Below are 56,899 nucleotides of genomic sequence, written 5' to 3'. Positions count from 1 at the left end.
CAAGAACGCCTTCATCGAGAAGATCGCCAATCCGGATGCGCAGCCCCGTTTCGACGACTGGAAGGTGATCAATGCGCAGGCGCTGGTCACCGGCAGCGTGAGCAAGGAGGCGGACGGCCGAATCCGCGCCCAGTACCGACTATGGGATATTTTTGGCAACCAGCAGATAGCCGGGGAGCAGTTTTTCGCCAACGACGCAAATCAACGCCGTGTCGCCCACATCATCGCCGATGCGATCTATGAGAAGCTCACCGGCGAGAAGGGCTATTTCGACACACGCGTCGTCTTCATCGACGAATCCGGCGCCAAGAATGCGCGTAAGAAGCGGCTCGCCATCATGGACCAGGACGGCGCCAATGTGCGCTATCTCTCCGATGGCCGCTCGATCGTGCTGACGCCGCGTTTCTCGCCGAATCGGCAGGAAATCACTTACATGTCGTATGAAAGCGGCCAGCCGCGGGTCTATCTGCTGCAGATCGAGACCGGACAGCGCGAACTGGTCGGCAACTTTCCCGGCATGACCTTTGCGCCGCGCTTCTCGCCCGACGGCCAGAAGGTGATCATGAGCCTGCTGCGCGATGACGGCAATTCCAACATCTTCGCCATGGACCTGCGAAGCCGCTCGACCACCCGGCTGACCAACTCGACCGCCATCGACACCTCGCCCTCTTATTCGCCCGACGGCAGCAAGGTGGTATTCACTTCCGATCGTGGCGGCCGTGCGCAGATTTATGTGATGGGCGCCGACGGCTCGGGCCAGACCCGCATTTCGTTCGGCGACGGCGTCTATTCGACGCCGGTGTGGTCGCCGCGCGGCGACCTCGTCGCCTTCACCAAGCAGACCGGCGGCGAATTCCAGATCGGCGTCATGAAGACCGACGGTTCGGGCGAGCGCATCCTCTCCTCGGGCTTCCAGCAGGAGGGACCGACCTGGGCGCCCAACGGCCGCGTGCTGATGTTCTTCCGCGACTCCGCCGGCGGCCCAAAACTGGTTTCCGTCGATCTCACCGGCCGCAACGAACAGTCGATCCCGACCGCGAATTTCGCGTCGGATCCCGCCTGGTCGCCGCTGCTGGAGTAGTTTCGGCCGAATTGCCACACCTGCTAAAAAGGGGCCCGTTTGGCCCCTTTTCCATTCATTAGTCGCGTTTCGGCCGCATTTCCGCCTAGGGTCCGCGCCAACTGTGACCGTGGATTTGAAGGTCGTGGACGGACGATCGAAACCAAACATTAACCGTATTTCTTGAATGCCGGTTAACCCAAACGTGGTTACTGGGTGATCAACGAAATCACTCGAAATACGATCACTCGAATACGAAGGAGAGGCGGCATGGGCCGTATCGCAGCACTTACCAGAAACCCGGCGATGATCGCCCTGATCGCGATGCTCGCCATCACCGGTTGCGCCTCGAAGAAAACCCCGAACAACGCTGCCGATCTCGGTCTCAATGGCGCGGGTGCGGCAACGCCGGGCTCGGCGCAGGACTTCACCGTCAACATTGGCGACCGCATCTTCTTCGACACGGATTCGACCGCGATCCGCGCCGATGCGCAGACGACGCTGTCGCGCCAGGCGCAGTGGCTCAACCAATACAAGCAGTACGCCATCGTCGTCGAAGGCCATGCTGACGAACGCGGCACACGTGAATACAATCTGGCTCTCGGCGCCCGCCGCGCCGCCGCCACTCGCGACTTCCTGGTCGCCAGGGGCGTCTCGGCGAGCCGATTGAAGACGATTTCCTACGGCAAGGAACGTCCGGTCGCGGTCTGCGACGACATCTCCTGCTGGTCGCAGAATCGCCGCGCCGTCACCACGCTCTCCGGCGCCGGCTCCTGATGAGTAAGACGGCGGCCTTAGTCGCATAATTGCAACACCTCCATGCGAAAGGCGGCCTTGTGGCCGCCTTTTTTAGTTTCGGCCCCGGAAACAAACCCGGAAACAAAATTTGGCCGAAGTCTCGCCTCCTGCTAAGAGCCGAGGGCGTCGTGCCGGTCCCACTGTGATCGGAAGGCGCGAACAGGCTCACGATATTCACGGCGAGAGGCACATGCATTTCAGATCGGTCTTGAGCGGCACGCTTGCGCTGCTGCTCGTATCAGGCTTCGCGGCTTCCGCGAGCGGCACCGGACAACCCGCGGATAGCGGCTTTTCCTTCCATCTGCCGACGCTCGGCATTTTCGGCAAGAAGGAGAAGCCGGAGCAGCAACAGATCGCGCAGCAGCAGGACGGCACCGCCGCCGCGGGGCTGGAAGATCAGCTCCGGCAGATGAACGGCAAGCTCGAGGAACTCAACTTCCAGATCCTGCAGATGCAGGAGCAGATGCGCAAGCAGCAGGAAGACAACGAGTTCCGCTTCCAGCAGTTGGAAGGCGGCTCCAGCGGGCAGCCGCCGGCCCAGAAGAAATCGGAGGCCGCGCCGCAGGACGGTGGCGCGGGCACCGGCGTCGCCGAGGCCCCGGCAGACCAGGCGCCGGCCGATGCCGGCGCGCAGTCGGATGGCGGCCAGAGCGTCGGCGAGGTCATCGTCGAATCGCAGACCGGCGATCCCGGCAAGGTGATCAACGGCACGCCGCCCAAGACCTTCGGCACCATCACCGTCGACAAGAACGGCAATGTAATCGACGCCGGCGGCAACACGCAGGCAGCGGCGCTGGCGGAAGGTGCGGCTCCCGCCGCCGAGGCGCCGGCTGCCGGGGCTAAGACCGGCAAGTCGGACGGCACGGTGGTGGCGGCGCTGCCTGCCACCAACAACCCGGAAGAGATCTACCGCAACTCCTACCAGTTCATCCTGTCGGGCGACTACAGCACCGCCGAGCAGGGTTTTCGCGACCACATCGCCCGCTTCCCGAAGGACGCCAAGGCGGCGGACGCGCATTACTGGCTTGGCGAATCGCTGCTTGGCCAGCAGAAGTATCATGACGCTGCCGAGGTTTTCCTCTCCGCCAGCAAGGACTATCCGAAGGCCAAGAAGGCGCCTGACATGCTCCTGAAGCTTGGCGTGTCGCTGGTCGGCCTCAAGCAGAAGGATGTCGCCTGCGCCACCTTCGGCGAGATTGGCAAGCGCTATCCCGATATTTCGGCCGCGCTCAAGGAACGCGTCAAGCAGGAGAGGGCGCTGGCGGCGTGCTAGTCTTTGCCGTGTTGTCCCAGAACCGGGACCACTTTTGCGCGACATGCACTGATGCTCGATACCGAGCCTGACCTTTCGAATTTTTCGCAGATCGACTTTACCAACGGCGCGCTTGCGGCCGTGTCCGGCGGCAGCGACTCGACCGCCCTCCTTCTTCTCCTCAAGGCTCACCTCGACCGCAGCGCCCCGACCGCCCTGCTGCTGGCGGTGACGATCGACCACGGCCTGCGTCCGGAAGCAGCAGTCGAAGCGCGCAGCGTGGCAAAGCTTTGTGCCGAGCGCGGCATCGCGCACCGGACGCTCAACTGGTCCGGCGCCAAGCCGTCGGCCGGCCTGCCCGCGGCGGCGCGCGAGGCGCGCTACCGGTTGCTGGCCGAGGCAGCGCAGGCGCAAGGCATTGGTGTGATCGTGACCGGCCACACCGCCGACGACCAGGCCGAGACCGTCCTGATGCGAGCCGCGCGGAATGATGGGCGAGATCTCGGTGAAACGGCAGGCCGAGGTCTCGCCGGCATGGCGCCGGCCACCCTCTATGACTGGCGGATCTGGATCGCGCGGCCGCTGCTCGGCGTACGGCGCGCGGCGTTGCGCGCCTTCCTGCAGCGCGAACATGTCGGCTGGGCGGAGGATCCGACCAACATCGACACGAACTTCGAACGCCCGCGCATCCGGGCCGTGCTCGGCGAAGACCGGAGCGGGCAGCGTTTTGCCGAAGCGATCGGCCTTGCCAGGCGGGCCGCCGGCCAGCGCGAACAACTCGGCCGCCGTGCCGCCGCCCTGATCGGTGAATTTGCCAGCCGGCCGGCGAGGGGTCTCATCCGTCTCGATCCCGGTCTTGCCGAAGCTGACGACACGCGAGCCGCGGTCTATGCGCTGCGTGTCCTGCTGGCGGCGACGGGCGGCACCGCCTTGTTGCCGGACCAGGCGCGCGGCGAAGCGCTGTTCGAGCAAATGCGGGCCGGTCGGCTTTGCGCCACATTGTCGCGGGCGGTCGTCGATATCAGGCGAAACGGCATCTTCCTGCGCCGTGAATCGCGCGACCTGCCGCGTTCCGCGCCGATAGCTGGCACTCTGCTTTGGGACGGTCGCCGGCGGATCACGCCAGACATCGAAGCCGGGGCGATCACATTGGGCGACAGTTCGGGTGCATGGTTGATCGCGCCGCTTGGCGCTGCTGCCGCCGCCAAAACGCCGATTGCCGGGGATGGCGCGCCGCCAAGCCTTGTGCGCGCCGCCCTGGCTGCGGAACCGGCGCTATGGCGCGGCGGCGAATGCCTTGGTTTTGCAGGGGATGTAGCGGCGGCGGCGGCAATCGCCGTCAGTCCCGCCGTTGCGCCCTTTGCCCGTTTTCTGCCGTGCTTCGATCTGGTGTTGGCGCAGGCCGTGGCCGAGTTGATCGGCGCACCGCCTGTCTCGGCTTGCCCTTTGGCCGCCACAGTGCCGGTTGATCATGGCGCGAAAGCTTAACCCAGACGTGCTGTTATGCTTGGCAAGGGGGGGCGCTCTCCCTATGTTAGGCGCAAGTTTCCTCTCATGACGCGTGTCCCAGCGGGCACCAACGGGACAATTGATGAATCCGAATTATCGCAATCTCGCGCTCTGGGCGATCATAGCGGTCCTGCTCATTGCTCTCTTCAATCTGTTCCAGACGCCGCAGACTCGCGGGGCCTCGACCGACGTTCCCTATTCGCAGTTCCTGCAAGAGGTCGCGGCCGGCCGGGTCAAGACGGTGGTCATCGCCGGCGCCCGCATCACGGGCACCTACGCCGACAACGCCAATGGCTTCCAGACCTATTCGCCTGGCGATCCGCAGCTGGTCTCGCGGCTGCAGGACAAGAACGTCACCATCAATGCGCGGCCTGAGTCGGACGGTTCCAACTCGCTGTTCAGCTATCTGATCTCCTACCTGCCGATGATCCTGATCCTTGGCGTGTGGATATTCTTCATGCGCCAGATGCAGTCCGGCTCCGGCCGCGCCATGGGTTTCGGCAAGTCGAAGGCCAAGCTTCTCACTGAGGCGCATGGCCGCGTCACCTTCCAGGATGTCGCCGGCGTCGACGAGGCCAAGGAAGATCTGGAAGAGATCGTCGAGTTCCTGCGCGATCCGCAGAAGTTCCAGCGCCTCGGCGGCAAGATCCCGCGCGGCGTGCTTCTGGTCGGACCTCCCGGCACCGGCAAGACGCTGCTCGCCCGCTCCGTCGCCGGCGAGGCCAATGTGCCGTTCTTTACCATTTCGGGTTCCGACTTCGTCGAGATGTTCGTCGGCGTCGGCGCAAGCCGTGTCCGCGACATGTTCGACCAGGCCAAGAAGAATGCTCCCTGCATCATCTTCATCGACGAAATCGACGCTGTCGGCCGCCATCGCGGCGCCGGCCTCGGCGGTGGCAATGATGAGCGCGAACAGACGCTGAACCAGCTGCTGGTCGAGATGGACGGCTTCGAGTCCAACGAGAGCATCATCCTGATCGCCGCCACCAACCGGCCCGACGTGCTCGACCCGGCGCTGCTGCGTCCGGGCCGTTTCGACCGCCAGGTGGTGGTGCCGAACCCCGACATCGTCGGCCGCGAGAAGATCCTCAAGGTGCATGTGCGCAACGTGCCGCTGGCGCCGAATGTCGACCTCAAGGTGATCGCACGCGGCACGCCGGGCTTCTCGGGCGCCGACCTGATGAACCTGGTCAATGAATCCGCTCTGATGGCGGCGCGCCGCAACAAGCGACTTGTCACCATGGCCGAGTTCGAGGACGCCAAGGACAAGATCATGATGGGCGCCGAGCGCCGCTCGTCGGCCATGACCCAGGCCGAAAAGGAACTCACGGCCTATCACGAGGCCGGCCACGCCATCCTGGCGCTCAACGTGCCGTCGGCCGATCCGCTGCACAAGGCGACCATCATCCCGCGCGGTCGCGCGCTCGGCATGGTCATGCAGCTGCCGGAAGGCGATCGCTATTCGATGAGCTACAAATACATGATCTCGCGGCTTGCCATCATGATGGGCGGCCGCGTCGCAGAGGAGTTCAAGTTCGGCAAGGAGAACATCACCTCCGGCGCCTCTTCGGACATCGAGCAGGCGACAAAGCTGGCGCGCGCCATGGTCACGCGCTGGGGCTTCTCCGACAAGCTCGGCCATGTCGCCTATGGCGACAACCAGGAAGAGGTTTTCCTCGGCCATTCGGTGGCGCGCACGCAGAACGTCTCGGAAGAGACCGCGCAGATCATCGACGCCGAAGTGCGCCGGCTGATCGACGAGGCCTATGTCACGGCCAAGTCCATTCTGACCAAGAAGAAGAAGGAATGGATCGCTCTGGCGCAGGGCCTGCTCGAATACGAGACGCTTTCGGGCGAAGAGATCAAGCAGCTGATCGCCGGGCAGAAGCCCGCGCGAGATTTGGGGGATGACACCCCCACAAGCCGCGGCTCGGCTGTGCCGAAGTCCGGCCGCCGCAAGAAGGGTCCCGAGCCCGAAGGCGGCATGGAGCCTCAGCCGTCGAGCTGAGCTGACATCACTTGATGCAAGAAAACGCCGCGGCTCAATCCGCGGCGTTTTGCTATTCAGGGTCTCTCAAATAGCATGCGGGACGGATGCATTTGCTTTGCCGGGGCGCACACCGTCAGTCCGGCCAGCATGTTGCTTGCCCCATCTGGCCAGCGGGATCAGGGCATTGTCCAGCTCGATGCCGAATTCGGTAATCGAGTATTCGACCCTCGGCGGCACCTCGGGAAAGATTTCGCGATGGACGATGCCGTCGGCCTCCATTTCGCGCAGCTGTTGGATCAGCATCTTTTCGCTGATGTCAGGCACCAGCCGCTTCAGCTCACCGAATCGTGCCGGCGCCTTGTGAATCTGCCAGAGCAGTAGCGCCTTCCATTTGCCGCTGATGACCTCCAGCGCCGGCCCCAATCCGCAACTATCTGGCTGTTTCTTTCCCATGTTTCATCCAATTCTGAGCAATCGGTGGGTAGCTTACATTTTTGTCGGTACTTGAGAAAAACCAAGCCGGTCCATAGCTTCAAACCAGCTCGCCGGCATCGGCGAACACCACAACATCATATCGGTACCTCGCTTCGACCTGCAAAGGCCGTCGGCGGCCGGATTTTGTCAAAAAGGGATGGATCATGACACGATACGCAAACAAGAAGGCCGTTGTCATCGGCGGGACGCACGGCATGGGGCTCGCCGTTGCCGAAGCCCTGATCGAAAGCGGCGCCGAGGTCCTGGTCACCGGCCGCGACCAGCGCAACATCGAGGCCGCGCGAGTCAAGCTGTTTTCGCGAGCTCATGTCGTGCGGTCCGATATCTCAGACATGGCCGATATCGTCACGCTCGGTGCCGAAGTGGGGCAGAAGCTTGGCCAGATCGACTTCCTTCACGTCAATGCCGGGGTGGCCAATCTCGAACCCGTCGAGCGGGTCACCGAGGACAGTTACGATCGCACCTTCGACATCAACACCAAAGGCGCTTTCTTCACCGCGCAGCGCCTGCTGCCCCTCATCAGGGATGGTGGCGCCATAGTCTTCACCTCGTCGATCGCCGACGAATCCGGCACTGGCGGCATGAGCGTCTATTCCGGATCGAAGGCGGCACTGCGCGCCTTCGCCAAGGTCCTGGCCGCCGAGCTTCTGCCGCGCCGGATCCGCGTGAATGTGGTCAGCCCTGGTTTCATCGATACGCCGACGATGGGTGTGGCCGACGCGTCGGCCGAGGAGCGGGCCGCCTTCATGGCGATCGGCGACGCGGTCACGCCGATGAGGCGCCACGGCACGATGGAGGAGGTGGCGCGCGCAGTGCTGTTCCTGGCGTTCGACGCGACCTTCACCACGGGCGCGCGGCTGACCGTGGACGGTGGCCTTGGCCAGGACCTGAGCCCGACACCGGCGTAACCGCGCAACCAAACCAAGGAGAAGCAGAATGAGCGACATAACAGTAATCGGTCTCGGCGCCATGGGCACTGCGCTTGCCGAAGCCTTTCTGAACCAGGGACATGCGGTAACGGTGTGGAACCGTTCTCCGGCAAAGGCTGAGGCTTTGGCAGCCAAGGGCGCCATTGTGGCCAAGAGTGTCGAGGAAGCCGTCAGATCGAGTCCACTGATCGTGGCGTGCCTGCTTGTCTATGACACCGTTCGTGAGGTGCTCGGCCCAAGCCGAGACGCGCTGTCGGGCCGCACATTGGTCAATCTCACCAACGGCACGCCCGAGCAGGCGTGGGCGATATCGGCCTGGGCGGTGAGCCAGGGCGCCAGCTACATCGACGGCGGCATCATGGCGGTGCCGCCGATGATCGGCGGGCCGCACGCCTTGATTCTCTACAGCGGTTCGCGCCAGGCGTTCGATGCCTGTTCGGGGCAGCTCGGAGCGCTCGGCACCAGCAAATTCCTCGGTGAGGATGCTTGCCTCGCGCCGCTCTATGATATCTCGCTTCTGAGCGGCATGTACGGCATGTTCGCGGGCGTTCTGCAGGCGTTGGCATTGACGGGCGCAGCAGGGATCCCGGCCGGCGAGTTCATGCCGCTGCTGGCCTCCTGGCTTCAGTCGATGCAAGGCCTGCTGCCGAAGTGGGCGGAACAGATCGACAGTGGCGATCACACCAGCAATGTCGTTTCCAACCTGGGCATGCAGGCTGATGCCTACGTCAATCTCATCGATGCCAGCAGGTCGGCTGATGTCAGCACCGAACTCGTCTTGCCGATGCAAAGCCTGATGAAGCGCGGGGTGGCTGCCGGCCAGGCCAATGCCGATCTTACAAGCCTGGTCGCACTGCTCCAGCTCTCGAAACAAGGCGCTTGACGGGGCAAGACCCAAGAGAAGGCCCGCCAACCTTGCGGTTGGGGGCCTTCGATCTTCAAACGCTGCTGGTCGATCAGCTCTTCAGCTTGGCGTTGCAGAGGCTGTAATAGCCGCCGCCCTTCTGGATCCAGCGAAGGCCGTTCAACGTACCCGCGTCCTTGTTGCCGTGGTAGCCCTGCAGGCAGGTCTTCATACGCGCCTTCGAGGGCTTCTCGGTCTTGAATTCGGCGGCTAGGGTGGTCGGGAATGTCACGCCCGTCGGCGCTACAGCGGGGGCGACCGCCGCGCTGGTTTCCTTCTGCGACTGCGGCTCGGTTTTGACCGCATCCGCATTGGCACTCTCCGCAGCTGACGTCGCGCATTTCTCGGTGCGGAAAGCGGTCCAATCCATGCCGTTCAGAGTGCCGCCTTCCTTGGCTGTGCGATAGGCCTCGCCGCATTCCTTCATCGTCAGTGCGCTTGCAGGGGCGACGCTCCAAGCAATCCATGCCGTCACAGCCAATGCCGCCAATTTCAATCTGGACATAAGACCCTCCTGGTGTACAAAAGTTCGATGTCCTTTTGTATACCATTTGTTCTCCGTATGTTCAACTGGAATCTTTGCGAACCACCGATATGTCTGGGGTGGGCAGTGTGGGCGAATAGATGATGCCGACAGCTTCCGCGATATGTAAACGCGATCAACGCCGGGTGTGTTCGAGCGCAATAAAAAGGCCCGCGCATGCTGCGATGCGCGGGCCTTTGTCTGGAGAATATGGCTACGCGATCAGCTCTTCAGCTTGGCATTGCAGAGGCTGTAGAAGCCGCCGCCCTTCTGGATCCAGCGCAGGCCATTGAGCGTGTTGGCGTCCTTGTTGGCATAATACACCTCGAGGCAGGTATGCATGCGGCCCTTGGCCGGCGTCTCGCTGGCGTATTTCTTTGAGATCGCGGCCGGGAACTTGACACCTTTGGGAGCGCTGACCGAGGGCTTCTCGGGCTCGCTGGTATAGGTCGCCTCGCTCGGAGCCGGCACGGTGTCGTCGTCATCTGCGCCTGCGCCGCATTCGGCCTTGCGGAAGTCGTTCCACTTCTTGCCGCCCAGCGTGTTGGCAGACTTGGCAGCCTGGTACTTGGCGCTGCAATCGGCCATGCTCAGGCCCTTGCCGCTGCTGTCGGCAGCTGCCTTGGTGGTTGCCTTGGCGGGTGCTGCCGCGGCCGAGGCCCCGGCGGCGCATTCGGCCTTGCGGAAGTCGTTCCACTTCACGCCGTTCAGCGTGCCGGCGGCCTTTGCCGCCTGGTATTTGGTGCTGCATTCCTTGGCCGTCAGGCCCTTGGCGCCATCGTCGGTTGTGGCTGCGGCCTTGGTCGTGGCTTTGGCCGGTTCTGCCGCGGCGGATGCGCCGGCGGCGCATTCGGTCTTGCGGAAGTCGTTCCACTTTGCGCCATTGAGCGTACCGGCGGCCTTGGCAGCCTGGTACTTAGCGCTGCATTCCTTGGCCGTCAGACCCTTGGCGCCGTTATCAGCAGCGGCGGCCTTGGTCGTGTCCGTCTTGGCCGCAGCGGCCTTCTTGGCCGCCGGCTTTGCGGTCTCGGTGGTGGCCGCCGCGTCGGTGCCGCACTCGGCCTTCCGATACTGATTCCAGGTCTGCCCGTTCAGCGTGCCGGCGTCCTTGGCGGCATTATACTTGGTACTACACTGGGCCATGGTCAGCGCGCTGGCGGGCGCCGCCATGAACCAGGTTGCGACGGCAAGACCCGTCAAAGTTGCAAGTCGGTGGATGAGCATGGCGTTCTCCCGTTGCTGCGCCCATAGGTTGTACCTGTGTCAATCAATAGCTCTCAACGCTAGGCTGCGCCAGATGCTAAACGGCGTTCTCCCGATAAGGTGATGACCCTTGCGATCTGCCCCTCCAACAGTCCGGCTTACCGGCCCAATCTGCGCAGTGTGGCCCAGTGTGAATGTTATATTGCGGCAACACCGTGTCATGATACGCTGCCAACGCTCCGAACAGCCTGCTACAATGATTTTCTAAGAATTGGTAATATACAATCACACAATGTGATAGTCGGGCTCGGACCAATTGTGGCATTACGAGCCGGCTGAAAACCGACGGGGATTCTGGCAAGCATGGCAGGACGTTATTTTGGCACCGACGGCATTCGCGGGCGCGCCAACAAGTTTCCGATGACGGCTGAGATCGCGATGCGGGTCGGCATGGCCGCCGGCCTCTCGTTCCAGCGCGGCAGCCATCGCCACCGCGTCGTGCTCGGCAAGGATACCAGGCTGTCCGGCTACATGATCGAAAACGCCATGGTGTCCGGCCTGTGCGCGGCCGGCATGGATGTGTTCCTGCTCGGCCCGATCCCGACACCGGCGGTCGCCATGCTGGTACGCTCGCTGCGTGCCGATATCGGCGTCATGATCTCGGCCTCGCACAATCCCTATTACGACAACGGCATCAAGCTGTTCGGTCCCGACGGGTACAAGCTCTCCGACGAGATCGAGGAGCGCATCGAGAGCATGCTCGACAAGGATATCGAACTGGCGCTCGCCGATTCCGACGGACTTGGCCGCGCCAAGCGCGTCGACGGCGTGCATGACCGCTACATCGAATTCGCCAAGCGCACGCTGCCGCGCTCAATGTCGCTGTCGGGTCTCAGGATCGTCGTCGATTGCGCCAACGGCGCGGCCTACAAGGTGGCGCCAGCAGCACTTTGGGAACTGGGCGCCGAGGTCATTGCCATCAATGTCGATCCGAACGGTTTTAACATCAACAAGGAATGCGGCTCGACCCATCCGGCCGGCCTGCAGAAGAAGGTGCATGAAGTGCGCGCCGATATCGGCATCGCACTCGACGGCGATGCCGACCGTGTCGTCATCGTCGACGAGAACGGCACCATCGTCGACGGTGACCAGATCATGGCGCTGATCGCCGAGTCCTGGCACCAGAGCGGGCGACTGGCCGGCGGCGGCGTCGTCTCGACGGTGATGTCCAATCTCGGCCTCGAACGCTTCCTTGGCGACATGAAGCTGCAGCTGCATCGCACCAAGGTCGGCGACCGCTATGTCGTGGAACATATGCGCGCGCACGGGTTGAATGTCGGCGGCGAGCAGTCGGGCCACATTGTGCTGTCCGATTTCTCGACCACTGGCGACGGGCTGGTCTCGGCTCTGCAGGTGCTGGCCTGCATCAAGCGGCAGAACCGGCCGGTCAGCGAATTGTCGAAGAAATTCGAGCCGGTGCCGCAGCTGTTGAAGAATGTCCGCATCGCCGGCGGCAAGCCGCTTGAGGAAGCCACGGTCAAGGCGGTGATCGAAGACGCGCGCAACCGTCTCGGCAAGGCCGGCCGCCTGGTCATACGGCCCTCCGGCACCGAGCCGCTGATCCGCGTCATGGCCGAGGGCGACGACCCACAGCTGGTCGAGGCCGTGGTCAACGACATCGTCGACATTATTTCGGAAACGCGTAGCGCCGCCTGATTGCGCTGCGTCCAACGGCAGGGGCGAACTGCCGGCTCAAGACTTCAAGCCCGCCTGCAGGCGGGCTTTTTGTTTCGGCCAGGGTTGGTCCCAGCGTTATGCCGGCGGAGACAGTTTGCTAAAATGTCGAGAATTCGTGGTTAATCGACAGGGTTAAACGCCTTTTAACTTTTCCAATTCATTATCCACAACTGAGGTCAATCACATTCGGGCAAGTTGGACTTTCCCGACGGTTCTCAGGGGTGACAAACATGTTCAATACAGCAAAAAAGGCCCTCCTTGCCGCGCTGTTCGCAGGTGTGGCCGGGCCAGTATTCGCCGCCGATCTGGCGGAGCCGCCGGTGGTCGAAGAGGCGCCGGCGCCGATCGCCTACGAGCAGCCGGCCGATTTCGGCGGCTGGTACATCCGCGGCGACATCGACTATCATAAATCGGATTTGCGCGGCATCGACTATATCACCTACGGGCCGCCTCCCGGCAGCAATGTTTTCGATTCCGGCGAGCTTAAGGGCGGCTTCTCACTCGGCGCCGGCATTGGCTACAAGATCAACGATCATTTCCGTACCGACCTGACAGCCGACTATTGGTTCGCTTCGGACTTCAACGGATCAACCAACGATGGCGTTACGACATCGGTCGAAGTGTCGAAAATGAGCGCATTGCTGCTCTTGGCCAACGCCTATTACGATATCGGTACCTGGCACGGCATCACGCCTTATGTTGGCGCTGGCATCGGCGGCGCGCACGTCAAATGGGATACCGTCCACGACCCGAACACAACCGAGACCAACCCCGGGTCGAAGAATTGGCGCTTTGCCTACGCGCTCATGGCCGGCGCGTCCTATTGCCTTACCGACAGGGTGATCCTGGATGCCGGCTATCGCTACTCTCACATTGAGGGGGGCCGCATGTTCGACTTCGACGTGAGCAGTTCCGGGCCCGGCTTCGACCATGGCATCAACACACATGAGGTACGAGGCGGTCTGCGCTATCAGTTCGGCGGCAATAATGGTTGCACATCGCCGGAGCCCTACGTTCCAGAGCCGGAGCCGATCTACACCAAGTAGTCGCTTCGAAATCCAGGAATTCGCGAACCGCCCGGTCTTGCCGGGCGGTTTTCGTTTGCCGATGTTTGCGCGTTTTCAACCGGCCGCGTGTGCCGAAGAAACCCAATCGAAATCAATTCGGTACGCCGCGTTATCCTTAACCCTGACTTAACCACTATGGTTAACAATGCTTGGTGAAACGGCGCTTGCGATCAAAATGACGGGCGCCAATTTCAGGAGCCGGGGACCCATGAATTTCAAATCGCTGACAGCGCCGGCGCTCGCCGCACTCGTCCTTGTGCCGCTGACGCCGGCGCAGGCCGCGGACTACGATCCGCCGATCTATGTCGATCAGGCGCCGGACTATCAACCGGTCGAGGTCGGCTCGGGCTGGTATCTGCGCGGCGACGTCTCTTATCTGGCGCAGAAGAGCTACGAGGATCAGGATTTCACCTTCGCCCCCGCGAGCTTCAGCGAGAAGCAGGATCCGGCCTTTGCCAGCATCGGCTTCGGCTACCACTTCAACGACTATCTGCGCGGCGACGTCAATCTTGGCTATCTGCCCGGCAACAAGATCGGCGTCGGCTTTGACGATTCGGCGACGCCGCCGCCGGGTGGTGCGACCATCGCGTCGGCATCGCTGCAAAATTATTCCCTGTCGGGCATGGTCAATGGCTATGTCGATCTCGGCACTTATGTCGGGATCACGCCCTACCTCGGCGCCGGCATTGGGCTGGTCCGGAGCAAATACAAGCTGTCGGCGAGTTACTTCACCGACAATGTCGACCCTACGGATGATTTCGTCCGGAACGACAACAAGACCCAGTATTCCCTCGCCTACACGCTGGATGCGGGCCTGGCCTATCAGGTGACCAAGAATGTTTCTGTAGATCTCGGCTACCAGTACTTCTCCGCGCCGGATGCCGAATATGTCACGGCCGAGAGCCTGACCTCCTATCCGATCCGCAAGGGCATCAGCAATCATCAGGTCAAGCTCGGCCTGCGCTACGACCTCTGGTAGGAAGCTTGCTGTTCGGAAGCCCAACGGCGGATCTCTTCGATCCGCTGTTTGCGTTTTAGCCCACGACATGCTGATCCCGTATCGCCGGTATCCCGCCAGCGACAAAAACTTTCCTCTTGACGCCTGAGGGCTGAACGCATATCGCCGTCCGTGGGCCACCCCTCCCCAACGAGGGGCCACTATCTGGAAGGATAGACCACGATGACGACGCATACGAAGCCCGGACTCCGTCCGGCAAACCCCAATTTCTCCTCAGGTCCCTGCGCAAAACGCCCCGGCTGGTCGGTCGAGGCACTGAAGAATGCTGCGCTCGGCCGTTCCCACCGCGCCAAGATCGGCAAGACCAAGCTCGAACAGGCGATCGAGCTGACGCGCGAGATTCTCCAGGTTCCGGCCGATTACCGCATCGGCATCGTGCCGGCGTCGGACACGGGTGCTGTCGAGATGGCGCTGTGGTCGCTGCTCGGTGAACGCGGTGTCGACATGGTGGCATGGGAAAGCTTTGGCTCCGGCTGGGTCACCGACGTGGTCAAGCAGCTGAAGCTAGTCGATATCAGAAAGATCGAGACAGGCTATGGCGAGCTGCCGGATCTCACCAAGATCGATTTCGACCGCGATGCGGTCTTCACCTGGAACGGCACGACCTCAGGCGTGCGCGTACCGAATGGCGATTTCATTCCAGCCGACCGCAAAGGCCTGACCATCTGCGACGCGACCTCGGCCGCATTCGCGCAGAGGCTCGATTTCCAGAAGCTCGATGTCGTCACTTTCTCCTGGCAGAAAGTGCTGGGCGGCGAGGGCGCACACGGCATGCTGATCCTGTCGCCGCGCGCCGTCGAGCGACTGGAAACCTACAAGCCGGCGTGGCCGCTGCCGAAAATCTTCCGCCTGACCTCGGGCGGCAAGCTGATCGAAGGCGTCTTCAAGGGCGAGACCATCAACACGCCGTCGATGCTGTGCGTCGAGGACTATCTCGATGCACTTCATTGGGCGAAGTCGATCGGCGGTCTCGATGCCTTGATTGCCAGAGCCGATGCCAATGCCGCCGTGCTCGATGGCTTTGTCGACAAATCGTCCTGGCTAGGCCATCTCGCGGTCGATGCGGCGACACGGTCCAACACGTCCGTATGTCTGTCCTTCACCGACGCCGATGTCGCGGCGCTCGACGCCGACGGGCAGGCGGCTTTCGCCAAGGCGATCGTCTCTGTGCTCGACAAGGAAGGCGTCGCGTACGACATCGGCTCCTATCGTGACGCACCTTCCGGTCTGCGCATCTGGTGCGGCGCCACCGTCGAGACCTCCGATCTCGAAGCGCTGCTGCCTTGGCTCGACTGGGCCTTCGCCACGCAGAAGGCTTCGCTGAAGGCCGCAGCCTGAGATTTCGTGGTGGCCTGCGGGCCGCCCTTTCCCGACAATCCAATTCAAGGAGGCCGCCATGGCGCCCCGCGTTCTCGTCTCTGACAAACTCTCCACCACCGCCGTCCAGATATTCAAGGACCGCGGCATCGAGGTCGACTATTTGCCCGATCTCGGCAAGGACAAGGAAAAGCTGCTTGAAGTCATCGACCAGTATGATGGTCTTGCCATCCGCTCGGCGACCAAGGTCACGGAAAAACTGATCAACGCCGCGACAAGACTCAAGGTCGTCGGCCGCGCCGGCATCGGTGTCGACAATGTCGACATCCCCGCGGCGAGCCGCAAGGGCATCATCGTGATGAACACGCCTTTCGGCAATTCGATCACCACAGCCGAACATGCGGTGGCGATGATCTTTGCACTCGCACGGCAGATCCCGGAGGCCAATGCCTCGACCCATGCCGGCAAATGGGAAAAGAACCGCTTCATGGGCGTCGAGATCACCGGCAAGACGCTGGGTGTCATCGGCTGCGGCAATATCGGCTCGATCGTCGCCACGCGCGGGGTCGGCCTGAAAATGCATGTCGTTGCCTTCGACCCGTTCCTGTCGGACAAGCGCGCCGAGGAACTCGGCGTCGACAAGGTCGAGCTGGACGAGCTTTTCGCCCGCGCCGATTTCATCACGCTGCACACGCCGCTGACCGACAAGACGCGCAACATCATCGACGCGGCGGCGATCGCCAAGATGAAGAACGGCGTGCGCATCATCAATTGCGCGCGTGGCGGGCTCATCGTCGAGGCCGACCTGGTCGCGGCGCTGAAGAGCGGCAAGGTGGCGGGCGCCGGCGTCGATGTGTTCGAGGTCGAACCGGCGGAAAACAATGCGCTGTTCGGCATGGAGAATGTGGTGGCAACGCCGCATCTCGGCGCCTCGACAGCGGAAGCGCAGGAAAACGTTGCGCTGCAAGTAGCCGAGCAGATGGCCGACTATCTGATCAAGGGTGCGGTTTCGAATGCCATCAACATGCCCTCGATCACGGCCGAGGAAGCACCGCGGCTGAAGCCGTTCGTCAAGCTCGCCGAAGTGCTCGGCGCCTTTGTCGGCCAGGTCACCGAGGACCCGATCAACGAGGTCGAGATCCTGTTCGATGGCTCGACCGCGACGATGAACACGCGTGCCCTGATCAGTGCCGCGCTTGCCGGACTGATCCGGCCGCAGGTCGCCGACGTCAATATGGTGTCGGCGCCGATCATGGTGAAGGAGCGCGGCATCATCGTCGCCGAGGTCAAGCGCGACAAGTCGGGCGTGTTCGACGGCTACATCAAGCTGACGGTGAAGACCGAGCACATGACGCGCTCGATTGCCGGCACCTGCTTCTCCGACGGCAAGCCGCGCTTCATCCAGATCAAGGGCATCAATCTCGACGCCGAGGTCGGCCAGCACATGCTCTACACAACCAATGCCGATGCGCCCGGCATTATCGGCCTGCTCGGCACGGTGTGCGGCGAGAATGGCGTCAACATCGCGAACTTCCAGCTCGGCCGTAACCGGCCGGGCGGCGACGCGATTGCGCTGCTCTATCTCGACGCGCCGTTCCCGGAAAAAGTGCTGGAACAGGTAAAGGCGCACAAGTCGATAGACTCGGCCAAGCGGCTGCAGTTCGACGTCAACGCGATGTAGTTGACGGCGTGGCGGATGCGGCGGTCCTCCCCCATCATTGGGGCGGCCGCCGCACAGGCCGGTTCAGGTCAATTCGTCTGAGCCGTCGGAGACGCCCACGCGATGCCGATAGACCAATTCCCAGCCCTTCCAGCCTGTAAACAGCAGGACCAGAACCACGATCAGCGACAAGATAAAGCCGGTCGGGATCACGGCCGCCGCTCCAGCGACATAACGCGAGTACCAGTTATAAAGCTCGATCAGCACGACGAGAACGTTGCCGCCGGCATGGAGCCATGCCGTCGTGAGATTGCGGATCCGAACATCGCCGAGAACATCCGTCAGGCCGGTAAGAGCGGCCAAGGCGCCCATGATCAGGCCGGCGCCGAGAAGCCAAAGCGATCCGGTGACCCACCCTGGATCGGCTGTTTGCCAGAAAATCAGATCGCAAACGAAGGTGCCGACAAAGAAGGCGATCGGAAACGGAATCAGCATTGGATGAATGGGGTGACCGGCAATGCTTGCCGTGCTGCGAGGGTTGTGGCTCATCTTGTTGCCTCCCTCCCCAGCAAACTCCGCCAGAGGTAAAATGTTCCAGGTCGGCGCGCGGCAGCAGTTATCCCGACGGCGGCGCAGCGCGGCAGCGGCCAAATGTTATCCGCAGCGGTTCGGTGCCGACATCTTGCGCCCGCTGTATTCGGCGAGCGAAATGCCGCCCAGCACCAGGACGAGCGCCAGCGCCTGGTAGAGCTGGAATGTCTCGCCGACGATCAGCACTGACAGCAACGTGCCGAAGATCGGCACCAGATTGATGAACAGCCCGGCACGGTTGGCGCCGATCAGTTCGTTGCCCCTGATGTAAGTGATCTGCGAAATGACCGAAGCGCCGATCGCGGTATAGACGATGACCACCCAGCCGCTGATATCGGGGACGATAACCTTGCCGGCGGCGACCTCCCACAGGAAGAACGGCAGCGAGGTGATGAGGGCAGCGATCGCCAGGGACAACATCAGGCTCTGCCAGCGCATCACCGGCTTCAGCCGCAGCCCGACCGAATAACCGCTGTAGAGGACGACCGCGACCAGCATGATGGCGTCGCCGAAATTGAGTTCCAATGTGAGCAGCCGGCGCGGATCGCCGTGGCAGGCAGTCAAGATGACACCGAAGATGGTCAGCACCACGCCCGCAATCTGCGCCCAGCTCACGCGCAGGCGGAAGAAGAAGAAATTGGCAATGATGATCAAGACCGGCATCGCCGCCTGTTCGATCGAGACATTGATCGCCGTCGTGTAGTTGAGCGCGGTGTAGAAAATGGTGTTGAATAGAGTGAAGCCGCTGGCGCCAAGTGCAGCCAGGACGAACCAGTGTTTGCGCACCACCGGCCAGTCCTCCCTGATCGTGCGCCAGCCGATCGGCAGCAGGATCGCGACGGCCAGCACCCAGCGCAGGAAGACCAGCGTCATCGGCGAGACGTGACCGACCGCCAGCTTGCCGGCGACGGAATTGCCGCCCCACAGCAAGGTGGTCAGCAGCAGGAACAGGTAGGCGCGTCGATGCATGCGGGATTCCGGCCGCCTGGGAAGTTGTGTTTGCCGGCCTATTGCCCCCGCCGACGCAAGTAAATGATGTCAAAGCCGAAAATTGTTGTGCCTCAGGGCATTTTCGACGGCAAAGAAAGGTCGCGCTTGCGAGGTCTTGACGCTATAGAGGCCTGTCGTTTCGAACCATATCCAGGCCGCCAGGGCGGCATCTCAAGGGAAAAGAAACATGGCCAATGTGGTGGTCGTCGGCTCGCAATGGGGCGACGAAGGCAAGGGCAAGATCGTCGACTGGTTGTCGGAGCGCGCCGACGTGGTCGTGCGCTTCCAGGGCGGCCACAATGCCGGCCATACGCTGGTCGTCGACGGCAAGGTCTACAAACTGTCGCTGCTGCCGTCGGGCGTGGTGCGGCAAGGCAAGCTGTCGATCATCGGCAATGGCGTCGTCTTCGACCCGCACGCCTTCGTCGCGGAAGTGGCAAAACTCAAGGCGCAAGGCGTCGAGGTCACGCCGGACCGCCTGAAAATAGCCGAAAACACGGCGCTTATCCTGTCGCTGCACCGGGAGCTGGACGGATTCCGCGAGGACGCCGCCTCCAATTCCGGGACGAAAATTGGCACGACGCGTCGTGGCATCGGCCCAGCCTATGAAGACAAGGTGGGCCGGCGCGCGGTTCGGGTGATGGATCTGGCGGATTTGGAAACGCTGCCTCTCAAGGTCGACAGGCTGCTGACGCATCACAATGCGCTGCGTCGCGGGCTTGGCCATGGCGAAGTCACGCATGAGGCGATCATGACCGAGCTGACCTCGGTCGCCGATGAGATCCTGCCCTATATGGACCGCGTCTGGAAAATCCTCGACGACAAGCGCCGCGCCGGCGAACGCATCCTGTTCGAGGGCGCGCAAGGCACGCTGCTCGACATCGACCACGGCACCTATCCGTTCGTCACCTCGTCCAACACCGTTGCCGGCCAGGCAGCCGCCGGCTCGGGGGTTGGCCCCGGCGCCATCGGCTATGTCCTGGGCATCACCAAGGCCTATACGACGCGTGTCGGCGAAGGCCCGTTCCCGACCGAGCAGAAGAACGAGATCGGCGAATTTCTCGGTACGCGTGGCCACGAATTCGGCGTCGTCACCGGGCGCAAACGCCGTTGCGGCTGGTTCGACGCCGTGCTGGTGCGCCAGGCCGTCGCCGTCAACGGTATCAAGGGCATCGCCCTGACCAAGCTCGACGTGCTCGACGGGCTGGATGAGATCAAGGTTTGCACCGGCTACCGTCTCGACGGCGAAACGATCGACTATCTGCCGGCCAGCCAGGGCGCGCAGGCGCGTGTCGAGCCGGTCTACGAGACGCTCGAAGGCTGGAAAGGCACCACCGCCGGCGCGCGCAGCTGGAACGACCTTCCGGCGCAGGCCGTTAAATACGTCCGTTACATCGAGGAGCTGATCGGCGCACCCGTCGCGCTCCTTTCCACCAGCCCGGAACGGGACGACACGATACTTGTGACCGATCCGTTTCAAGACTAGTTTTCTGAAGCCTTTCCGGGCATCGCGGCCGATTTGCGGGGGCCGGCGCGGAAACAAATACAGGTCGACTGAAGCATGGCAGATTTCGTTGCTATTCTGAAAAAGGCGCTCGACAAGCACGGCGACGAAACGCCCGAAAAGCGTACGCGGATCTATGAAAGCGTTCGTACCATGCTGGCGAAGAAGCTTGCGGAGTATTCGCCGCCGCTGGCCACGGAAGCCATAAGCACGCAGAAGCGATCCCTGGAAGATGCCATCTCGAGCGTCGAGCGCGACTATGCCAGGGCGGTGCCGGCATCCGATCCGCTGGCGGAGCTGGAGCACATCTTCTCCTCCATCGACCGCAACAAGAACCAGTCCAGTCATGTAAAGCCTTCCGCCACGCCTGCGCCGGCCTGGCAGCCGGCGAAACCGGTGCAGCCGGCGCCGACCGCCAGGACAGAGCCGAGCTGGCAGAGGCCCGCGCCGACACCGCCGTCGCCTGCGGCGCGTGCAGAAACCATCGACAAGCAAGCCGTGGAGCTGGACGCCGACGACGACAGCGCCGATGTGTTCGCCAATGACGAGCAGCCGGTCGCGGACACGTTCCAGCGCCTGCGCCCAGCCGAGCGCAGGCGCAGCTATGGCGGGTTGATCGCGGCTGTCGTCGCGCTTCTAGTGGTCGCCGGCGGCGGCTATGGCATCTGGCTGAACAAGGATGCCTTTGGCTCGATGCTGGGCCTCGGCGGCGACACCAAGACGGTCTCGACCGAACCGCTGGTAAAGCCGGCGCCGGCCAAGCCCGCGGCCGATGCACCGGCACCGGCCGCTGCCGGCGAGGGAACGAAGTTCACCCAGCGCCTGTCGCCCGAAGGCGGTGAAACCGACCCCGGTCCCGCGGCCGGTCAAAGCGGCATCGGCGAGGGCGAGTCCGTCGCCGCGCTGACCACACCGCCCCCCCCGGCTCCAGCGCCACCTGCGGCTCCAGCGCCTGCGACCCCGCCGGCCGGCGACGCCGCAGCCACGGGCGCGCCCGCCACGCCGGCGCCCGACGCTTCCGCCACGCCACCGGCAACGCCGCCCGCCGATGGCGTCGCACCGCCGGCCAATGGGGCAGCACCGGCTGATGCCGCCGCCACGCCGCCCGCTGCGCCGGCGGCCGCCGCTCCCGCGCCGACCGTTGCGGTCGGCCAGAAGGCGATCTTCTACGAGGAACGCACCTCGACCGCGCAAGGTTCGGCCGAACCCGGCAGCATCGTCTGGTCGCTGGTGCAGGAATCGCCCGGCGGCGACCTGCCGCCCGAGCCGGCGATCCGCGCCGAGGCGACCATTCCCGGCAAGGACATCCAGCTGCGCATGACCATCCGGCGCAATACCGACCAGACGCTGCCGGCCAGCCACATCATCGAGATGATCTTCCTAACGCCCGAGGGCTTTGACGGCGGTGGCGTCGACAACATCCTGCGCGTCGCCATGAAGAGTTCGGAACAGGATGCCGGCAGCCCGCTGATCGGGATTCCGGCCAAGATTGCCGACGGCTTCTTCCTGGTGGCGCTCAACGACACCAAGGCCGACGAGGACGCCAATATGACCTTGCTTCGAGGCCAGGACTGGATCGACGTGCCGGTGGTCTACAAGACCGGACGCCGGGCGCTGCTGACCATGGAAAAGGGCATTCCGGGCGAGAAGGTGTTCGACGAGGCGCTGAAGGCCTGGCAGGCCAAGACGGCAGGTTGACGGGCGGCAGTAGCGGCTGCCTTCGCTCAGAAGCCCTGGAACAGCATGTCGAGCGCGGCGACGATGTCGTCGTGATGTCTAGAAAGGTTTCCCTCTGGCATCCGCAATTCGGACGCGCTGAAGGCCGACACAAACTGTGTGACCATCACAAGATCTTTGCCGTTTATAGCGAAGGTCGGGTTCAGGCGGCGGCCAGGAAGCGGGGCAATCTCCGGCGGCATCAAAGGAACGACCACCCTCGTGCTCAGCCCTTCAAGCATATCTGACTGCACGTCGAGAAGATAACCGTCGCTCTCGGTACTCCGATAGAAATCGTAACGCGCCATCAGAACGGCCGGTGTTTAGCCAATGGCAGTCCGTTCTTTCGGACATATTCGTTGGAGCTTTCGATGGCTTCCCAGTTTTCTTCTTGCCATCGACGCGTTTTCTCCGCCGCAATCGCTTTCGCGATCCCTGCTTCGGCAGCGCGGGAGATGTTGATGCCCAACGCTTTGGCGTCCTTGATCAACTGAGAGTCAATGGACGTGTTGACAGAGGTCCGCTGAGTTTTTGGCGTCGATTGAAGCACGGAGATGCCTCCTTTCATGCGCACAATATACGCGCATAAAAGACCGCAGGCAATGCTACCCCTCCATCTCCTCACGCAGCATTTCCAGTTCCAGCCACTCTTCCTCGAGTGCGGCCAGCGTGGCGCGTTCCTTGTCGAGGGCGGCGATGGTCTTTTGGAACGAGGCCGGGTCGCGCTCGTAATAGGCGGGATCGGCGATGTTGTTTTCCAAACGCGAGATCGAGGCCATTACCGCCTCGATCTTCTTGGGCAGCGATTCCAGGGCGAATTTCTGCTTGAACGACAGTTTCTTCGACGGCCCTTTTGGCGCTGCCGGCTCGCTCTTGCCCGGCGCCGGCGCATCGCTGGCTTCGGCCTTGGCGCGCGCCTTGCGGTCGTCGAGCCGGGTGCCGCCGCGCTGCGCCAGCATGTCGGAATAGCCACCGGCATATTCGATCCAGCGGCCGCCTCCGTCCGGGGCGATGATGCTGGTGACGGTGCGGTCGAGGAAGTCGCGGTCGTGGCTGACCAGGATGACCGTGCCGGCAAAGCCGGCGACAAGTTCCTGCAACAGTTCCAGCGTCTCCATGTCGAGATCGTTGGTCGGCTCGTCGAGCACCAGAAGGTTGGCCGGCCGCGCCAGAACACGCGCCAGGAGCAGCCGCGCCCGTTCGCCGCCGGACAGCTCGCGCACCGGGGTGCGCGCCTGTTCCGGCTTGAACAGGAAATCCTTCATGTAGGACACGACATGGCGCTGCTCGCCATTGATGACGAGGTTTTCGCCGCGCCCGTCCGTGAGATACTGCGCCAGGGTCTCGGCCGGATCGACCGCCTCGCGCTTCTGGTCGAGCGTGGCGATTTCCAGATTGGTGCCGAGCCGCACCGAGCCGGCATCGGGCTTCATCTCGCCGGTGAGCATCTTCAACAGCGTCGTCTTGCCGGCGCCGTTCGGCCCGACAAGGCCGACGCGATCGCCGCGCTGGATGCGGGTCGAGAAGCCCTTGACCACGGTCAGGTCGCCAAAACTCTTCTCGATGTTCTTGGCCTCGATCACCAGCTTGCCGGATTCGGCGGCGTCGCTGGCCACCATGGTCGCCGAGCCCTCGGCGCCGCGATGGCCGCGAAAACGCTGGCGCATGGTCTGCAGTTCGCCCAGGCGGCGCATGTTGCGTTTGCGGCGAGCCGTCACGCCATAGCGCAGCCAATGCTCCTCGCGCACGATCTGGCGGCCGAGCTTGTGCTGTTCGCGCTCTTCCTCTTCCAGCACAAGGTCGCGCCATTCCTCGAAATGGCCAAAGCCCTTGTCGAGGCGGCGGGTCTGGCCACGGTCGACCCAGACAGTGGCGCGCGAGACGCGTTCGAGGAAGCGACGGTCGTGCGAGATGACGATCAGCGCCGAAGACGTCCGGACAAGCTCTTCTTCCAGCCATTCGATGACCGACAAATCGAGATGGTTCGTCGGCTCATCAAGCAGCAGAATATCGGGTTCGGGCGCCATGACGCGGGCAAGTGCTGCGCGGCGCGCCTCGCCGCCGGAGAGATCGTTGGGGTTCTCCGTGCCGGCGAGGCCGAGATGCTCCATCAGATATGTGGCGCGGTAGGGATCGTCGGCAGGCCCAAGCCCGGCCTCGACATAGGCGCGCACATTGGCAAAGCCGTCCATGTCGGGCATTTGCGGGAGATAGCGCACCGTTGCCGAAGGCTGGCGGAAGACCTCGCCGTCTTGCGGCTCGATCAGACCAGCAGCAATCTTCAGGAGCGTCGACTTGCCGGAGCCGTTGCGGCCGACGAGCGCGATCTTGTCACCGGCGGACGCCGTCAGTTCGGCGCCATCGAGCAGCGGCGTGCCGCCAAAGGTCAGTCTTATGCCGTCGAGGTTGAGAAGGGGCGGGGCCATGTCAGCTTTCAGGCAAGGGGTAGGGGTGGGCGAGCAGCAGCGCGCGGCCATGGCCGAGCGCGATTTCGAGGCCGCCCCCGGTCGTGTTGGACTTGACCTCGTTCGAGATGGTCAGCGACGAGCCGAACACGACCTCGACATGGTCGAGCGGCCACATCGCGCCGGACACGGTGAGGCCCGAAAGATCGGAAAAGCCGAGCACCGAAAACAGCGTTCCGTCGGCATAGTCGAAGCCGGCCTTGCCAGGCAGCAGAGGGGCGCCTTCCTGCGCTCCGCTGGTCAACAGCAATTTTGTGCCGGCCTCGGCCAGCCGCAGGCTGAGCGCCAGATGGAGGAAGGCGTGGTCGGCGCGCTTGCCGCCGAAAGCGCCGGCCAGCACCAGGCTGGTGGCGCCGCGTTCCAATGCCGCCGCGATCGCCAGTTCGCCATCGGTCTTGTCCTTTTCGGGAGGAAACACCTCCCGCGGCACGGCGGCGAGATCGGCAGGCAGGTCCGCCGGCACGGAATCGAAATCGCCGACCCACAGCTCCGGCATCACGCCGAGCAGGCGGGCATGATCGATGCCGGCGTCGGCGGCGATGACGCGCGTGCCCGCGACCTGGCGGTCGAGCCGCGGCGTGCGGACGAGATCGCCGCCAAGCAGGATGGTGAATGTGCTCATATCCGCTGGCCCTTACCAGCCCCGCCGACGAAACGGAAGGCCGAGCGGCACCGTCACTCTTTGTTGGAGCATGATCTTTTTCCGGAAACGGATTCCACTTTCCGGGATCACGCTCGGGCAAACTTCCACTTGCGTGGCACCTTGGCCGGGCCTATGTGTCGAAACGCTCTAACGGGGTGCCGGACGCGATCTTCGCGGACCGGCTGAGAGGCAGTCTCGCCAACCCGCTGAACCTGATCCGGTTTGTACCGGCGGAGGGATTAGACGCTTCGGACAGCCCGACGCCTCAATTCCTTTCAACACGAATGAAGGAGGCGCCGATGCGCATTTTTTTGTCCCGTCTTGTCCCAGCGCTTGGGCTTGCTGTTTCGCTACTGGCAAGCCCTGCGTGCGCGCAGGAAAAACTCACGATCTATACCTATGAGAGTTTCACTGCCGACTGGGGTCCAGGCCCCCAGGTGAAGAAGGAATTCGAGGCCGAGTGTGGCTGCAGCGTCGACTTCGTCTCGGTGGCCGACGGCGTCGCGCTGCTCAATCGCGTCAAGCTCGAAGGTGCGTCGACCAAAGCCGATATCGTGCTTGGCCTCGACACCAACCTCACCGCGGAAGCCAAGGCTTCCGGCCTGTTTGTCCCACATGGCGCGGTGGCTGAAAACAACGTGCCGGGCGGCTGGAGCGACGACACTTTCGTGCCCTACGATTATGGCTATTTCGCCGTCGTCTACGACACCGAGAAGCTGAAGAACCCACCGAAGAGCCTGAAGGAATTGGTCGAGGGCGATGCCGCCGACAAGATCGTCATCCAGGATCCGAGGACGTCGACGCCGGGCCTTGGCCTGCTGCTGTGGGTTAAGTCGGTCTATGGCGACAAGGCGCCGGAAGCCTGGGCGAAACTCAAGGGCAAAGTGCTGACGGTGACGCCGGGCTGGAGCGAGGCCTACGGCCTGTTCACCAAGGGCGAGGCGCCGATGGTGCTTTCCTATACGACGTCGCCGGCCTACCACATGGTGGCGGAGAACACCGGGCGCTACCAGGCGGCCTCGTTCGAGGAAGGCGAGTATCTGCAGATCGAGGTCGCCGGCATCACCACCACGGGCGCGAAGAATCCGCTGGCGGCGAAGTTCCTGGCCTTCATGACCGGGCCGAAATTCCAGGATGTCATTCCGGAGACCAACTGGATGTTCCCGGCCGGGAAAACCGACAAGCCGCTCAATCCGGCTTTTGATAGGCTGGTCAAGCCGGCGAAGACCTTGCTGTTCAGCCCGGAAGAGGTCGCGGCAAATCGCAAGGCCTGGGTGGATGAATGGCTGGCGGTGATGAGCAAGTAGATTTGGCTGTATAGTCAAAAGATGAGTGCTCTACGGCGCCCCCCTCTGTCCTGCCGGACATCTCCCCCACGAGGGGGGAGATTGGCCTTTACGTTGACTTTCGCCAATCTCCGAAGCTGCAGGAATGAGCGGAGCGCTAAAACCGCCAATCTCCCCCCTCGTGGGGGAGATGTCCGGCAGGACAGAGGGGGGCGCGAAGGAACGCGACGCCCGGTAAAGAGTGCAACGCTCTGACCCCCGCATCACGGCCGGCATTGTCGCGCTTGCGGCAATCGCGCTGCTGATCGGTGGCGCCTTCGCCGGCCTTATCCGCGAAGGCGCGCACGACCTTTCCGGCGCCGCGTCCGCCTTTGACCTCTATCTCCTGCGCGTTGTCCGCTTCACGCTCTGGCAGGCTGCGCTCTCGACTCTGCTTTCCGCCGTACCGGCGCTCTTCGTCGCCCGGGCGCTGTCGCGGCATCCGCGCTTCTTCGGACGCGGCTTCATCCTGCAGCTGTTCACTGTGCCCCTTGCCTTGCCGGCAATTGTCGGAGCGCTGGGAATACTGGCGCTCTATGGCCGCGCCGGTTATTTCGCCGCGATCGGTGGCCAGAGCTGGCCCGACATCTATGGGCTGTCGGGCATCCTCGTCGCCCACGTCTTCTTCAACCTGCCGCTGGCCACCCGGCTGTTCCTCGAAGCGCTGGGAACGGTGCCGGCCGATCAATGGCGGCTGGCGAGCCAGCTCGGCATGGGGGCGAGGCCAGCCTTCCGGCTGATCGAGTGGCCGGTGCTGCGCGCCGCGCTGCCGGGCGTCGCCGGGCTTGTCTTCATGCTTTGCATCACCTCCTTCACCATCGTCCTGATCCTCGGCGGCGGGCCGGCGGCGACGACGCTGGAAGTCGCCATCTATCAGGCGCTGCGTTTCGACTTCGATCCGGCGCGAGCGGTGACGCTGACGGTGCTACAGATCGCGCTGACTTTCGCCGTCATGCTGGCGCTGACGCGGCTCGGCGCCAATGTGACCGGCGACGCCAATTTGCCTGTCGCGCCGCGCCGCTATCACTTGGCCGGCAAAGCAGAAACAGCGTTCAACGCCGTCCTGATCGTGCTCGCCTTGCTGTTCGTCGCCGGACCGATGGCGGCCACCGTTGCCTCCGGCCTCGGCGCCGATCTCGGCCGGCTGGCGGGCGAGAGTGCCGTGCGTCAGGCGACGCTGACCAGCGCCGGTCTCGCCTTCTCGGCGGCGCTACTTTCGGTGGCGCTGGCACTGTCGCTGATCATGGCGCGGCGGGCACTGTCGCTGCGCCGCCGGTCCAGTGCCCGTTCATTGCTCGAACATGCCACCGACACCGGCGCCGGCTTCGTCCTCGTCGTGCCGCCCATCGTCATCGGCGCCGGCTGGTTTCTCCTGCTGCGCACGGTCAGCGATGTCTTTGCCATCGCGCCGGTCATGGTCGTCACCGTCAATGCGGTGATGGCGATGCCCTTTGCCATCCGCGCGATGCGCCCGGCCTATGATGCGGCGAGCGAGCGCCATGAAAAGCTGTGCGCGCAGCTCGGCATTGCGGGCTGGAACCGGCTGCTTCTGGTCGACTGGCCATCGCTCCGGCGGCCGCTGGCCACCGGCTTTGCCTTCGCCATGGCACTGTCGCTCGGCGATCTCGGCGTCATCGCGCTGTTCGGCAGCGATTCGGTGCAGACCTTGCCCTATCTCCTGCTGGCGCGCATGGGCAGCTATCGCACGGCCGATGCTGCCGGGCTGGCTTTGCTGCTCGGGGCGGTCTGCCTTGCATTGGTGGTCGCGGCAGACTGGCTGGGACGGGGAGAGAGATCGTGACGTCCGCTGTGGAGAAAGGCACGACTGTCCGGCTGGACAAGGTCTCGTTCAGCTATGGCGAAACGTCATTCCTGTTCGATGTCGAATTCCATACATCTAAGATCACCGCCATCATGGGGGCAAGTGGTTCGGGCAAATCGACCTTGCTCAATCTGGTGGCTGGTTTCGAGACGCCGGAGTCCGGTCGTGTGCTGATCGGCGGCGCCGATGTCGGCGCCGAGCCGCCTTCGGCGCGGCCGGTGTCGATGGTATTCCAGGAAAACAATCTGTTTGCTCATCTCTCGGTGGAGAAGAATGTCGGGCTCGGCCGCTCGCCATCGCTCAACCTGACCGACGCCGATCGCGCCGCAATCGCCGAGGCGCTTGACCGCGTCGGCCTGGCCGGCAAGGAGATGCGCCTGCCGCGCGAACTCTCCGGCGGCGAAAGGCAGCGCGTAGCGCTCGCCCGCGTTCTGGTGCGCGACCGGCCAGTGCTGCTGCTCGACGAGCCGTTCGCTTCGCTCGGGCCAGCACTGCGCGACGACATGCTCGACCTGGTGGCCGGCGTTCATGCCGAGCGGGCGATGACGGTGCTGTTCGTCACGCATCAGCCGGAAGACGCTCGCCGTATCGGCGAGCAGATGGTTTTTCTGGACAATGGCAGGGTTGCCGCGACGGGACCTGCCGCCGATTTTTTCGACGGCACTGGCCCTGAAGCGTTTCGGCGCTATATCGGCGCAAGTTCGGGCGGATCACGCGATATTGCCCGGAAGCGGACATAATTTACGACCAAACCGGCTACAGGTGATGTGGCGCTTGCTTGCCATGGTCCAGCTGATGTGGCTAGGTCCGCTTAGTACTGGTCCGGCACGAGCCGTGATTTGCCCCCTACAGCGCCGCATCCGGCCGGATGCGTAAACGCTGTAGGTTTTTTGATGTGTGCAGGATTGCCAACGAAAACCGATTTTTCGCTGGCGCGGACCCCGGTCCAAATCATGCGCCGAGAGCTGAAGGAACGCCGTGCTGCCGACCGGCACTGACACTTTGAAACGCAGACCGCTGGTGCGCTTCCTCGCGCTGGCCGGCCTTGCCGTGGCGCTGGCCAGCTGCCAGATGTTCACGCCTCCCGAAGTGCAGGAATCCGGCTTCCAGCCTTCCGACAAGCCGATCACGGTCGACAATGTCGCCGCCAACAGCAAGCTTGCCGAACTGGCGAAGGCACAGCATCCGCGCATCCTTGCCACCTATGGCGGCGAATATTCCGATCCCAAGCTCGAGCGCATGGTGGCCAAGGTTGTCGGCAGCCTGACCGTGGTGTCGGCCAATCCGACCCAGACCTATCGCATCACCATCCTCAATTCGCCAAACGTCAACGCTTTCGCGCTGCCGGGCGGCTATCTCTACGTCACCCGCGGCCTGCTGGCGCTGGCCAATGATTCGGCCGAACTCGCCGCCGTCATCGCGCATGAGATGGGCCACGTCACCGCCAATCACGGTCTGCAGCGACAGCAGCTCGAGGCCGAGGAAGGCCTGGCGACCAAGGTGGTCTCCGATGTGCTGGGCGACAGCCCGACCGCCAAGCAGGCATTGATCCGCGGCAAGCTGAGGCTGGCGCAGTTCTCGCGCAACCAGGAGCTGGAGGCAGACGCGATCGGCATCAAATCGATCGGCGAGGCGGGTTACGATCCCTATGCCGCCGGGCGTTTCCTGCAGTCGATGTCGGCCTATACCGATTTCCGCTCGATCAGCGGCGCCACCGACGCCAGCCTCGACTTCCTGGCTACGCACCCCAACACGCCGCAGCGAATTGATCTGGCGCAGCGCCACGCCCGCCAGTTCGGCGCGCCGGGCATCGGCACGCGCGACCGCGATTCCTTCCTGGCCGGGATAGACGGCCTGCTCTATGGCGACACGCCGGAAGAGGGCTATGTGCGCGGCCAGACCTTCCTGCATCCGGGCCTCGGCGTTTCGTTCACGGTGCCCGACGGCTTCATCATCGACAATTCGGCGGCGGCGGTGACGGCGACCGGTCCCGGCGACATGGCGATCCGCTTCGACGGTGTGTCGATCGACAAGGATCGTGCGCTGACCGACTACATCAGAAGCGGCTGGGTGGCCGGTCTCGACGAGACCAGTGTGCGCCAGGAGACGATCGACGGCAACGAGGCGGCGACAGCGCACGCCGGCGCCGATGGCTGGCAGTTCGACATTGCGGTGATCCGCGCCGGCGGCCAAGTCTACCGGCTTTTGACAGCGGCCCCCTCGGCCAGCACGACACTCGATCCGGTGGCACGCTCGGTCAGCGGTTCGTTCCGCGTGCTCAGCCCCGCCGAGAAAGCGGCACTGAAGCCGCTGCATATCCGCGTCGTCACGGTACAGGCCGGGCAGACGATGGGCACACTTTCGGCGCAGATGGTCGGCGTCGACCGCAAGCTCGATCTGTTCCGCGTGCTCAACGCGATGTCGCCGGGCGCCTCGGTTTCGGCCGGCGACAAGGTCAAGATCGTCACGGACAGATAGCGCCGGTCTTCGTCAGAAACCCCAGCCTTCGTAGTGCTTTTTTCTGAGATAACTTTTCTGAGATAACTCGGGGCGGTACCCCTGTTCCTGGCAATCTCACGCTGCCATGAATTCGGGGTTCTGCTTGACCAGCGCGAGCTTGAGCTTTTCCATGGCGCGGGCCTCGATCTGGCGGACACGCTCCTTGGAAATGCCGAGCGTCTCGCCGAGCGCCTCAAGCGTCGCACCTTCGTCGGTCAGCCGACGCTCCTCGATGATCCTGAGTTCGCGGGCATTGAGCGCGCGGAGCGCCGTCTTCAGCCACATCAGGCGCCGTTCGACGTCGATGGTGTCGCCGGCGACCTCGTCAGGCAATGGATCGTCCGAAATCAGGAAGTCCATCCGCTCGGTGGTACCGGCCTCATCGGCGAGGGGTGCGTTGAGCGAAGAGTCAGGTGCTGAAAGCCTGGAATCCATCTTCTCGACATCGGCCTCGGAGACGCCGAGGGCTACCGAGACTTCGCGGTAGAGCGTGGCGTTAGAGATCGGCTCGGCGCCGTTGGCAAGACGGGCGCGCAGGCGCCGCAGGTTGAAGAACAGCGCCTTTTGCGCCGAAGAGGTGCCGCCGCGAACGATCGACCAGTTGCGCAGGATGTAGTCCTGCATCGAAGCGCGGATCCACCATGTCGCATAGGTCGAGAAGCGCACCTCGCGCTCCGGCTCGAAACGCGCGGCTGCTTCCAGCAGCCCGACATGGCCCTCCTGGACCAGATCGCCGAGCGGCAGGCCGTAATGTCGGAATTTCGAAGCCATGGAGATGACCAGCCGCATATGGGCGACGGTAATCTGATGCAGCGCCTGCTGATCCTGGTCTTCCTTCCAGCGCAAGGCGAGAACATGTTCCTCATCGCGCTCGAGGTAAGGGGCTTTCATTGCCGTGCGGACCATGGTCCGTCCTGCCGTGTCTTCGATCATGCCGCGCTCCTGCTCCCGGACATTTTCGGACGGCCTGGCGGCCGTTATCTCTGTTTGACGCAATTCCGAGGGAAACCGCTTTCCCACTTTCCTGGAATTGCTTCGGGCCTAGCGCAGCCAAGGGTTCTTGAAATGGAAACGCGGCGCCCTACAACAAGCCATGAACGTGCCACACCGGGGATTGGTTCCGCCGCCGATGGCGGTTGTTTTGTGCGGTCCGACAGGGCGCATCGACACCGCAGATCGGGACTATTGGCACCGATCCGAGCTGCTTTGAGAATCTGATTTCTGGATCGTCGTTTTTTTGAAATCTGGTTCCTTATTTTGCTGCGCTGTATCTGTCAGTTTCCGGCTCTCACAAGCGCCGGACACCGGCCAAGGACGGGATCACACAGAAATGAAATGGCTCAAGTCGCTCATCGTCGCCGGAACGCTTCAGGTTCTGGCTGTTACATCAGGCCATGCCGGCGCCAATCTTGACCAGATCAAGCAGGCCGGCACCCTCAAAGTCGGCACCGAAGGCACCTATGCGCCCTTCACCTATCATGATGCTTCCGGCGCGCTGGTCGGCTTCGACGTCGAGATCGCCAAGGCGATCGGCGACAAGCTCGGCGTCAAGGTCGAGTTCCTCGAAGGCAAATGGGACGGGCTGATCGCCGGCCTCGACGCCAACCGCTACGACGCCGTGATCAACGAGGTCGGCATCACCGACGCGCGCAAGGCCAAGTACGATTTCTCCGATCCTTACATCGCCTCCAAGGCCGTGCTGATCGTGCGCGGCGACAACACCGACATCAAGACCTTCGCCGACCTCAAGGGCAAGAAGTCGGCACAGTCGTTGACATCGAATTTCGGCAAGCTCGCCGAGACCAACGGCGCCGAACTCGTCGGCACCGACGGCTTCGACCAGTCGATCCAACTGCTGCTCACCGGCCGCGCCGACGCCACCATCAATGACAGCCTGTCTTTCCTCGACTTCAAGAAGCACAAGCCGGACGCCAATGTGAAGATCGCCGCGCAGGAAGAGAACGCCGACTATTCCGGCGTCATCGTGCGCAAGGGTGATCCGGAGCTGGTCGCGGCGATCAACAAGGCGCTGGCCGACATCAAGGCCGACGGCACCTACAAGAAGATCGCCGACACTTATTTCGGCCAGGATGTCTCGCAGTAAAGACCATCTCCCGGCGGTTTGCCGGCAATGACAAATAGCGGCGGGCCGTCTTTGACGGCTCGCCGTTTTTCGCATGATATGAGAAGCACACAATCGCACTGCCGTCACCGCGGCGGTCTGTGAAGGAGGAGCCGTTCGTGCCGCACTGGCTACACCTGATGCTGGACTCGTTGCCGACACTGCTGTGGGCGGCGTTGATCTTCACCGTACCGCTGACATTGCTGTCGTTCGCACTCGGCCTGTTCGTCGGCCTCGTTGTCGCCCTGGTGCGGCTGTTCGGTCCCAAGCCTCTGGTTGCCGTGGTCCGCTTCTATGTCTGGATCTTTCGCGGCACGCCGCTTCTGGTGCAGCTGTTCCTGATCTTTTACGGCCTGCCTTCGGTCGGCATATTGCTGGACGCTTTTCCGGCGGCGCTGATTGGCTTCACCCTCAACATAGGCGCCTACAGTTCGGAAATTATCCGCGCCGTGATCGGCTCGGTGCCGAAGGGCCAGTGGGAGGCGGCCTATTCGATCGGCATGACCTGGAGCCAGGCGATGCGGCGTACCATCCTGCCGCAAGCCGGCCGCGTCGCCGTGCCGCCGCTGTCCAACACCTTCATCTCGCTGGTCAAGGATACCTCGCTGGCCGCCGCCATCACTGTGCCGGAGATGTTCCAGGCGGCGCAGCGCATCGTCGCCACCACCTATGAGCCGCTGATCCTCTATGTCGAGGCGGCGATCCTTTATCTGGCGATGAGCTCGGTGCTTTCGGCCTTGCAGACGCGGCTGGAGGAGCGGCTCAACCGTTATGGCGGCTTCCTGGAGGCGCGCTCATGATCGGCCTCACCGACATCGAAAAGCGCTTCGGCGACAATCTGGTGCTGAAGGGCGTGACGGTCACCATTGCCGAAGGCAGCGTCACCGCGCTTGTCGGCCCCTCCGGCGGCGGCAAGAGCACACTGCTGCGCTGCATCAACCTGTTGGAGATCCCGACCTCGGGCATGGTGCGCATCGGCGACGAGACGCTGGAATTCCGTCCCGGCATCAAGATCCCCAGCCGCGACATCCAGCGCCTGCGGCTGCAGACCGGCATGGTGTTCCAGAATTTCCAGCTGTTCCCGCATCGCACCGCGATCGAGAACGTCATGGAAGGCCTGGTGACGGTGCTGAAATGGCCGACGGCAAAGGCGCGCGAGCGGGCATTGGCGCTGCTCGAGAAGGTCGGCATGGCGCACAAGGCGGACGATTGGCCGGCAACGCTGTCGGGCGGCCAGCAGCAGCGTGTGGCCATCGCCCGCGCCCTGGCGCCGTCGCCGAAAGTGCTGCTTTGCGACGAGCCGACCTCGGCGCTCGATCCGGAACTGGCGCAGGAAGTGGTCGACGTGCTGGGAAAGCTCGCCAGCGAAGGCACGACCATGGTGATGGCCACGCACGACCTTCGTCTTGCCTCCAAGATTGCGCAGGAGGTGGTGTTCCTCGACGCCGGCGTCATCGTCGAGAAGGGGCCGTCCGCCGTGGTGTTCTCCAACCCGGAGCGTGAACGGACGAAGCGTTTTATTGCGACGCTGAAGCAGGAGGCGGAGAAGGAAGCCGGCGGCTGAGCCTTCTACGTTCCCCTTGTGAAGAGGTCGAACGGAAGGTCCGGGTGCGGTCTGGTGTCGTCCCCATCCTCGCTGCTTCGCAGCCACCTGCCTGGGCGAGCCACGGGTCTCGCCCGTCCTTGGAACCCCACAAGGGGGTAAAAACAAAAACCCGGCACAAGGCCGGGTTTTTCATGATTTCGACGGTGAAAGCGATCAGGCAGCTTCTTCCTGCTCGGCTTCCTCATTGTCGGCCTTGGCGCCTCGCTTCGGGCCCTTGTTGAGGTTGACCTCGATCAGGCGCACGGCTTCGGTTTCCGACATGCGGTTGACTGCCGCGATCTCGCGCGCCATGCGGTCGAGTGCCGCCTCATAGAGCTGACGCTCGGAATAGGACTGTTCCGGCTGGTTGTCGGCACGGTAGAGGTCGCGCACGACTTCCGAGATCGAGATCAGGTCGCCCGAATTGATCTTGGCATCATATTCCTGCGCACGGCGAGACCACATGGTGCGCTTGACGCGGGCGCGGCCCTGGACGACCTTCAGCGCGCGCTCGACATAATCCTCTTCCGACAGCTTGCGCATGCCGATGGAGGTCGCCTTGGCGACCGGAACCTTCAGGCGCATCTTGTCCTTCTGGAAGTCGATGACGAACAGTTCCAGCTTGTGGCCCGCAACTTCCTGCTCGTCGATCGAGACGATCTGGCCGACGCCGTGTGCCGGATAGACAATGTACTCGCCGGTCTTGAAACCGTGGCGTGCCGAGGTGGACTTCTTCTGCGGGGTGATCGTTGCCATTACGCCCTGAACTCCTTGTTGTGGCACCGGCGGCCTGCCGGTCCGAACGCATGCGACCGGGGACACCGATCGTTAGCCGCACAACAGATGAACCCATCGGAAAAAGCCGGGACCGGCAAACCGCATACATAGCGACTGCCTGGCCCAGATCGCTCTGGTCCGATTGGGGATTTCACCTTTCAGTGATTTGGGGCGCTTGCGCCATAAATCGACGTTGTGTCACCGGCATGTTTCAACTGGTGTAGCACAAAAAGTCGGAAGAATCAAGGTTTTGCTGCAAACGCGAAGGTCGAGCGCCATCGCCGCCTGTCAAGGCAGTTAATGTATGATGCGCGTTACGCAGCGTTATGACGATCCAATAGGCCGCACTTTTTTGCTTTGCGCATCACCCTTTCCGAAATCGATTCCGATTCCAGCGTCATGTGCTCAGTCGCCTTCGCCGGGCTCGGCGGAGAAATATTTCTCGAACTTGCCGGCCTCGCCGTCGAAGCTCTTGGCATCTGCCGGAGGCTCCTTCTTGGCGGTGATGTTGGGCCATTTCTCGGCGTATTCGGTGTTGACCTGCAGCCATTTGTCGAGGCCCGGCTCGGTGTCGGGCTTGATTGCATCGGCCGGGCATTCCGGTTCGCAGACGCCGCAGTCGATGCACTCGTCGGGATGTATGACAAGCATGTTCTCGCCCTCGTAGAAGCAGTCGACCGGACAGACCTCGATGCAGTCCATGTACTTGCATTTGATGCAGTTGTCGGTCACGACATAGGTCATTGGTCGGCTCCGGGACGTCCCGTTCTTGCTAGAGCGACGTGCGTCCACTTGGACGCATAAAGTACGCTCTGACACTTTGAATCTGCGCATCGTGCCTTCCGAAAAATCGATTTCCGATTTTCGGGCCGATGCGGCGGCTTTTTTGGTGAGGTAACGCCTTTGCCTGCCGCTTGCAAGGGCAGCCATTGCAGGCGGGGCCCGCGTGTCCGGAATGAAATTCCAGACCGCCGGCATGGCGCAGCCGGCCAAGGCTTCAGTCTTCGCCGAACAGCCGGTCGGTTTGCCTGCGCTCTTTCTTGGTCGGCCGGCCGCTGCCGGCGTCGCGCAGCGCCGGAATGGCATCGGCAACAGCCTCGCCTTTTGGGGCCGGCGGCGGGGACATGTCCTCGTAGAGCGTGCGCGCTTCCTCGGCCGGACCGCGCCGCACGCCGGTGCCAAGCACCTTCCAAACGAAGATGCGGCGCTCGTGCGTAATGGTCAAAACGTCGCCAGGCTTGACCAGATCGGAGGCCTGCGCTGCTTTGTCGCTATTAATGCGGACGCGTCCGGCGACAACCAGCTTGGCCGCCAGCGAGCGCGATTTTATCGCGCGCGAAAAGAACAGCCACTTGTCGATGCGCTGACGACCTTCAGCAACCATCGCAGCGAGTTATTTCTTGTTGGAGCATGATCTTGTCCGAAAACCGGTTCCACTTTTCGGGATCATGCTCAGAGCTTACTTCTTCAGCTGGTCGCGCAAGGCGGCGAGCTTGGCGAAGGGCGAGTCCGGATCGAAGCGCGCCGGGCGTTCCTCGCGTGGCTTGGCCTGGAAAGCCGGCTTGGCGCCTTGCGGTCCGCCTTTGCCTTCCGGCCTGCCGCCTTTCCAGTCAGGCCGGCCCTCGCGCGGACGCTCGCCTTGCGGCTTGCCGTCGCGGCGCTGTTCGTCCTCGGCCTGCGGCTTGGGCTTGAACTTCGAACGGTCGAAGCGTGGCTTGGCGGCACCGTCGCGCTGGTCGCGCCGGCCTTGGTAGGCCGGCCGCTCGCCCGTTGCGGGCTGTCCGCCGGCAGCGTCGGCCGGCGCATCGGCGCGGGCAGCCTGGCCGTTACGCGGGCGATTGTCTCTGCGGTTGTCTTGCCGATGGCGCGGGCGCTGCTCGAAACGGCCCTGCCGCCACAACAAGATTGGCTTTGGGGCTTCGGCCTCGGGGACAGGCTCAGCGCTTCCACCCTCCCCCTCGTGGGGAGGGTCGGCGCGCAGCGCCGGGGTGGGGGCAGCGTCGGCGTCTGCGGTTGCACTTGCATCGTTTGCACTATCTGCTTCGTCAGCGCTGTCACCCGCGTCGCTTTGCGCCGCGACCTCCGCCATCGAGGGGGAGGTAAGGGCGTCGGCGCTTTCGGGAGCGGTGTCGTCAGCTTCCGCAACAGCCAGAGCTTCTTCCGCGAATTCTGCGCGAGCTTCGACTTGCTCGTCCGCGACGGGCTCTGCCGTTGCTTCCGCGATGGCTGGAGCTTCGGCGGTGGCTTCAACGGCCGCAGTTGGCTCCGAACCCTCGGGAGGTGCGCCCGGCTGAGCGTCCGCAGCAACAGCCTCCGCTGCGGCTTCGGCGACGGGCTGCTCAGCCGCAGGCTCAGCGGCGGCAACCGCATCCGGCTCCGATCCAACGGCCGGCGCTTCAGCGACGGCTTCACTTGCAGCGGCTTCCGCCGCCTTGGCCTGTTCAGCTTTTGCAGCCGCGTCCGCAGCCAGCTTGGCGGCAGCCGCTTCCCGCGCCGCGTTGTCCTGTGCTTCCAGCCGCGCCTTGACCTCTGCCGGCAGCTTCGGCTCGGCGCGATAGCCGAGACCTTTCAGGATCTCTTCCATGTCGTCGGCGGTGGCGCCGAGGATCGACATCATCGGCGGCGTCACCATGAAGGACTGGCCGTCATAGGCGCCGTCCGGGCGCTGTCCCAGACCGGGCTTCCAGTTGGTCGCAGGCCGGATCAGGTCGGCCAGCCGTTCCAGAATGTCGATGCGCACGGCGCGGCGGCCGAGATTGCGGTAGCCGGCAAGCTTGTAGAAGCTCTTGTCGAAAGCAGGATCGATGACCACCGAGGTGCGGCCGGAAGCCAGTGCGTGCACCACGTCGCCAAAGCCCGGCTTGTCCTTGCCGTCGTTCTTCAGCGCCCACAACAGCGTAATCAGTCCGGCGGGCGCCGGCTTGATCAGCGCCGGCACGAAGACGTGGTAGGCGCCGAAGCGCACACCGAGCCGGCGCAAGGCGGCGCGACCCTCCTGGTCGAGCGACTTCATTTCCTCGGCGATGTCGCGGCGGTTGATGAGGCCGAAATGCTCGACGAGCTGGAAGGCGATGCCACGGCCGATGCCGGCGATCTGCTCGGCATTCTTCAAGTCGACCAGCGGCTTCAGCAGCGACTCGATCTGGAAATTGACGAAACGCTCGGCGCGCGCGGCGACCTTGTCTCGGGCGGGGCCGGTCAACTGCTCGTCGGCCAAAAGCACCAGGCGCGGCTTCAGCGCGTCCTCGCCGGCAACCAGCGTGCCGATCGGCGCGCCGATCCAGCGCAGCGTGCCGTCGGAGCCGAGCGCAAGGTCGCCATTGGCGCAGGCGCCGAAGCGTTCGGCACGCGCCTCGAACTCGGCGGCCAGCGCTTTTTGCGCTGCCGTACGCACGGCCTTGGCGTCTTCGCCGCCGGCGCTCTGGTCGGCGGTGAAGCGGAACCCTTGCAACTCGCCGACATGATGGCCTTCGACAAGGACGGTTCCGGTAGGACTGATTTCGGCTTCAGGCATTGTATTTTCTCTAAGGCGCCGCATGAGGACGGAAGTCCTGCGGTCTACAAACCGTTTCGTCAACCGCTCATGCAGCGCATCCGACAATCTGTCTTCGATTTCGCGCGTCTTTTCCCGCCAGTGTGCCTGATCGGCCAGCCAGCCCGGCCGGTTGGACACGAATGTCCAGGTGCGGATCTGCGCAATGCGGTGCGACAGCGTGTCGATGTCCCCCTCGGTCGTATCGGCGCGGCGCACCTGCTCGGCCATGTAGTTCTCGTCGACATGGCCGTGTTTGGCGAGGTCGGTGTAGATAGAAGCGATCAGGTCGGAGTGCTGGGCCGGCGCGATCTTGCGGTAGTCCGGCAACGCGCAGGCTTCCCACAGCAGCGCCACGCGCTTGGCATTGGTAGCCAGCGCGCGGATGTCCTCGTCGCGGGAGAGATGTTCGAGCGCCTGCGCATCGACCGCCGGCAGCGCCCGCGTCAGGCCTTCGACCGGCGCGTTGGTTTCGATCGAGCGCTTCAGCGCGTCGAGGCTGGCGAAGTCGAAATGCGCGGTGCGCCATTGCAGCACCTTCACCGGATCGAACTCGTGCCCCTCGATGCGCTTGACCAGTTCCTCGTCCAGCGGATCGACCTGGCCGGTGACGCCGAAGGTGCCGTCGCGCAGATGCCGGCCGGCGCGGCCGGCGATCTGGCCGAGCTCGGCCGCCGTCAGGTTGCGGTACTGGTAGCCGTCGAATTTGCGGTTCTGGGCGAAGGCGACATGATCGAGATCAAGGTTGAGGCCCATGCCGATGGCGTCGGTGGCGACGAGATAGTCGACGTCGCCTGCCTGGAACATTGCCACCTGGGCGTTGCGGGTGCGGGGCGACAGCGCGCCGAGCACGACCGCCGCTCCTCCTTGCTGGCGGCGGATCAGCTCAGCGATGGCATAGACCTCGTCGGCGGAGAAGGCGACGATGGCCGTACGCCGCGGCAGGCGGGTCAATTTCTTCGAACCGGCATAGGCCAGGTGCGACAGGCGAGGGCGCGTCACCACCGAGACGCCTCTCAGCAGCTTTTGCAGGATGCCATGCATGGTGGCCGCGCCGAGCAGCAGCGTTTCCTGGCGGCCGCGTAGGTGCAGGATACGGTCGGTGAAGATGTGGCCGCGCTCGAGGTCGCCGGCGAGCTGCACCTCGTCGATGGCGACGAAGGCAACGTCGGTCTCGCGCGGCATGGCTTCGACGGTGCAGACCGAATATTTCGCGCCGGGCGGCTGGATTTTTTCCTCGCCGGTGATGAGCGCCACCTTGTGGGCGCCGACCTTTTCGCAGACGCGGGCATAGACCTCGCGCGCCAGAAGGCGGAGCGGCAGGCCGATAATGCCGCTCTCATGCGCCACCATGCGCTCGATGGCGAGATGGGTCTTGCCGGTGTTGGTCGGACCCAGCACGGCAGTCACGTCGCGGCCCGACAGGATCAGCGGCTCGGTGTGTTTCGGCTGGATGTTCATCGGCCTGGAGATGAGGCTTTCTGCATCGTGTTGTCGGGAGCGCGCCTCGCGTGGCGCGTATGACAGGCGACACATAGGGATTTCAGGCGCGAAGCGAAAGCGGAATGTTCCGGCCGGCAATCCCACGGTTCGTCTTTGAGGTCTCAATTAACAGTTGGAACGAGTCTGGAACGAATCGGCGACGAATCAGTGACTCCGGTAGATTCAGCTTTTGTTCACGGCTACATGTGGATTTTGCGAGCCTGAGTCTCACCATATGATGAATCGCGGAAACTGGCCCGATTCCTGCAAGGCGACCATTGGCGTTAACCTTTGCCGGCGGGGCATCGTCGTGATCCGATACGCCTCGGCCAACATTATGAAATTGTTGAATTTTCTTAATCGGCCTTAACCATTTGCCGGTGATTTTCGGCCTTGGTCGTTAACGTTGCGCTCAAAGCCGGAACGAATCGGCTATGAATCAGCGATGGTGGGATTTTCCTGGTTTGTTCACCCCAACATGTTGTGTTATCCACAGCTTGTCCACCGAGAATTCACAGCTTGCGAACCGGGTTTTGCACAGGGCGCCTGGAAATCGTTAATCTTTGCGTGCCGGAACGGGTCATTGTCTAGCGCGCAGCCTGGGAACATCGCCGGCCGGCGATGAAAAAAACGGGCCATAAGCCGGCCCGTCCTACCGGGCGAAATGCTGTCGTTCAGGCGAAATACTGGCCGCCATTGGCTGTGATGGTCGAACCGGTGATGAAGCCGGCGTCTTCGGAAGCGAGGAAGACGACGCAACGCGCGATCTCTTCCGGTTCGCCGAGGCGGCCGACCGGAATCTGCGGGATGATGCGTTCATTCAGCACCTTCTCGTCGATCGCCTTGACCATCTCGGTGGCGATGTAGCCGGGGCAGATGACATTGACTGTGATGCCCGCGCGCGCGCCCTCCTGCGCCAGCGCCTTCGAGAAGCCGATGTCGCCGGCCTTTGCGGCGGAATAGTTGACCTGGCCGGCCTGGCCTTTCTGGCCGTTGATGGAGGAGATGGTGATGACGCGGCCGAATTTGCGGTCGCGCATGCCGCCCCACAGCGGATGCGTCATGTTGAAGACGCCAGACAGATTGGTGTCGATGACTTCCTTCCACTGCTCGCGCGTCAGCTTGTGGAACATGGCGTCACGGGTAATGCCGGCATTGTTGACCAGCACCGAGACCGGGCCGAGATCGGCCTCGACCTGTTTGATTCCGGCGGCGCAGGCGTCGTAGTCGGCGACCGACCATTTGTAGGTCTTGATGCCGGTTTGTGTGCTGAACTTCCCCGCTGCCTCGTCATTGCCGGCATAGTTGGCGGCAACGGTGTAACCGGCATTCTTCAGGCCGATCGATATGGCGGCGCCGATGCCGCGCGATCCACCGGTGACGAGCGCTACTTTGGTCATTGAAAGTTCTTCCTCCCTTTGGTCGGAAGAAGGGAATAGGGAGTAGGGAGTAGCGAGTAGGGATCGATATCCCGCCGCGCTGCTCCTTCTTCCCCATTCACTACTCCCTATTCACTACTCACTTCTCTTTCACAGCGCTTCCACGCACAGAGCGACGCCCATGCCGCCGCCGATGCACAGCGTGGCAAGGCCCTTCTTGGCGCCGCGGCGGCGCATCTCGAAAACCAGCGTGTTGAAGACGCGGGCGCCCGACGCGCCGATCGGATGGCCGATGGCGATGGCGCCGCCATTGACGTTGACGATCGACGTATCCCAGCCCATGCCCTTGTTGACGGCGCAGGCCTGCGCGGCGAAGGCTTCATTGGCCTCGACAAGGTCGAGGTCCTTGACCGACCAGCCGGCCTTCTCGAGCGCCCGCTTCGAGGCGGGAATAGGTCCGGTGCCCATGATCGCCGGATCGACGCCGGCCGTCGCCCATGAGGCGATGCGCACCAGCGGGGTGATGCCGCGCCTTGTGGCTTCAGCCTCGCTCATCAGCAGCGCGCCGGCGGCGCCGTCATTGATGCCCGACGCGTTGGCGGCGGTCACGGTGCCGTCCTTGTCGAAAGCCGGCTTCAGCTTGGACATGGCGTCGATGGTGGCGCCGTGGCGGATGTACTCGTCCTGGTCGACGACAGTGTCGCCCTTCCTGCCCTTGATCGTGAAGGCGACGATCTCGTCCTTGAACTTGCCGGCCTTCTGCGCGGCCTCGGCCTTGTTTTGCGAGGCCAGCGCAAACTGGTCCTGGTCGTCGCGGGTGATCTGGAACTGGCGGGCGACGTTCTCGGCGGTGTTGCCCATGTGGTAGCCGTTGAAGGCGTCCCACAACCCGTCCTTGATCATGGTATCGATCATCTTGTAGTCGCCCATCTTGACGCCGGCGCGCAGGTGCTCGGCGTGCGGCGACAGCGACATCGATTCCTGGCCGCCGGCGATGATCACAGTCGCGTCGCCGGCGGCGATCTGCTGCATGCCGAGCGCGATGGCGCGCAGGCCAGAGCCGCAAACCTGGTTGAGCCCCCAGGCGGTGGTCTCCTTGGGCAGGCCGGCATTGATCGACGCCTGGCGGGCGGGGTTCTGGCCCTGCGCGGCGGTCAGCACCTGGCCGAGAATGACCTCGTCGACTTCACCCGGCTCGACGCCGGCGCGCTCCAAAAGCTCCCTGATGACGACGGCGCCAAGTTCATGCGCCGGGGTGGCGGCGAAGGCGCCGTTGAAAGAGCCGACAGCCGTGCGTGCGGCGCTGGCAACGACGATTGAATTGGAAGCGGACATTTTTCTCTCCAGACTTCGAGGTGTCGTGTTCTTGGGGGCTTGTTGGGACTTTTCTTGCCCGTTCCACACCCCAAGTCAAACCGGAAATGGGCATGCCGGCCAAGCGCCGCAAGCAGGGCGTGAGCGGCCGGCGGGATCGCCCAACCTTTGCTGCGCAGCATAATTGGCCGGCCATGCAGCAATAAATGATGCCGCACTGCACAAAGCGCTTGGAATTATAGAGCTTTTGCGCATATCCTTAAAAATGGCGCAATCGTTACCGGCGGCTTACTCAGGCGCGCCGGTGTCCCGGGAGGATGCTGATGGCCGCGAAAGACGACCCTATCATTATCAAGAAATATGCCAATCGCCGGCTCTACAACACCGGCACCAGCACCTATGTGACGCTCGAGGATCTGGCCGAGATGGTCAAGAAGGGCGAGGAGTTCACCGTCCAGGACGCCAAGACCGGTGACGACATTACCCATCCGGTGCTGACGCAGATCATCTTCGAACTGGAGAACAAGGATGGGCAGAACATGCTGCCGATCCCTTTCCTGCGTCAGCTGATCGCTTTCTATGGCGACCAGATGCAGCAGATCGTGCCGAGCTTCCTCGAACAGTCGATGATGGCCTTCTCCAAGGAACAGGAGCGGTTCCGCGAGCAGATGAAGGGCGCGATCGGCAAGTCGCCGCTTGATGTGATGAAGATCGCCACGCCGATCAAGGCGCTGGAAGAGCAGACACGCCGCAACATGGAAATGTTCCAGAACGCGATGCGCCTGTTCACGCCGTTCCCGACCGCCGCCACAAATGCTGCGGCCGCGGCTGCACCCGAGCCGGCCCGCAAGGATGTCCCGGAAAAGAGCGGCGACGACCTTCAGGAACTGAAGCAACAGATCGCCGCCATGCAGCGCAAGCTTGACACCATGTCGTAAGCGACCGCTGCATGATCGAACGCCTCAGTTTGGTGAGGCGGCTTTTACGGGTCGATTTTCAGCTGCCACGGTTCCCAGATATCGTCGGGCTGGCCGTCGAGCGAGCGGTAGAAGGCTTTGGCCGGCGAGTTGGATTTCAGCACCGTCCATTTGATGGCGGAGGCGCCAATGCTCAAAGCGTGTTGGCGAAGCTGTTCAACAAGCGCATGGCCGACCCCCATCCCGCGCGTCGCTTCAGTGACGTAGAGTTCCTTCAGCCAGACAACCGGCTTCAGGTCGTAGGTCCAGGGGATGAGGTAGTGGACGGCGATGCCGACGATCACGCCCTCTCGCTCCGCCACCAACACGCCGCCGGGGCGATGGTCCCAGCCCGTGCTCGAGGAGGTTCGCTTCGGTGACGCGAAGCTTGTCGTCATAACCCTCGAAGACAGCTAGCGCCCGCATGAGGGCGAGCACCGCACCGACATCCTGGCGCTCGAATGGACGAATTCTAACCATGGCCTTCTGCATGCTTGCCCAGTCTTCAAGGCCGACCATTTCGCGTGGCCTCACGCGTGCAAGACACCGGGCTCCTTGCCTGAAGCGAAAGGAAGGTCCTCGTCCTGCCAACCGGTTATGCCGCCGATCATGATCTTCACGGGACGACCGAGGCTGGCCAGCTTGAAGGCCGCCTGATCCGCGCCATTGCAATGCGGTCCCGCGCAATAGACGACGAACAGCGTCTTTTCGGGCCATTGCACCATCCGCCCGGCCGATATTTCGCGGTGCGGCAGATGCAGCGCGCCCGGCACATGGCGGCGTCCATAGGCTTCCGGCGAACCGACCACATGCAGGAGAACAAAGTCCGGCTCTCCGGCACGCAGTGCGGCGGCGACGTCGGAACAGTCGGTCTCGACGGAAAGCCGGCGCAGAAAATGGTCGCGGGCGATATTCGGCGATGCCGCCGGAATGTCTGTCACGTGGCTCATCCTCGTATCTCCATTGCTGATGCGACGGAGAGATAAGACAGGAAGCAGGGCGATTGCAGCTGGCAGCTTTGCCATATATCGTCAAGATCATGCCATCCTCTGCCAATCCGCGCCCTGCCAACCCTCTTGTCGTTGCCGTTGCCTATGACGGGCTGTGCACGTTCGAGTTTGGCGTGGCGGTTGAGATCTTCGCCTTGCCCCGGCCGGAAATGGGTGAGGATTGGTACCGTTTTGCCGTTGCCGGGATCGATGGCGGTGAAATGCGCGCGCTGGGCGGCGTGCGTATTGTTGCCGACGGCGGGATCGATCTGATCGGCCAGGCCGGCACGGTGATCGTGCCGGGATGGCGCGGGTCGGAGGCTCCGGTGCCGCCGGCGCTGATCGAGGCGCTTCGAAAGGCACACGAGCGCGGCTCTCGCATTCTTTCGATCTGTTCGGGCGTGTTCGTGCTTGCCGCCGCCGGCCTGCTTGCGGGCAAAAGAGCGACCACGCATTGGCGCTACAGCGAGAAGCTGACGGAGATGTACCCCGACATCACCGTGATTCCGGACGTTTTGTACATCGATGAGGGCAATGTGCTGACATCGGCAGGCAGTGCCGCGGGCATCGACCTCTGCCTGCATCTGGTCCGGCGCGACTTTGGCACCAAGGCGGCAAACATGGTGGCGCGTCGCCTGGTGGTGCCGCCGCATCGCGACGGCGGCCAGGCGCAGTATGTCGAGAGTTCCGTACCCGAGCCACATGAGCGCAGCCGGCTTGGACCGTTGATCGACAGGATGCGCGCCGATATTGCCGCCGACTATCCCGTCGCCATCTTGGCCGAGCTTGCCGGGATGAGCGAGCGGACATTCCTGCGCCGGTTCGCGGCCGCGACCGGTGTCACGCCGGCGCGCTGGCTGCTGTCGGAACGACTTTCGCGGGCGCGCACGCTGCTGGAAGACACCGCCATGCCGATCGAACGGATTGCCGAGACCGCCGGCTTTGGCGCGGCAGGCACGCTGCGGCATCACTTCCGCCGGCAATTCGCCACGACGCCTGTCGCTTATCGTGCGCGGTTCGGGAACACGGCCAGGTCGGCCTGACGCATATCACCAGAAGGCAATGCGCGGTCAGGTCATGGATCCGACATAGCGGCCACGCGGCCTGATGATGCTGCCGCTAATGATCTGTTCGACCATATGCGCGGCCCAGCCGACGCTGCGTCCAAGCGCGAATAGCTGGAACGGTGCATCGCGCGGCAAGCCAAGGCCGCGCGTCAGAGCGGCCAAGGCAAAGTCGATGTTGGGGTGCGCGCCGGTCGCCGCCATGGCGGCTTTTTGCAACTGTTGCAGTGTCTCGTCGACAGGGATGACTGCCAGAAGTGCGGTGGCACGGGGATCGCCGTCGGGATAGAGCGGATGGCCGAACGCCGGCAAGGGCCGATCATGGCCGAGCCAGCGCCGGATCGCCGCATCCGCGCCGTGGGCTGCTGCATCTTCAGCCAGTTGCATCACCGCTTCGCCGGCACCACCGTGGCGCGGGCCGGACAGCGTTGCCAGGCCGGCCAGCAGGCATGCGGCAGGCGAGGCGCCTGTGGACGCTGCGACGCGGGCGGCGAAGGTCGATGCGTTGAGTTCATGATCGGCGAGCAGGACGAGGGCGCAGCGGATCGCTTCCGCGCCGGCATCATTCACCGACCAGCCCTGCGCCAGGCGCTTATGGACGGGCGCTGTGCCGGTTCCGGCGCCCAGCGACTGCGCCAGCGCTGCGACTGTGTGCGCGGCTTCGGTGCACAGCGAGGCGGCGCTGCGCCCGAGCGAAGGCCGCCCCTGGCCGGCAAGCATGGCAAGCTGCGCAAAGGCCGAGGCGCGGCCGACTGGATGAGGCGCTTCAGGTGACGGAGCTTTGAACGTCACTGGTTCGGCCGAGGCCCACAGCAGAGCGGCGGTTTCCTCCAGCGTCGCCGATTTGGAGAGCGCAACGGCGTCTTGCCCTCGGTAGATGAGGCGCCCGTGCAGAACGGTCGAAATTGCTGTTGCGATCGAGGGTTCGCCCCAGGCGATCGCACTCTCGGCGATGGCCGAGGGACTGCGGCCCCGCGCCCGGCGGGTCGCCAATGCCGCGATGTCGTCGGCGCGGTACTGGCTGCGGCGCGGGTCGCTCTCATCCGGCCGCATGCCGATGCGGCCACGGCTGACATAGGCGTAGAGCGTCTGCGGCCGGACCTTGAGCCTTTCCAGCGCCTCTTCCCGCGACAGCCATTCGGACATTTTAGCTCACATATTGATTATATTGATCAAGATTGATCAAGGCGCAGCCCAACCCTTATCTCCCATGCAGAAAAGCTGCAAGGAGATGAGATATGGCGAACGGGCTCGATGATGTGGTGGCGGCGGAGACCGTGCTCTCCGATGTCGATGGCCTTGGCGGCCGCCTGACGATCCGCGGTCATTCGCTGCCGGAATTGGCGGGACGCTGGCGCTATGCGCAAGTGGTTCGCCTGTTGCTCGACGGCTTCTTCGACGGCCTTCCCGGCGATGCCGAACTGGCAGCGAGGCTGGGCAAGGCTCGCGTCGAGGTGTTCGAGCGGCTTGCGCCCTCGCTGCCGCTGCTCGCACCGCTTGGGATCTATAGCGCCATGCGCGCCGGCATGGCGCTGCTGCCGGATGGCGAGGCACTGACGGACGCCTTGCGGCTGATCGCGGCGCCCGCCGTGCTGACGCCGGCTCTGCTGCGGCTGGCGCGCGGCGAGCAGCCGACCGCACCTGACGCGAAGGCCGATCATGCCGCCGACATGCTGAGGATGCTCGAGGGATCCGTCCCGTCGCCGGCGCTGGCAAGGGCACTCGACACCTATCTGGTCACCGTGTGCGATCACGGCCTCAACGCCTCGACCTTCGCCACCCGCGTCGTCGCATCGACGCTGGCCGGTCTGACATCGTCGGTGCTGGCCGGGCTCGGCGCGCTCAAGGGGCCCCTGCACGGCGGCGCGCCCGGCCCGGTGATCGAGATGCTCGATGCGATCCAGGCGCATGGCGACGCGGCCGGTTGGCTGCGCGAGAAGGTCGCGCATGGCGAGCGCATCATGGGTTTCGGCCATCGTATTTACCGCGTGCGCGATCCGCGCGCCGATGTGCTGAAGGGGGTGGTGCGGCAGCTCGGCAGCGAAGGCGAAGCCGGCCGCCGGCTGGCCTTCGCCGAACAGGTCGAGCAGACGGCGCTCGAAGTGCTGCGGATCGCCAAGCCGCAACGCTCGCTGCAGACCAATGTCGAGTTTTACACAGCGCTTGTGCTTGAGGCGGCGGGCTTTCCGCCACAGGCGTTCAGCAATGTCTTTGCCGCCGGACGTGTCGCCGGCTGGATCGCGCATGCGCGCGAACAGCAGACGACAGGGCGGCTGATCCGTCCACAGTCGCGCTATGTCGGGCCGGTGCCGAAGCTTGTCGCTTGAGGTTTTTGCGAAGAGGACCCCACCCTAGCTTGCCGGGGCGAGCCACGGGTCTCGCCCGTCCTTCGGACCCCCACAAGGGGGGAGGGAAGCTGCCGCGCGCCGCCGAAACGTCGGTGGTTTGCTGAGATCAGCGTCTACCAAGTCTCCCTCCCCCTTGTGGGGAGGGATCAAGGGTGGGGGTATTCGTAGGGCGAAGACCTGGGCGTGGAGGACCATTCCCCATGACCAAAATTTCATGTGATCACGCGACCGTGTTCGTGTTCTTGCCTTCGTCATTCCTTATATGCTGCGCTGCAACATAAGTCCGCTGCAGTCGAACCGCCCGATTCCCGGGCGGGACGAAGCAGCAGCGACCAAACCGAACAGGAACGCCATGACCAAAAACGGCAAGGCGGAGGAAACGAAGAAGATCAACATCGCGCTGCAGGGCGGCGGCTCGCACGGGGCCTTCTCCTGGGGCGTGCTCGACCGGCTGCTGGAGGATGGCAGGCTCGACATTTCAGCCGTGTCCGGCACCAGCGCCGGCGCGATGAATGCGGTGGCGCTGGCCGATGGTTTTGTGCGCGGCGGCGTCGAGGGTGCACGGCAGAAGCTCGACGACTTCTGGCGCGCGGTGGCGGCCAAGGGCCGCTTCAGCCCGGTGCAGCGCATGCCGTGGGACGTCGCCTGGGGCAACTGGTCGATCGAAAACACCCCCGGCTATTTCTTCTTCGACACCATGTCGCGGGTGTTTTCGCCCTATGTCGCCAATCCGCTGGGCTTGAACCCGCTGCGTGACGTGGTCGAGCAGGAGATCGATTTCAAAAATGTCCACGCCTGCAAGTCGATGGAGCTGTTCATTTCGGCGACCAATGTCGAGACCGGCCAGCTGCGCGTCTTTTCCGACGGCGAGATCGACCTCGACACGGTGATGGCCTCGGCCTGCCTGCCGCAATTGTTCCGCGCCGTCGAGATCAAGGGCGTGCCCTATTGGGATGGCGGCTATGGCGGCAATCCGGCACTGTTTCCGTTCTTCAAGACGGCGGCGACGGAGGATGTGCTGCTGGTGCAGATCAATCCGGTGGTGCGCGAGGGCACGCCGAAAAGCGCCAACGAAATCCAGAACCGCATCGACGAGATCACCTTCAATGCCGGGCTGCTGAACGAATTCCGCTCGATCGCCTTCGTCAAGGAGCTGATCGCCGCCGGCCGGCTGCCGCCTGGCGAATACCGCGACATCCGCATGCACCGCATCGATGCCGACGAAGCGTTCAAGGATCTGTCGGCGTCATCCAAGGTCAACGCCGAATGGGCTTTTTTGACCTATTTGCGCGACCTTGGCCGCATAGCGGCGAGCGACTGGCTGGAGGAGAATTACGACGCCGTCGGCAAGCGGCCGACGCTCGATCTTTCCGGCGAACTAGATGACGGCTTCAAACCGGTGCGCGGGCCGGCACCGGGACGGCGGGTGAAGGAATTTCTCGCCGCCCGCAAGAAGCCGGACGCGGAACGCCGGCGGGCCTGAGTCCGCCCGGATCGATCAAGACGATCAGCGAAGTGTTCGGAAATCGGAGTAGCGCCGATGACTTTCCGTCCCGGAACAACCGTTGCGTGTGACGGTATACAAAATCATACTGACGCCTACTGCCATTCAAGTCGCGACGACGCAGGGCGCGCCCACATTTGAGCGTCAAAAACTGGTGCGGGCACAGGGGATGTCAGTGCCCAAAACGCCTTGAAAACAAAGCGCCTCCAACATCCGTATGGTTCCGAGACTGTGGTTCCGCCGCCTGACGGGGCGCCGATAAAACCGTTTCCGTTGGCCACACTACGCCTGCCTTGCGCAATGCCCCTGCAACTTTTCGACTGTATTGCGATGCAACTTTGATGTAGAAGCGCGGCTTCGCCGTTCACGGCAAATTGAACACGGCCTGGCGCGCACCCATATCGGCGACGCGCCCGAGTTGGAAGACACGGTAGCTGTTAGACGACGGACACCCTGTTGGATAACGACTTGGCCGAACCCCGCAGTGGAAAAAAATGATGCCGAAGATCAGGTTTCACAAGCTTGCCGCTATTGTTGTGCTCATCGGCTTCGCGGCCTGGATGGGAACAGGCGCGTTCTCGTCCGTCGGCAGCGCCGCTGTCGAAGGTGCTGGCAAGGCAGGCGATCAGGCCAAGCCGGGCGATCAGGCCAAGGCGCCGGATGCAGCCAAGGCGGCCGAGGCCGAACCGAAGGCGCCGCTGCGCACCGTCGCGGTGGTGACGCCGCCGCGCAAGACCTATGCCCGCGCCATCCGCATTTCCGGGCTGACCGAGGCCGACAAGCGCGCCGTGCTGGCGACGCGCGTCGCCGGCGTCATCGAAAAGCTGCCGGTCAAGCAGGGCGATCACGTCAAGACCGGCGATCTGGTGCTGATGCTTGCGGCGGAAGAAAAGATCTCGATGGTCGACAATGCCAAGCAGCTCGTCGTGCAGCGCCAGGCTGAACTCGACGCATCGCTGCGGCTCATGAAGACCGGCAATCTGCCCAAGCTGCAGCTCGACACGGCGCGTTCGAATCTGACCGCTGCGCAGTCGCAGCTGGAAACGGCGCAGGCCGAACTCGAGCGCAATCTGGTCAAGGCGCCCTTCGACGGCGTCATCGACCGGGTGCCGGTGGAGCTCGGCAGTTCCATCATGCAGGGCGGCGAGGTGGCAACCATCCTCAAGCTCGATCCGGTGATTGCGCGCGGCGAAGTCAGCGAACGCGACCTCGGCTATCTCAAGCTTGGCGACAAGGCCACTGTCCGGCTGGTCAGCGGCCAGACCGTCGAAGGCACCGTGCGCTACATCAGCCGCGACGCCTCGTCGGCCACCCGAACCTTCCGCGTCGAGATCGCCGTCCCCAATGCCGACGGCTCGGTGCCGGCCGGCATGACGGCAGAGATTGCGCTCAGCGCGCAGCCGACCGACGCCGTCATGTTGCCGCGCTCCGTGGTGACGCTGGGCGACAAGGGAGACCTCGGCATCCGCGCCGTCGACAAGGACAACAAGGTGGTATTCTTCCCGATCGACCTCGTTGACGACTCGCCGAAGGGCCTCGTGCTTGGCGGCATTCCCGCCGATGCCCGCGTCATCGTCGCCGGCCAGGAACTCGTGAAGGAAGGCGACGTAGTCAAGCCGGTCGAGGCCGACCAGGCGACCATCCAGAAACTGTTGGGCGAAGCGACAACGCAGTAGCGCCGGGTGGCCCCGGACGGGGGCAACCGGCCGCAATGCGGCTCCTGAAATTTTGAGAACAGGCCATGGATATCGTCAAACTCGCGATCAACAATGCCCGGCTGACCATTGCGGTGCTGGTGTTCCTGCTGCTGGCGGGCTGGGTCGCCTATCAGTCGACGCCGAAGGAAGCGGAACCCGACGTTCCTACCCCTTATGTTTATATAAATGTTGCCTATCAAGGCATCGCGCCCGAAGACGCTGAAAGACTTCTGCTTAGGCCTCTGGAGGCAAAGCTTAAGAGTCTCAAGGGGTTAAAGGAGATGAAATCATCCGCCTATCAGGGCGGTGCCTTTGTCTTCCTTGAGTTTCTGCCGTCTATAAAAGTCGACACCGCGGTGACTGATACACGCTCGAAGGTTCAGGACGCGAAGGCTGACCTGCCCCAAGCGGCAGAAGAACCGGTTGTTACCGAGGTCAACATTTCCGAGTTTCCCGTCCTGGTCGTCACGCTGTCCGGCGATGTGCCCGAGCGTGTGCTTACGGCGGCGGCGCGCGAACTGCGCGACCGCATCGAGGAAGTCCCGGGCGTTCTTGAGGGCACCATACAAGGCGCGCGCGACGATCTCGTCGAGGTCGTCATCGACCCGATGAAGCTGTCCTCCTACGGCCTGCAGCTCGACCAGTTGATCGGCGCGGTCGGCGCTTCCAACAGCCTGGTCGCCGCCGGCAATATCGAGGGTTCGGAAGGCAAATACGCGGTCAAGGTGCCGTCGCTGATCGAGACACCCGAGGATGTCGCGTCCTTGCCGGTGGTCGCCGGCCCCAATGCCGTCGTGCAGGCGAAGGACATCGCCACGGTGCGTTCGACCTTCGCCGACGCCGAGACCATCACTCGCCTCAACGGCAAGCCGGCCATCGCCATCGAAGTCAAGAAGCGCATCGGCGCCAACCTGATCGACACGCTGGCCAAGGTGCGGGAAGTGTCCGACGCCTACGTCAAGACGATGCCGGAAGGCATGAACATCACCTACACGCAGGACAAGTCTGTCTTCGTCAACCAGCTGCTGGGCGACCTGCAGAACCACGTGATGATCGCCGTCATCCTGGTGTTCATCGTCATCCTCTATGCGCTGTCGGGCCGCGCCTCGCTGCTGATCGGGCTTGCCATTCCGTCATCCTTCCTGATCGGCATCCTGCTGCTTGCGATGATGGGCTACACGATCAACATGATCGTGCTGTTCAGCCTTATCCTGGCGGTCGGCATGCTGGTCGACGACGCCATCATCGTCACCGAATTTGCCGAACGGCGCATGGGCGAAGGCATGCCGAAGGCGGAAGCCTTCACGCTGGCCGCCAAGCGCATGGCCGGTCCGGTCATCGCCGCGACCATGACCCGCATCGCGGCGTTTTCGCCGCTGCTGTTCTGGCCCGGCATCATCGGCGACTTCATGAAATACATGCCGATCACGCTGATCGTCACGCTGTCGGCCTCGATGCTTTATGCGCTGGTGTTCGCGCCGACGCTGGGCGCGCTTTTCGCCAAGGCGCCGGAGCATCACGAGGAACACAATCGCGACGGCTGGTACATGGCGCTGGTCAAACAGGCGGTGCGCTTCCCCATCACCGTGCTGGTGCTCACCGCCGTGCTGATCACCGGCGTCGGCTTCGCCTATTCGAAATATGGCGCCGGCGTCGAGTTCTTCCCCAGCGTCGAGCCCGATTACGGCCTGCTCTATGTGCATGCCCGCGGCAATCTCTCGCTGGCCGAAATGGACACGGCGACCAGGATCGCCGAAAACCGGCTGCTTGGCTGGCCTGGCGTCAAATCGGTCTATACCCGCGTCGGCAAGACGCAGGGCGGCGGACAGGACGTGCCGGAGGACGTCGTCGGCGTCATCCAGTATGAGTTCATCGACTGGCGCGAGCGCAAATCGGCGAACAACATCCTGGATGAGCTGCGCACCGTCATGGCCGGCATTCCCGGCGTCGATGTCGAAGTGCGCGTGCCGGAGGCCGGTCCTCCCACGGGCAAGGCGGTGCAGCTGCGGCTTTCGGCCATCGACCCCAAAGGGCTCGACGACCAGGCCCGCGCGGTTGCGGCGCGCATTGCCAAGGTGCCCGGTGTCATCGACGTTTCCGACGGCCTGCCGCCGCCCGGCGTCGACTGGGCGCTCGAGGTCGACCGCGCCAAGGCGGCGCAATACGGTATCAGCCCGACCGCCGTCGGCACGGTGGTGCAACTGGTGACCAACGGGTTGAAGCTGTCCGAGTACAGGCCTGCCGGCGCCGACGATGCCGTCGACATCAGGCTGCGGCTGCCTGAAGACCGCCGCACGCTGTCGACGCTCGACGAGCTCCGGGTGCAGACTGCGCAAGGCTCGGTGCCGATCTCCAACTTCGTCGTGCGCAAGCCGGAGCCGACCGTCGGCATCCTCAACCGCATCGATGGCGCCCGCACAGTGGTCGTCCAGGCCAACGTCGCCGCCGGTAACCAGGTTGCGGCGGTGCAGGCGGAGGTGACCAAGGCGGTCACCGACATGAAGCTCGACAACGGCATACGCTGGAAGCTGGCGGGGTCGAACGAGGACAGCGCCGAAGCCAGCGCCTTCCTCGGCAAGGCCTTCGGCGCGGCGATCTTCCTGATCTTCCTGGTGCTCTTGATGCAGTTCAACAAGTTCACCAGCGTGCTTCTGGTGCTGTCCTGCGTGGTCATGGCGACGATCGGTGTGTTCCTGGGGCTGCTCCTGACCGGCGAGGCCTTCGGCATCGTCATGTCGGGCATCGGCGTCATCGCGCTGGCCGGCGTGGTGGTGAACAACAACATCGTGCTCATCGACACCTATGACCGGCTGCGCGAAGAGGGCTGGGACAAGATGGAGGCGGTGCTGCAGACCTGCCGCGAGCGCGCCCGCCCGGTGGTGCTGACGGCGGTATCGGCCATCCTCGGCGTGCTGCCGATCGCCTTTGGTCTCGGGCTGGAAATCTTCCATCACGAGACGACGATCAACGCGCCGTCGACGCAATGGTGGATTTCGCTGTCCTCGGCCATCGTCTTCGGCCTGTCCTTCGCCACGCTGCTGACGCTGGTGGTGACGCCGTCCATGCTGATGATCTTCACGCGCAGCAAGAACAGCCGCTTCTACGCGTTCTTCCGCCGGCTGTTCGGCCGCGACAAGAAGCCCGATGCGCCTATGGGGCCGAGACCGGGTCCGCTCGACGAGCCGGCAATCGCCTTCCCGAAAGCCGCGGAATAGCTGCATTCGACCAGTCAGACAAAAGGCCGTCCGGAACAACCGGGCGGCCTTTTGCATTGTCCCCTCGTATCCGACCAGCAAGGCGAGGGACTCTTAATGACCGTCAGCACCATCCTCATCATTGTCTTGATCCTGATCCTGATCGGCGCCGTACCGGCCTGGCCGCATTCGCGCTCCTGGGGCTATGGGCCATCGGGCATCGTCGGCATTGTGCTGGTGGTGCTGCTGATCCTGGTGCTGATGGGCAGGGTTTGATTGGGGCAAGAGACCTCTGCGATCAGCGGGTCCTCGCCCGATGAAGTGCTGGCAATAGGCATACGGCGGCGCCCGCCCCCACTCCGTCCGCTTCGCGGCCACCTCTCCCACATGTCCATGGGAGAGAGGAAATGCCAAGCTTTTCAAGGCAGCGATCTTGGCGATTAGCATTTCCTCTCCCCCACGAATGTGGGGGTAGAGGTGGCTGGGCGAAGCCGAGACGGAGCGGGGGAGCTCCATATGCGATTGGCCCGAAATCGAGATGACGAGCACACGCTGTGCCCCCCTTGGCCACCCCGCCCCCTTGCGTATACGCTGCCCGCACCATAATCGCCGAGGGAGCCATCAAGGTGAACACCGCCAACCCGCCAAGGCCGCTCGCCGAGATCGCCAGCTATCACGCCCACATCTACTATGACGGCCAAGCCGAGCGGCAACACGCCGAATGGCTGCGCCTGCGCATCGGCGAACGTTTTCGCGTGCGCCTGGGCAACTGGCGCGACGAGCCGGTCGGCCCGCACGAGCAGGCCATGTACCAGGTCTCCTTCGCCACCGAGATCTTCGCCATGCTGGTCCCATGGCTGATGCTGAACCACGGCGGCCTGAGCATTCTCATCCACCCCAACACCACCAACCCCAAACGCGACCATCTCGTCGATCCGATCTGGATCGGCCGGCCGCTGGGGGTGCATGGGGAGGTGCTCGGCGAGGAAGATGAGGCGGAAGAGGCGCTGGAGGTGAATACGGAGCCGACGTTGGGGGCGTAGGGAGGCGTTCTGCAAAGTAGAGACTTGGCCTTGGAGACGCGTTCACCAGTAGCCTAGCTCAGGCATGCCTCAGGTCTTTGAGCTGGCCCCAGCGGAATCCCAAAGGCAGAAATTCGAGCGTACAGGCGGACCGGCACGATCCACCCCAGAAAAGTACGCCCAGCAGTCATTAGCGATGAGTGCAATCTCCAGCCGCAGAGTCGGCGAGCTGGTGGGCATGGCGTCAAAGCAGCGGGGGTAAGGTGGTCGCGGAAGCGCTACCGCCTTTCCCCGACAGGTCGGCGGCTCGGCCCTCAACGGGATGAACGTCCGCCAAATCTTGTCGACCGGCCTGGCCGCACTGCCTGAAAACGCCAACGGCGTTTCCCTTCAATGCTTCGCATCCCTACGCCGGCGGCAATCTTGCGCAGATATGGTCGCAAACGTCACTGCGGAAGGAAGTGGCCGCGTACTTGCTACCCGCCTGTACAACATGACCAACGATCCCGGCATGAAGGACATCGTGTCCTTCCTTATTGCGCGCGACACCATGCACCCACAGCAGTGGCTCACGGCCATTGAAGACATGGGCGGACTTAACGCGTTTCTGCCGGTCCCAACTCCTTCCCGTGTGTATCAGGACGTATCCTATGCCTTCATCAATTGCTTCGTCGAAGGTATCGAACCAGCGCGGGGCCGTTGGAGGATGGACCGTCGATGGACGGCAAGGGAGAGTTCTCCCTGGTCGCCGGTACGCCGAGGCGGGGCCGCCGAATAGGCAAAGATTGCAATACAGGAGGCAGCCGGCACTCGGCTCCTGCCCACGAGGGACAGGGCAACTCACTGGTGACTGGGTGCGTGCCTGACGAAGCTCTTCGTTTCGGCTGAGATAAATGCTCTCACTTACGGAACATCGC

At 63.4% G+C, this 56,899-nt stretch carries 49 protein-coding genes and 1 riboswitch (1 of these 50 cut by a window edge); of the genes, 30 read left to right on the top strand and 19 right to left on the bottom strand.

Going from position 1 to position 56,899, the window contains the following annotated elements:
- The 5 genes from tolB to ftsH all read left to right on the top strand — a co-directional run.
- Positions 1–1,081 carry the 3' portion of a Tol-Pal system beta propeller repeat protein TolB gene (gene tolB / locus NKJ18_RS27880; protein ID WP_023673841.1) on the top strand. It extends 224 nt beyond the left edge of the window, so only the last 1,081 of its 1,305 coding nucleotides appear in the window; the start codon falls outside the window, past its left edge; its stop codon occupies positions 1,079–1,081.
- A gap of 249 nt (positions 1,082–1,330) precedes the next feature.
- Positions 1,331–1,837, top strand: coding sequence for a peptidoglycan-associated lipoprotein Pal (gene pal, locus NKJ18_RS27875; RefSeq protein ID WP_023684182.1), 507 nt, complete (start codon positions 1,331–1,333; stop codon positions 1,835–1,837).
- Positions 1,838–2,048: 211 nt separating this feature from the next.
- Positions 2,049–3,131 (top strand): tol-pal system protein YbgF, encoded by a 1,083-nt coding sequence (gene ybgF, locus NKJ18_RS27870; protein ID WP_352760772.1) that lies wholly within the window; start codon positions 2,049–2,051, stop codon positions 3,129–3,131.
- A gap of 51 nt (positions 3,132–3,182) precedes the next feature.
- On the top strand, positions 3,183–4,598 hold the full coding sequence (tilS, locus tag NKJ18_RS27865; RefSeq protein ID WP_352444891.1) for a tRNA lysidine(34) synthetase TilS: 1,416 nt from the start codon (positions 3,183–3,185) through the stop codon (positions 4,596–4,598).
- A 103-nt stretch (positions 4,599–4,701) separates the two neighbouring features.
- Positions 4,702–6,627 (top strand): ATP-dependent zinc metalloprotease FtsH, encoded by a 1,926-nt coding sequence (gene ftsH, locus NKJ18_RS27860; RefSeq protein WP_023673598.1) that lies wholly within the window; start codon positions 4,702–4,704, stop codon positions 6,625–6,627.
- Positions 6,628–6,693: 66 nt separating this feature from the next.
- Here the strand turns inward: ftsH and NKJ18_RS27855 are convergent, their stop codons facing one another.
- On the bottom strand, positions 6,694–7,032 hold the full coding sequence (locus NKJ18_RS27855; protein ID WP_023703179.1) for a winged helix-turn-helix transcriptional regulator: 339 nt from the start codon (positions 7,030–7,032) through the stop codon (positions 6,694–6,696).
- A 215-nt stretch (positions 7,033–7,247) separates the two neighbouring features.
- On the opposite strand from NKJ18_RS27855, the gene NKJ18_RS27850 reads away from it, so the two are divergent.
- A complete protein-coding gene (locus tag NKJ18_RS27850) occupies positions 7,248–8,012 on the top strand; it encodes an SDR family oxidoreductase (RefSeq protein ID WP_023726186.1) in 765 nt (254 codons plus the stop codon).
- Positions 8,013–8,040: 28 nt separating this feature from the next.
- Positions 8,041–8,916 (top strand): NAD(P)-dependent oxidoreductase, encoded by an 876-nt coding sequence (locus NKJ18_RS27845; protein ID WP_023742246.1) that lies wholly within the window; start codon positions 8,041–8,043, stop codon positions 8,914–8,916.
- Between the two features lie 73 nt (positions 8,917–8,989).
- On the opposite strand, the gene NKJ18_RS27840 is transcribed toward NKJ18_RS27845, so the two are convergent.
- Both NKJ18_RS27840 and NKJ18_RS27835 read right to left on the bottom strand, forming a co-directional pair.
- The gene (locus NKJ18_RS27840; protein WP_023688968.1) at positions 8,990–9,442 is read right to left on the bottom strand and encodes a hypothetical protein; all 453 of its coding nucleotides are present in this window, start codon (positions 9,440–9,442) and stop codon (positions 8,990–8,992) included.
- Between the two features lie 240 nt (positions 9,443–9,682).
- Positions 9,683–10,684, bottom strand: a complete 1,002-nt coding sequence (locus tag NKJ18_RS27835; protein ID WP_352760767.1) for a hypothetical protein — start codon at positions 10,682–10,684, stop codon at positions 9,683–9,685.
- A 342-nt stretch (positions 10,685–11,026) separates the two neighbouring features.
- On the opposite strand from NKJ18_RS27835, the gene glmM reads away from it, so the two are divergent.
- The 5 genes from glmM to serA all read left to right on the top strand — a co-directional run bounded on the left by glmM (position 11,027) and on the right by serA (position 17,483).
- Complete coding sequence (glmM, locus tag NKJ18_RS27830; protein WP_023673591.1) at positions 11,027–12,379, top strand: phosphoglucosamine mutase; 1,353 nt, start codon at positions 11,027–11,029, stop codon at positions 12,377–12,379.
- A 251-nt stretch (positions 12,380–12,630) separates the two neighbouring features.
- Entirely contained in the window at positions 12,631–13,446 is an 816-nt protein-coding gene (locus tag NKJ18_RS27825) for an outer membrane protein (RefSeq protein ID WP_023684191.1), read from the top strand.
- A 229-nt stretch (positions 13,447–13,675) separates the two neighbouring features.
- Entirely contained in the window at positions 13,676–14,446 is a 771-nt protein-coding gene (locus NKJ18_RS27820; protein WP_023684192.1) for an outer membrane protein, read from the top strand.
- A gap of 201 nt (positions 14,447–14,647) precedes the next feature.
- Entirely contained in the window at positions 14,648–15,823 is a 1,176-nt protein-coding gene (locus NKJ18_RS27815) for a phosphoserine transaminase (protein ID WP_023742248.1), read from the top strand.
- 58 nt (positions 15,824–15,881) lie between these two features.
- Positions 15,882–17,483: a phosphoglycerate dehydrogenase gene (gene serA, locus NKJ18_RS27810; RefSeq protein WP_023688974.1), complete on the top strand. Its 1,602-nt coding sequence runs from the start codon at positions 15,882–15,884 to the stop codon at positions 17,481–17,483.
- A gap of 63 nt (positions 17,484–17,546) precedes the next feature.
- On the opposite strand, the gene NKJ18_RS27805 is transcribed toward serA, so the two are convergent.
- Positions 17,547–18,011: a DUF2231 domain-containing protein gene (locus NKJ18_RS27805; RefSeq protein ID WP_023742249.1), complete on the bottom strand. Its 465-nt coding sequence runs from the start codon at positions 18,009–18,011 to the stop codon at positions 17,547–17,549.
- A gap of 105 nt (positions 18,012–18,116) precedes the next feature.
- Positions 18,117–19,022: a DMT family transporter gene (locus NKJ18_RS27800; RefSeq protein ID WP_023742250.1), complete on the bottom strand. Its 906-nt coding sequence runs from the start codon at positions 19,020–19,022 to the stop codon at positions 18,117–18,119.
- A gap of 208 nt (positions 19,023–19,230) precedes the next feature.
- Between NKJ18_RS27800 and NKJ18_RS27795 the strand changes: the two genes are divergently transcribed.
- A complete protein-coding gene (locus tag NKJ18_RS27795) occupies positions 19,231–20,529 on the top strand; it encodes an adenylosuccinate synthase (RefSeq protein ID WP_023684197.1) in 1,299 nt (432 codons plus the stop codon).
- Positions 20,530–20,604: 75 nt separating this feature from the next.
- The gene (locus NKJ18_RS27790) at positions 20,605–22,245 is read left to right on the top strand and encodes a hypothetical protein (protein ID WP_286440138.1); all 1,641 of its coding nucleotides are present in this window, start codon (positions 20,605–20,607) and stop codon (positions 22,243–22,245) included.
- Between the two features lie 26 nt (positions 22,246–22,271).
- Here NKJ18_RS27790 and NKJ18_RS27785 read toward each other — a convergent pair whose 3' ends face one another.
- The 4 genes from NKJ18_RS27785 to NKJ18_RS27770 are packed head-to-tail and all read right to left on the bottom strand — an operon-like array spanning position 22,272 to position 25,350.
- On the bottom strand, positions 22,272–22,571 hold the full coding sequence (locus NKJ18_RS27785) for a CcdB family protein (protein ID WP_023673676.1): 300 nt from the start codon (positions 22,569–22,571) through the stop codon (positions 22,272–22,274).
- Positions 22,571–22,813, bottom strand: a complete 243-nt coding sequence (locus NKJ18_RS27780) for a type II toxin-antitoxin system CcdA family antitoxin (protein ID WP_031215587.1) — start codon at positions 22,811–22,813, stop codon at positions 22,571–22,573. The genes NKJ18_RS27785 and NKJ18_RS27780 overlap by 1 nt, the downstream gene beginning before the upstream one ends.
- Positions 22,814–22,868: 55 nt before the next feature.
- The gene (locus NKJ18_RS27775) at positions 22,869–24,689 is read right to left on the bottom strand and encodes an ABC-F family ATP-binding cassette domain-containing protein (RefSeq protein WP_352760763.1); all 1,821 of its coding nucleotides are present in this window, start codon (positions 24,687–24,689) and stop codon (positions 22,869–22,871) included.
- Position 24,690: 1 nt separating this feature from the next.
- Entirely contained in the window at positions 24,691–25,350 is a 660-nt protein-coding gene (locus NKJ18_RS27770; RefSeq protein WP_352760760.1) for a thiamine diphosphokinase, read from the bottom strand.
- Positions 25,351–25,512: 162 nt separating this feature from the next.
- A riboswitch (TPP riboswitch) is annotated at positions 25,513–25,627 on the top strand.
- Between the two features lie 43 nt (positions 25,628–25,670).
- On the opposite strand from NKJ18_RS27770, the gene thiB reads away from it, so the two are divergent.
- From thiB to NKJ18_RS27750, 4 genes are all read left to right on the top strand, one after another.
- Positions 25,671–26,678, top strand: coding sequence for a thiamine ABC transporter substrate binding subunit (gene thiB / locus NKJ18_RS27765; RefSeq protein WP_023737345.1), 1,008 nt, complete (start codon positions 25,671–25,673; stop codon positions 26,676–26,678).
- Positions 26,679–26,898: 220 nt separating this feature from the next.
- On the top strand, positions 26,899–28,497 hold the full coding sequence (gene thiP / locus NKJ18_RS27760; RefSeq protein WP_023707250.1) for a thiamine/thiamine pyrophosphate ABC transporter permease: 1,599 nt from the start codon (positions 26,899–26,901) through the stop codon (positions 28,495–28,497).
- On the top strand, positions 28,494–29,258 hold the full coding sequence (thiQ, locus tag NKJ18_RS27755) for a thiamine ABC transporter ATP-binding protein (RefSeq protein ID WP_023835385.1): 765 nt from the start codon (positions 28,494–28,496) through the stop codon (positions 29,256–29,258). The genes thiP and thiQ overlap by 4 nt, the downstream gene beginning before the upstream one ends.
- Positions 29,259–29,589: 331 nt before the next feature.
- Positions 29,590–30,996 (top strand): M48 family metalloprotease, encoded by a 1,407-nt coding sequence (locus NKJ18_RS27750; protein WP_245260366.1) that lies wholly within the window; start codon positions 29,590–29,592, stop codon positions 30,994–30,996.
- 96 nt (positions 30,997–31,092) lie between these two features.
- Here the strand turns inward: NKJ18_RS27750 and NKJ18_RS27745 are convergent, their stop codons facing one another.
- Complete coding sequence (locus tag NKJ18_RS27745; RefSeq protein WP_023693606.1) at positions 31,093–31,950, bottom strand: RNA polymerase factor sigma-32; 858 nt, start codon at positions 31,948–31,950, stop codon at positions 31,093–31,095.
- Between the two features lie 397 nt (positions 31,951–32,347).
- Here NKJ18_RS27745 and NKJ18_RS27740 point away from each other — a divergent pair, with 397 nt between their 5' ends.
- From NKJ18_RS27740 to NKJ18_RS27730, 3 genes are all read left to right on the top strand, one after another.
- Positions 32,348–33,121 (top strand): amino acid ABC transporter substrate-binding protein, encoded by a 774-nt coding sequence (locus tag NKJ18_RS27740; protein ID WP_023820302.1) that lies wholly within the window; start codon positions 32,348–32,350, stop codon positions 33,119–33,121.
- Positions 33,122–33,258: 137 nt separating this feature from the next.
- Complete coding sequence (locus NKJ18_RS27735; protein ID WP_023693608.1) at positions 33,259–33,939, top strand: amino acid ABC transporter permease; 681 nt, start codon at positions 33,259–33,261, stop codon at positions 33,937–33,939.
- A complete protein-coding gene (locus tag NKJ18_RS27730) occupies positions 33,936–34,703 on the top strand; it encodes an amino acid ABC transporter ATP-binding protein (RefSeq protein ID WP_023685808.1) in 768 nt (255 codons plus the stop codon). The genes NKJ18_RS27735 and NKJ18_RS27730 overlap by 4 nt, the downstream gene beginning before the upstream one ends.
- 195 nt (positions 34,704–34,898) lie before the next feature.
- On the opposite strand, the gene NKJ18_RS27725 is transcribed toward NKJ18_RS27730, so the two are convergent.
- From NKJ18_RS27725 to NKJ18_RS27700, 6 genes are all read right to left on the bottom strand, one after another.
- On the bottom strand, positions 34,899–35,480 hold the full coding sequence (locus tag NKJ18_RS27725; protein WP_023673664.1) for a CarD family transcriptional regulator: 582 nt from the start codon (positions 35,478–35,480) through the stop codon (positions 34,899–34,901).
- A 426-nt stretch (positions 35,481–35,906) separates the two neighbouring features.
- Entirely contained in the window at positions 35,907–36,245 is a 339-nt protein-coding gene (gene fdxA / locus NKJ18_RS27720) for a ferredoxin FdxA (RefSeq protein ID WP_013529180.1), read from the bottom strand.
- A gap of 253 nt (positions 36,246–36,498) precedes the next feature.
- On the bottom strand, positions 36,499–36,885 hold the full coding sequence (locus NKJ18_RS27715) for an RNA-binding S4 domain-containing protein (RefSeq protein ID WP_023693611.1): 387 nt from the start codon (positions 36,883–36,885) through the stop codon (positions 36,499–36,501).
- Positions 36,886–36,960: 75 nt separating this feature from the next.
- Positions 36,961–40,494 (bottom strand): helicase-related protein, encoded by a 3,534-nt coding sequence (locus tag NKJ18_RS27710; protein ID WP_352760794.1) that lies wholly within the window; start codon positions 40,492–40,494, stop codon positions 36,961–36,963.
- 695 nt (positions 40,495–41,189) lie between these two features.
- Positions 41,190–41,915 (bottom strand): acetoacetyl-CoA reductase, encoded by a 726-nt coding sequence (gene phbB, locus NKJ18_RS27705; protein WP_352760755.1) that lies wholly within the window; start codon positions 41,913–41,915, stop codon positions 41,190–41,192.
- Positions 41,916–42,044: 129 nt separating this feature from the next.
- Complete coding sequence (locus NKJ18_RS27700) at positions 42,045–43,229, bottom strand: acetyl-CoA C-acetyltransferase (RefSeq protein WP_352760753.1); 1,185 nt, start codon at positions 43,227–43,229, stop codon at positions 42,045–42,047.
- 302 nt (positions 43,230–43,531) lie between these two features.
- Between NKJ18_RS27700 and phaR the strand changes: the two genes are divergently transcribed.
- The gene (gene phaR / locus NKJ18_RS27695) at positions 43,532–44,146 is read left to right on the top strand and encodes a polyhydroxyalkanoate synthesis repressor PhaR (protein WP_023685813.1); all 615 of its coding nucleotides are present in this window, start codon (positions 43,532–43,534) and stop codon (positions 44,144–44,146) included.
- 44 nt (positions 44,147–44,190) lie between these two features.
- On the opposite strand, the gene NKJ18_RS27690 is transcribed toward phaR, so the two are convergent.
- Positions 44,191–44,562 (bottom strand): GNAT family N-acetyltransferase, encoded by a 372-nt coding sequence (locus NKJ18_RS27690; RefSeq protein WP_352760750.1) that lies wholly within the window; start codon positions 44,560–44,562, stop codon positions 44,191–44,193.
- A 132-nt stretch (positions 44,563–44,694) separates the two neighbouring features.
- Positions 44,695–45,114: a rhodanese-like domain-containing protein gene (locus NKJ18_RS27685; protein WP_352760748.1), complete on the bottom strand. Its 420-nt coding sequence runs from the start codon at positions 45,112–45,114 to the stop codon at positions 44,695–44,697.
- 89 nt (positions 45,115–45,203) lie between these two features.
- Here NKJ18_RS27685 and ftrA point away from each other — a divergent pair, with 89 nt between their 5' ends.
- Positions 45,204–46,196, top strand: a complete 993-nt coding sequence (gene ftrA / locus NKJ18_RS27680; RefSeq protein ID WP_502906183.1) for a transcriptional regulator FtrA — start codon at positions 45,204–45,206, stop codon at positions 46,194–46,196.
- Between the two features lie 27 nt (positions 46,197–46,223).
- On the opposite strand, the gene NKJ18_RS27675 is transcribed toward ftrA, so the two are convergent.
- Entirely contained in the window at positions 46,224–47,363 is a 1,140-nt protein-coding gene (locus tag NKJ18_RS27675) for a citrate/2-methylcitrate synthase (protein ID WP_352760745.1), read from the bottom strand.
- 92 nt (positions 47,364–47,455) lie between these two features.
- On the opposite strand from NKJ18_RS27675, the gene NKJ18_RS27670 reads away from it, so the two are divergent.
- From NKJ18_RS27670 to NKJ18_RS27640, 7 genes are all read left to right on the top strand, one after another.
- On the top strand, positions 47,456–48,544 hold the full coding sequence (locus NKJ18_RS27670) for a citrate synthase/methylcitrate synthase (RefSeq protein ID WP_352760742.1): 1,089 nt from the start codon (positions 47,456–47,458) through the stop codon (positions 48,542–48,544).
- 373 nt (positions 48,545–48,917) lie between these two features.
- Positions 48,918–50,048, top strand: coding sequence for a patatin-like phospholipase family protein (locus NKJ18_RS27665; RefSeq protein ID WP_023825035.1), 1,131 nt, complete (start codon positions 48,918–48,920; stop codon positions 50,046–50,048).
- A gap of 518 nt (positions 50,049–50,566) precedes the next feature.
- On the top strand, positions 50,567–51,745 hold the full coding sequence (locus NKJ18_RS27660) for an efflux RND transporter periplasmic adaptor subunit (protein ID WP_023715055.1): 1,179 nt from the start codon (positions 50,567–50,569) through the stop codon (positions 51,743–51,745).
- 65 nt (positions 51,746–51,810) lie between these two features.
- Complete coding sequence (locus tag NKJ18_RS27655) at positions 51,811–54,981, top strand: efflux RND transporter permease subunit (RefSeq protein WP_352760739.1); 3,171 nt, start codon at positions 51,811–51,813, stop codon at positions 54,979–54,981.
- Positions 54,982–55,077: 96 nt separating this feature from the next.
- Positions 55,078–55,236: a DUF3309 family protein gene (locus NKJ18_RS27650; RefSeq protein WP_023673853.1), complete on the top strand. Its 159-nt coding sequence runs from the start codon at positions 55,078–55,080 to the stop codon at positions 55,234–55,236.
- 350 nt (positions 55,237–55,586) lie between these two features.
- Positions 55,587–56,003, top strand: a complete 417-nt coding sequence (locus tag NKJ18_RS27645; protein ID WP_352760737.1) for a DOPA 4,5-dioxygenase family protein — start codon at positions 55,587–55,589, stop codon at positions 56,001–56,003.
- A gap of 301 nt (positions 56,004–56,304) precedes the next feature.
- Positions 56,305–56,760, top strand: a complete 456-nt coding sequence (locus NKJ18_RS27640) for a manganese catalase family protein (protein ID WP_081725537.1) — start codon at positions 56,305–56,307, stop codon at positions 56,758–56,760.
- Positions 56,761–56,899 lie beyond the last annotated feature (139 nt).

Origin of the sequence: Mesorhizobium sp. M0217 (genome assembly GCF_040321955.1) — a bacterium.
Lineage (GTDB): Bacteria > Pseudomonadota > Alphaproteobacteria > Rhizobiales > Rhizobiaceae > Mesorhizobium.
The sequence above is the reverse complement of the archived record's forward strand: the minus strand, read 5'-3'. Positions and strand labels throughout refer to the sequence as shown.

Excerpts from the sequence above, each read along its gene's own strand:
- NKJ18_RS27640 (WP_081725537.1), top strand. The coding sequence starts at position 56,305 with ATGAACGTCCGCCAAATCTTGTCGACCGGCCTGGCCGCACTGCCTGAA.
- NKJ18_RS27795 (WP_023684197.1), top strand. The coding sequence starts at position 19,231 with ATGGCCAATGTGGTGGTCGTCGGCTCGCAATGGGGCGACGAAGGCAAG.
- ftsH (WP_023673598.1), top strand. The coding sequence starts at position 4,702 with ATGAATCCGAATTATCGCAATCTCGCGCTCTGGGCGATCATAGCGGTC.
- serA (WP_023688974.1), top strand. The coding sequence starts at position 15,882 with ATGGCGCCCCGCGTTCTCGTCTCTGACAAACTCTCCACCACCGCCGTC.
- fdxA (WP_013529180.1), bottom strand. The coding sequence starts at position 36,245 with ATGACCTATGTCGTGACCGACAACTGCATCAAATGCAAGTACATGGAC.
- NKJ18_RS27845 (WP_023742246.1), top strand. The coding sequence starts at position 8,041 with ATGAGCGACATAACAGTAATCGGTCTCGGCGCCATGGGCACTGCGCTT.
- NKJ18_RS27700 (WP_352760753.1), bottom strand. The coding sequence starts at position 43,229 with ATGTCCGCTTCCAATTCAATCGTCGTTGCCAGCGCCGCACGCACGGCT.
- NKJ18_RS27660 (WP_023715055.1), top strand. The coding sequence starts at position 50,567 with ATGCCGAAGATCAGGTTTCACAAGCTTGCCGCTATTGTTGTGCTCATC.
- NKJ18_RS27670 (WP_352760742.1), top strand. The coding sequence starts at position 47,456 with ATGGCGAACGGGCTCGATGATGTGGTGGCGGCGGAGACCGTGCTCTCC.
- phaR (WP_023685813.1), top strand. The coding sequence starts at position 43,532 with ATGGCCGCGAAAGACGACCCTATCATTATCAAGAAATATGCCAATCGC.
- NKJ18_RS27785 (WP_023673676.1), bottom strand. The coding sequence starts at position 22,571 with ATGGCGCGTTACGATTTCTATCGGAGTACCGAGAGCGACGGTTATCTT.
- NKJ18_RS27800 (WP_023742250.1), bottom strand. The coding sequence starts at position 19,022 with ATGCATCGACGCGCCTACCTGTTCCTGCTGCTGACCACCTTGCTGTGG.
- NKJ18_RS27770 (WP_352760760.1), bottom strand. The coding sequence starts at position 25,350 with ATGAGCACATTCACCATCCTGCTTGGCGGCGATCTCGTCCGCACGCCG.
- NKJ18_RS27650 (WP_023673853.1), top strand. The coding sequence starts at position 55,078 with ATGACCGTCAGCACCATCCTCATCATTGTCTTGATCCTGATCCTGATC.
- NKJ18_RS27665 (WP_023825035.1), top strand. The coding sequence starts at position 48,918 with ATGACCAAAAACGGCAAGGCGGAGGAAACGAAGAAGATCAACATCGCG.
- NKJ18_RS27675 (WP_352760745.1), bottom strand. The coding sequence starts at position 47,363 with ATGTCCGAATGGCTGTCGCGGGAAGAGGCGCTGGAAAGGCTCAAGGTC.
- NKJ18_RS27750 (WP_245260366.1), top strand. The coding sequence starts at position 29,590 with ATGTTCACGCCTCCCGAAGTGCAGGAATCCGGCTTCCAGCCTTCCGAC.
- NKJ18_RS27685 (WP_352760748.1), bottom strand. The coding sequence starts at position 45,114 with ATGAGCCACGTGACAGACATTCCGGCGGCATCGCCGAATATCGCCCGC.
- glmM (WP_023673591.1), top strand. The coding sequence starts at position 11,027 with ATGGCAGGACGTTATTTTGGCACCGACGGCATTCGCGGGCGCGCCAAC.
- NKJ18_RS27745 (WP_023693606.1), bottom strand. The coding sequence starts at position 31,950 with ATGATCGAAGACACGGCAGGACGGACCATGGTCCGCACGGCAATGAAA.
- NKJ18_RS27690 (WP_352760750.1), bottom strand. The coding sequence starts at position 44,562 with ATGACGACAAGCTTCGCGTCACCGAAGCGAACCTCCTCGAGCACGGGC.
- NKJ18_RS27815 (WP_023742248.1), top strand. The coding sequence starts at position 14,648 with ATGACGACGCATACGAAGCCCGGACTCCGTCCGGCAAACCCCAATTTC.
- NKJ18_RS27775 (WP_352760763.1), bottom strand. The coding sequence starts at position 24,689 with ATGGCCCCGCCCCTTCTCAACCTCGACGGCATAAGACTGACCTTTGGC.
- NKJ18_RS27820 (WP_023684192.1), top strand. The coding sequence starts at position 13,676 with ATGAATTTCAAATCGCTGACAGCGCCGGCGCTCGCCGCACTCGTCCTT.
- NKJ18_RS27710 (WP_352760794.1), bottom strand. The coding sequence starts at position 40,494 with ATGAACATCCAGCCGAAACACACCGAGCCGCTGATCCTGTCGGGCCGC.
- NKJ18_RS27840 (WP_023688968.1), bottom strand. The coding sequence starts at position 9,442 with ATGTCCAGATTGAAATTGGCGGCATTGGCTGTGACGGCATGGATTGCT.
- NKJ18_RS27850 (WP_023726186.1), top strand. The coding sequence starts at position 7,248 with ATGACACGATACGCAAACAAGAAGGCCGTTGTCATCGGCGGGACGCAC.
- thiB (WP_023737345.1), top strand. The coding sequence starts at position 25,671 with ATGCGCATTTTTTTGTCCCGTCTTGTCCCAGCGCTTGGGCTTGCTGTT.
- NKJ18_RS27740 (WP_023820302.1), top strand. The coding sequence starts at position 32,348 with ATGAAATGGCTCAAGTCGCTCATCGTCGCCGGAACGCTTCAGGTTCTG.
- tilS (WP_352444891.1), top strand. The coding sequence starts at position 3,183 with ATGCTCGATACCGAGCCTGACCTTTCGAATTTTTCGCAGATCGACTTT.
- NKJ18_RS27825 (WP_023684191.1), top strand. The coding sequence starts at position 12,631 with ATGTTCAATACAGCAAAAAAGGCCCTCCTTGCCGCGCTGTTCGCAGGT.
- NKJ18_RS27725 (WP_023673664.1), bottom strand. The coding sequence starts at position 35,480 with ATGGCAACGATCACCCCGCAGAAGAAGTCCACCTCGGCACGCCACGGT.
- ybgF (WP_352760772.1), top strand. The coding sequence starts at position 2,049 with ATGCATTTCAGATCGGTCTTGAGCGGCACGCTTGCGCTGCTGCTCGTA.
- ftrA (WP_502906183.1), top strand. The coding sequence starts at position 45,204 with ATGCCATCCTCTGCCAATCCGCGCCCTGCCAACCCTCTTGTCGTTGCC.
- NKJ18_RS27655 (WP_352760739.1), top strand. The coding sequence starts at position 51,811 with ATGGATATCGTCAAACTCGCGATCAACAATGCCCGGCTGACCATTGCG.
- NKJ18_RS27805 (WP_023742249.1), bottom strand. The coding sequence starts at position 18,011 with ATGAGCCACAACCCTCGCAGCACGGCAAGCATTGCCGGTCACCCCATT.
- NKJ18_RS27835 (WP_352760767.1), bottom strand. The coding sequence starts at position 10,684 with ATGCTCATCCACCGACTTGCAACTTTGACGGGTCTTGCCGTCGCAACC.
- NKJ18_RS27730 (WP_023685808.1), top strand. The coding sequence starts at position 33,936 with ATGATCGGCCTCACCGACATCGAAAAGCGCTTCGGCGACAATCTGGTG.
- NKJ18_RS27790 (WP_286440138.1), top strand. The coding sequence starts at position 20,605 with ATGGCAGATTTCGTTGCTATTCTGAAAAAGGCGCTCGACAAGCACGGC.
- pal (WP_023684182.1), top strand. The coding sequence starts at position 1,331 with ATGGGCCGTATCGCAGCACTTACCAGAAACCCGGCGATGATCGCCCTG.
- NKJ18_RS27715 (WP_023693611.1), bottom strand. The coding sequence starts at position 36,885 with ATGGTTGCTGAAGGTCGTCAGCGCATCGACAAGTGGCTGTTCTTTTCG.
- phbB (WP_352760755.1), bottom strand. The coding sequence starts at position 41,915 with ATGACCAAAGTAGCGCTCGTCACCGGTGGATCGCGCGGCATCGGCGCC.